The 57,671-nt window shown below is 41.8% G+C and carries 53 protein-coding genes and 1 pseudogene; 31 read left to right on the forward strand and 23 right to left on the reverse strand.

Annotation, left to right across the window (positions count from 1 at the left end):
• Positions 1-281: 281 nt before the first annotated feature.
• On the reverse strand, positions 282-1,526 hold the full coding sequence (locus tag ACFFGT_RS06305) for a Na+/H+ antiporter (RefSeq protein WP_377021664.1): 1,245 nt from the start codon (positions 1,524-1,526) through the stop codon (positions 282-284).
• A 333-nt stretch (positions 1,527-1,859) separates the two neighbouring features.
• Here ACFFGT_RS06305 and ACFFGT_RS06310 point away from each other — a divergent pair, with 333 nt between their 5' ends.
• From ACFFGT_RS06310 to ACFFGT_RS06320, 3 genes and pseudogenes are all read left to right on the forward strand, one after another.
• A complete protein-coding gene (locus ACFFGT_RS06310) occupies positions 1,860-4,748 on the forward strand; it encodes a glycosyl hydrolase (RefSeq protein WP_377021665.1) in 2,889 nt (962 codons plus the stop codon).
• A gap of 12 nt (positions 4,749-4,760) precedes the next feature.
• Positions 4,761-5,102, forward strand: a pseudogene (locus ACFFGT_RS06315) (glycosylhydrolase-like jelly roll fold domain-containing protein); the annotation flags it as partial.
• A 179-nt stretch (positions 5,103-5,281) separates the two neighbouring features.
• Complete coding sequence (locus ACFFGT_RS06320) at positions 5,282-7,042, forward strand: alpha-L-rhamnosidase-related protein (RefSeq protein ID WP_377021666.1); 1,761 nt, start codon at positions 5,282-5,284, stop codon at positions 7,040-7,042.
• Between the two features lie 199 nt (positions 7,043-7,241).
• On the opposite strand, the gene ACFFGT_RS06325 is transcribed toward ACFFGT_RS06320, so the two are convergent.
• Positions 7,242-7,616, reverse strand: coding sequence for a glyoxalase superfamily protein (locus tag ACFFGT_RS06325; RefSeq protein WP_377021667.1), 375 nt, complete (start codon positions 7,614-7,616; stop codon positions 7,242-7,244).
• A gap of 116 nt (positions 7,617-7,732) precedes the next feature.
• On the opposite strand from ACFFGT_RS06325, the gene ACFFGT_RS06330 reads away from it, so the two are divergent.
• From ACFFGT_RS06330 to ACFFGT_RS06365, 8 genes are all read left to right on the forward strand, one after another.
• Positions 7,733-8,620, forward strand: coding sequence for a diacylglycerol/lipid kinase family protein (locus tag ACFFGT_RS06330; protein ID WP_377021668.1), 888 nt, complete (start codon positions 7,733-7,735; stop codon positions 8,618-8,620).
• Between the two features lies 1 nt (position 8,621).
• The gene (locus ACFFGT_RS06335; protein WP_377021669.1) at positions 8,622-9,173 is read left to right on the forward strand and encodes a dual specificity protein phosphatase family protein; all 552 of its coding nucleotides are present in this window, start codon (positions 8,622-8,624) and stop codon (positions 9,171-9,173) included.
• 161 nt (positions 9,174-9,334) lie between these two features.
• Positions 9,335-10,657: a TolC family protein gene (locus ACFFGT_RS06340; RefSeq protein ID WP_377021670.1), complete on the forward strand. Its 1,323-nt coding sequence runs from the start codon at positions 9,335-9,337 to the stop codon at positions 10,655-10,657.
• Positions 10,658-10,668: 11 nt separating this feature from the next.
• The gene (locus ACFFGT_RS06345) at positions 10,669-11,730 is read left to right on the forward strand and encodes an HlyD family secretion protein (protein WP_377021671.1); all 1,062 of its coding nucleotides are present in this window, start codon (positions 10,669-10,671) and stop codon (positions 11,728-11,730) included.
• 6 nt (positions 11,731-11,736) lie between these two features.
• A complete protein-coding gene (locus ACFFGT_RS06350) occupies positions 11,737-13,269 on the forward strand; it encodes an MFS transporter (protein WP_377021672.1) in 1,533 nt (510 codons plus the stop codon).
• A gap of 556 nt (positions 13,270-13,825) precedes the next feature.
• Positions 13,826-14,800, forward strand: coding sequence for a helix-turn-helix domain-containing protein (locus tag ACFFGT_RS06355; RefSeq protein WP_377021673.1), 975 nt, complete (start codon positions 13,826-13,828; stop codon positions 14,798-14,800).
• 347 nt (positions 14,801-15,147) lie between these two features.
• Positions 15,148-16,440: an NAD(P)/FAD-dependent oxidoreductase gene (locus tag ACFFGT_RS06360; protein WP_377021674.1), complete on the forward strand. Its 1,293-nt coding sequence runs from the start codon at positions 15,148-15,150 to the stop codon at positions 16,438-16,440.
• A 222-nt stretch (positions 16,441-16,662) separates the two neighbouring features.
• Positions 16,663-19,644 carry a lantibiotic dehydratase gene (locus tag ACFFGT_RS06365; RefSeq protein ID WP_377021675.1) on the forward strand — a complete coding sequence of 994 codons (2,982 nt, stop codon included), beginning with the start codon at positions 16,663-16,665 and terminating at the stop codon, positions 19,642-19,644.
• Position 19,645: 1 nt separating this feature from the next.
• On the opposite strand, the gene ACFFGT_RS06370 is transcribed toward ACFFGT_RS06365, so the two are convergent.
• Together ACFFGT_RS06370 and ACFFGT_RS06375 are read right to left on the reverse strand one after the other, a co-directional pair.
• Positions 19,646-20,383: a LytR/AlgR family response regulator transcription factor gene (locus tag ACFFGT_RS06370; RefSeq protein ID WP_377021676.1), complete on the reverse strand. Its 738-nt coding sequence runs from the start codon at positions 20,381-20,383 to the stop codon at positions 19,646-19,648.
• The gene (locus ACFFGT_RS06375; RefSeq protein WP_377021677.1) at positions 20,380-21,453 is read right to left on the reverse strand and encodes a sensor histidine kinase; all 1,074 of its coding nucleotides are present in this window, start codon (positions 21,451-21,453) and stop codon (positions 20,380-20,382) included. Before ACFFGT_RS06375 ends, ACFFGT_RS06370 begins: the two co-directional genes overlap by 4 nt.
• Before the next feature lie 147 nt (positions 21,454-21,600).
• On the opposite strand from ACFFGT_RS06375, the gene ACFFGT_RS06380 reads away from it, so the two are divergent.
• From ACFFGT_RS06380 to ACFFGT_RS06390, 3 genes are all read left to right on the forward strand, one after another.
• On the forward strand, positions 21,601-21,768 hold the full coding sequence (locus ACFFGT_RS06380; protein WP_377021678.1) for a hypothetical protein: 168 nt from the start codon (positions 21,601-21,603) through the stop codon (positions 21,766-21,768).
• Between the two features lie 66 nt (positions 21,769-21,834).
• Entirely contained in the window at positions 21,835-24,921 is a 3,087-nt protein-coding gene (locus ACFFGT_RS06385; protein ID WP_377021679.1) for a lantibiotic dehydratase, read from the forward strand.
• Positions 24,922-25,164: 243 nt separating this feature from the next.
• Positions 25,165-26,067: a metallophosphoesterase family protein gene (locus ACFFGT_RS06390; protein WP_377021680.1), complete on the forward strand. Its 903-nt coding sequence runs from the start codon at positions 25,165-25,167 to the stop codon at positions 26,065-26,067.
• A gap of 60 nt (positions 26,068-26,127) precedes the next feature.
• Here ACFFGT_RS06390 and ACFFGT_RS06395 read toward each other — a convergent pair whose 3' ends face one another.
• Positions 26,128-29,163: a glycosyltransferase family 117 protein gene (locus ACFFGT_RS06395; protein ID WP_377021681.1), complete on the reverse strand. Its 3,036-nt coding sequence runs from the start codon at positions 29,161-29,163 to the stop codon at positions 26,128-26,130.
• A gap of 195 nt (positions 29,164-29,358) precedes the next feature.
• Here ACFFGT_RS06395 and ACFFGT_RS06400 point away from each other — a divergent pair, with 195 nt between their 5' ends.
• Together ACFFGT_RS06400 and ACFFGT_RS06405 are read left to right on the forward strand one after the other, a co-directional pair.
• Positions 29,359-30,144, forward strand: coding sequence for a mechanosensitive ion channel family protein (locus ACFFGT_RS06400; protein WP_377021682.1), 786 nt, complete (start codon positions 29,359-29,361; stop codon positions 30,142-30,144).
• Positions 30,145-30,157: 13 nt separating this feature from the next.
• Complete coding sequence (locus ACFFGT_RS06405) at positions 30,158-30,661, forward strand: inorganic diphosphatase (protein WP_377021683.1); 504 nt, start codon at positions 30,158-30,160, stop codon at positions 30,659-30,661.
• Between the two features lie 111 nt (positions 30,662-30,772).
• Here the strand turns inward: ACFFGT_RS06405 and ACFFGT_RS06410 are convergent, their stop codons facing one another.
• Entirely contained in the window at positions 30,773-31,168 is a 396-nt protein-coding gene (locus ACFFGT_RS06410) for a winged helix-turn-helix transcriptional regulator (RefSeq protein ID WP_377021684.1), read from the reverse strand.
• Positions 31,169-31,262: 94 nt separating this feature from the next.
• Between ACFFGT_RS06410 and ACFFGT_RS06415 the strand changes: the two genes are divergently transcribed.
• On the forward strand, positions 31,263-31,631 hold the full coding sequence (locus ACFFGT_RS06415; RefSeq protein ID WP_377021685.1) for a DoxX family protein: 369 nt from the start codon (positions 31,263-31,265) through the stop codon (positions 31,629-31,631).
• A gap of 60 nt (positions 31,632-31,691) precedes the next feature.
• Here the strand turns inward: ACFFGT_RS06415 and ACFFGT_RS06420 are convergent, their stop codons facing one another.
• The gene (locus ACFFGT_RS06420; protein ID WP_377021686.1) at positions 31,692-31,898 is read right to left on the reverse strand and encodes a hypothetical protein; all 207 of its coding nucleotides are present in this window, start codon (positions 31,896-31,898) and stop codon (positions 31,692-31,694) included.
• 365 nt (positions 31,899-32,263) lie between these two features.
• Positions 32,264-33,139 carry a glycoside hydrolase family 25 protein gene (locus tag ACFFGT_RS06425; protein ID WP_377021687.1) on the reverse strand — a complete coding sequence of 292 codons (876 nt, stop codon included), beginning with the start codon at positions 33,137-33,139 and terminating at the stop codon, positions 32,264-32,266.
• Between the two features lie 226 nt (positions 33,140-33,365).
• Between ACFFGT_RS06425 and ACFFGT_RS06430 the strand changes: the two genes are divergently transcribed.
• The 6 genes from ACFFGT_RS06430 to ACFFGT_RS06455 all read left to right on the forward strand — a co-directional run bounded on the left by ACFFGT_RS06430 (position 33,366) and on the right by ACFFGT_RS06455 (position 38,603).
• Positions 33,366-33,803 (forward strand): MarR family winged helix-turn-helix transcriptional regulator, encoded by a 438-nt coding sequence (locus tag ACFFGT_RS06430; RefSeq protein WP_377021688.1) that lies wholly within the window; start codon positions 33,366-33,368, stop codon positions 33,801-33,803.
• A gap of 28 nt (positions 33,804-33,831) precedes the next feature.
• The gene (locus ACFFGT_RS06435) at positions 33,832-35,094 is read left to right on the forward strand and encodes an MFS transporter (RefSeq protein WP_377021689.1); all 1,263 of its coding nucleotides are present in this window, start codon (positions 33,832-33,834) and stop codon (positions 35,092-35,094) included.
• Between the two features lie 21 nt (positions 35,095-35,115).
• Positions 35,116-35,676: an isochorismatase family protein gene (locus ACFFGT_RS06440; protein WP_377021690.1), complete on the forward strand. Its 561-nt coding sequence runs from the start codon at positions 35,116-35,118 to the stop codon at positions 35,674-35,676.
• A gap of 147 nt (positions 35,677-35,823) precedes the next feature.
• A complete protein-coding gene (locus ACFFGT_RS06445) occupies positions 35,824-37,146 on the forward strand; it encodes an IPT/TIG domain-containing protein (protein WP_377021691.1) in 1,323 nt (440 codons plus the stop codon).
• A gap of 134 nt (positions 37,147-37,280) precedes the next feature.
• Positions 37,281-37,937: a phosphatase PAP2 family protein gene (locus ACFFGT_RS06450; protein WP_377021692.1), complete on the forward strand. Its 657-nt coding sequence runs from the start codon at positions 37,281-37,283 to the stop codon at positions 37,935-37,937.
• A 168-nt stretch (positions 37,938-38,105) separates the two neighbouring features.
• Positions 38,106-38,603 carry a DUF4304 domain-containing protein gene (locus ACFFGT_RS06455; RefSeq protein WP_377021693.1) on the forward strand — a complete coding sequence of 166 codons (498 nt, stop codon included), beginning with the start codon at positions 38,106-38,108 and terminating at the stop codon, positions 38,601-38,603.
• Positions 38,604-38,756: 153 nt separating this feature from the next.
• On the opposite strand, the gene ACFFGT_RS06460 is transcribed toward ACFFGT_RS06455, so the two are convergent.
• Positions 38,757-38,972 (reverse strand): hypothetical protein, encoded by a 216-nt coding sequence (locus tag ACFFGT_RS06460; protein WP_377021694.1) that lies wholly within the window; start codon positions 38,970-38,972, stop codon positions 38,757-38,759.
• A gap of 307 nt (positions 38,973-39,279) precedes the next feature.
• Positions 39,280-39,759 carry a Dps family protein gene (locus tag ACFFGT_RS06465; RefSeq protein WP_377021695.1) on the reverse strand — a complete coding sequence of 160 codons (480 nt, stop codon included), beginning with the start codon at positions 39,757-39,759 and terminating at the stop codon, positions 39,280-39,282.
• Between the two features lie 75 nt (positions 39,760-39,834).
• On the opposite strand from ACFFGT_RS06465, the gene ACFFGT_RS06470 reads away from it, so the two are divergent.
• From ACFFGT_RS06470 to ACFFGT_RS06480, 3 genes are read left to right on the forward strand one after another with little or no spacing between them, the layout of a single operon-like run.
• Positions 39,835-40,620, forward strand: a complete 786-nt coding sequence (locus tag ACFFGT_RS06470; protein ID WP_377021696.1) for a DUF4905 domain-containing protein — start codon at positions 39,835-39,837, stop codon at positions 40,618-40,620.
• A gap of 21 nt (positions 40,621-40,641) precedes the next feature.
• A complete protein-coding gene (locus ACFFGT_RS06475) occupies positions 40,642-41,658 on the forward strand; it encodes a DPBB and LysM peptidoglycan-binding domain-containing protein (protein WP_377021697.1) in 1,017 nt (338 codons plus the stop codon).
• Entirely contained in the window at positions 41,651-42,283 is a 633-nt protein-coding gene (locus ACFFGT_RS06480; RefSeq protein ID WP_377021698.1) for a uridine kinase family protein, read from the forward strand. Before ACFFGT_RS06475 ends, ACFFGT_RS06480 begins: the two co-directional genes overlap by 8 nt.
• Here the strand turns inward: ACFFGT_RS06480 and ACFFGT_RS06485 are convergent.
• The 9 genes from ACFFGT_RS06485 to ACFFGT_RS06525 form a co-directional block, all read right to left on the reverse strand.
• Positions 42,280-42,618: a superinfection immunity protein gene (locus ACFFGT_RS06485; RefSeq protein WP_377021699.1), complete on the reverse strand. Its 339-nt coding sequence runs from the start codon at positions 42,616-42,618 to the stop codon at positions 42,280-42,282. The genes ACFFGT_RS06480 and ACFFGT_RS06485 overlap by 4 nt on opposite strands.
• 202 nt (positions 42,619-42,820) lie before the next feature.
• Positions 42,821-43,477, reverse strand: a complete 657-nt coding sequence (locus tag ACFFGT_RS06490) for a 3-oxoacid CoA-transferase subunit B (protein ID WP_377021700.1) — start codon at positions 43,475-43,477, stop codon at positions 42,821-42,823.
• Positions 43,478-43,619: 142 nt separating this feature from the next.
• Positions 43,620-44,318 carry a CoA transferase subunit A gene (locus ACFFGT_RS06495; protein WP_377021701.1) on the reverse strand — a complete coding sequence of 233 codons (699 nt, stop codon included), beginning with the start codon at positions 44,316-44,318 and terminating at the stop codon, positions 43,620-43,622.
• Between the two features lie 427 nt (positions 44,319-44,745).
• The gene (locus tag ACFFGT_RS06500; RefSeq protein WP_377021702.1) at positions 44,746-45,831 is read right to left on the reverse strand and encodes an SGNH/GDSL hydrolase family protein; all 1,086 of its coding nucleotides are present in this window, start codon (positions 45,829-45,831) and stop codon (positions 44,746-44,748) included.
• 457 nt (positions 45,832-46,288) lie between these two features.
• Entirely contained in the window at positions 46,289-46,579 is a 291-nt protein-coding gene (locus tag ACFFGT_RS06505; protein WP_377021703.1) for a hypothetical protein, read from the reverse strand.
• A 49-nt stretch (positions 46,580-46,628) separates the two neighbouring features.
• Positions 46,629-47,564: a hypothetical protein gene (locus ACFFGT_RS06510; RefSeq protein WP_377021704.1), complete on the reverse strand. Its 936-nt coding sequence runs from the start codon at positions 47,562-47,564 to the stop codon at positions 46,629-46,631.
• Positions 47,565-47,716: 152 nt separating this feature from the next.
• Complete coding sequence (locus tag ACFFGT_RS06515) at positions 47,717-48,079, reverse strand: VOC family protein (protein ID WP_377021705.1); 363 nt, start codon at positions 48,077-48,079, stop codon at positions 47,717-47,719.
• A gap of 207 nt (positions 48,080-48,286) precedes the next feature.
• The gene (locus ACFFGT_RS06520; RefSeq protein WP_377021706.1) at positions 48,287-50,650 is read right to left on the reverse strand and encodes an endonuclease MutS2; all 2,364 of its coding nucleotides are present in this window, start codon (positions 50,648-50,650) and stop codon (positions 48,287-48,289) included.
• Positions 50,651-50,654: 4 nt separating this feature from the next.
• Positions 50,655-51,230 (reverse strand): DUF4296 domain-containing protein, encoded by a 576-nt coding sequence (locus ACFFGT_RS06525; protein WP_377021707.1) that lies wholly within the window; start codon positions 51,228-51,230, stop codon positions 50,655-50,657.
• Between the two features lie 43 nt (positions 51,231-51,273).
• Between ACFFGT_RS06525 and ACFFGT_RS06530 the strand changes: the two genes are divergently transcribed.
• The 4 genes from ACFFGT_RS06530 to ACFFGT_RS06545 all read left to right on the forward strand — a co-directional run bounded on the left by ACFFGT_RS06530 (position 51,274) and on the right by ACFFGT_RS06545 (position 55,174).
• Positions 51,274-51,963: a YggS family pyridoxal phosphate-dependent enzyme gene (locus tag ACFFGT_RS06530; protein WP_377021708.1), complete on the forward strand. Its 690-nt coding sequence runs from the start codon at positions 51,274-51,276 to the stop codon at positions 51,961-51,963.
• Between the two features lie 625 nt (positions 51,964-52,588).
• Positions 52,589-53,107: a GNAT family N-acetyltransferase gene (locus tag ACFFGT_RS06535; RefSeq protein WP_377021709.1), complete on the forward strand. Its 519-nt coding sequence runs from the start codon at positions 52,589-52,591 to the stop codon at positions 53,105-53,107.
• A 12-nt stretch (positions 53,108-53,119) separates the two neighbouring features.
• Positions 53,120-53,917, forward strand: a complete 798-nt coding sequence (locus ACFFGT_RS06540) for a PdaC/RsiV family protein (protein ID WP_377021710.1) — start codon at positions 53,120-53,122, stop codon at positions 53,915-53,917.
• On the forward strand, positions 53,918-55,174 hold the full coding sequence (locus ACFFGT_RS06545; protein ID WP_377021711.1) for an aspartate kinase: 1,257 nt from the start codon (positions 53,918-53,920) through the stop codon (positions 55,172-55,174).
• Here the strand turns inward: ACFFGT_RS06545 and ACFFGT_RS06550 are convergent, their stop codons facing one another.
• The gene (locus tag ACFFGT_RS06550; protein ID WP_377021712.1) at positions 55,175-55,510 is read right to left on the reverse strand and encodes a type II toxin-antitoxin system RelE/ParE family toxin; all 336 of its coding nucleotides are present in this window, start codon (positions 55,508-55,510) and stop codon (positions 55,175-55,177) included.
• A complete protein-coding gene (locus ACFFGT_RS06555; RefSeq protein ID WP_377021713.1) occupies positions 55,500-55,727 on the reverse strand; it encodes a hypothetical protein in 228 nt (75 codons plus the stop codon). Before ACFFGT_RS06555 ends, ACFFGT_RS06550 begins: the two co-directional genes overlap by 11 nt.
• Before the next feature lie 184 nt (positions 55,728-55,911).
• On the opposite strand from ACFFGT_RS06555, the gene ACFFGT_RS06560 reads away from it, so the two are divergent.
• Positions 55,912-56,772 (forward strand): YitT family protein, encoded by an 861-nt coding sequence (locus tag ACFFGT_RS06560; RefSeq protein WP_377021714.1) that lies wholly within the window; start codon positions 55,912-55,914, stop codon positions 56,770-56,772.
• On the opposite strand, the gene ACFFGT_RS06565 is transcribed toward ACFFGT_RS06560, so the two are convergent.
• On the reverse strand, positions 56,769-57,407 hold the full coding sequence (locus ACFFGT_RS06565) for an ATPase (RefSeq protein WP_377021715.1): 639 nt from the start codon (positions 57,405-57,407) through the stop codon (positions 56,769-56,771). The two genes, ACFFGT_RS06560 and ACFFGT_RS06565, sit on opposite strands and share 4 nt — an antisense overlap.
• An 8-nt stretch (positions 57,408-57,415) precedes the next feature.
• On the reverse strand, positions 57,416-57,667 hold the full coding sequence (locus ACFFGT_RS06570; RefSeq protein WP_377021716.1) for a hypothetical protein: 252 nt from the start codon (positions 57,665-57,667) through the stop codon (positions 57,416-57,418).
• Between the last annotated feature and the right edge of the window lie 4 nt (positions 57,668-57,671).

Here is a 57,671-nt window from a genome sequence, read left to right on the forward strand (position 1 = left end):
AACGATACTTACTTAGATAGTTTCGCTTTAGCGTCAGATCATTGGTGTTTATTCGCATAACAAAATTAGCTTAGTTATATAAAGCTAATTCTGTTACCGAATTATCTAACCTTTACAATTGCGAGCGCAGCGTGGCAATCGCATGCTATACAGGGTAGCTATGCTTCCGTGCGGTTGCCACGCTGCGCTTGTAACATGAAATTTATTGAACAACCAGACTTACGAAGTTTTTAAAACTTCGTAAGTCTTACCTCGCTTTGTCATTTACCCTTCTTCATAAACTATTTGTCAGTCAGCCGTCGTACCAGCCAGGGCAGGCTCAGGCCCTGGCCAATCAATGTAAATAAAACCACCACCACCGAAATAAAGATAATGGCATTACGTTCGGGGAAAAGGCTGCCATCGGCCAGGGTAACCGGCAAACCGATGGCAATGGCCAGTGATACAATTCCACGCATGCCCGACCAGCTGATGATCAGGCTGCTCTTAAAATCAAGCAGGGCATCCTTGGTTATTTTGTGTTTGCCTTTTTTAAAAGCCTCCTGCAGGTTTACTTTTTGAAGGAAAACACGCAGCATCCGCAGCGCCAGCGCAATAATGGTGATCAGGAAAGAGTAACCCACATAAGGCCATACCTGTGCCTTTGGAATACTTTTGATCACGTAAGGAAATTGCAGGCCGATAAAAATAAAGATCAATCCGTTAAGTAAAAAGATGATAATATCCCAAATGGATTTGGATTGCTGCTTCAGCTTTTCCGGAAAAACTTTGGCGCTGAAACGGGCAATGCTCAGCCCTAAAATAACCACAGCTATAACACCTGATACGTGCAGGTCTTCGGCCACGAGGTAGGTTACAAATGGCATCAACAGCATAAAGCTGATGGTTACCAGGTCGTTTTGATGTACACGTTTAATAATGAAAGCCAATATTTTCCCCATCACCATGCCAACCAAAAAGCCGCCTCCCATTAGTACAAAAAATTGTAATGATGCTTTCCAGAACACAAAAGCGGTGCCGGTTACAGCAGCCACGGCAAAACGATAGGCCACCAGCGCCGAGGCATCATTCACCAGGCTTTCGCCCTCCAAAATGGTGTTGGTACTGTGCGATAACCCAAGTCCCCTGGTAATGCTCATGGCGGCCACTGCATCCGTGGCCGAAAGGATGGCGCCCAATACAAAGGCCAGTGGCCAGGTCATGCCCGGTATAATGTAATGGGCAAATACCGCTATGCCCGAAGCCGTTATAAACACCAGCGAAATGGCCAGCGTGCCTATGGTATTAATATTGGTTTTAAAGGTTGGGTATGAGATATTAAAGGCAGCATCGTACAGCAATGGCGGCAAAAATATCAGGAAAATTATCTCGGGATTAAGCTCAATATTGGGGATAGAGGGAACAAAGCCAACCGCTATGCCCGCTATGATCAGTAAAATAGGGTAGGGTAGTTTTACCTTATCGGCCATGGCCGACAGGCCGATCATGACAGCCAGTATAAATATAACAATAGTATAGTTTTCCATAAACAGCTACGCTTTTAGTGAAAGCTTTAACAAAGGTAACAGGATAGGCTCTTTTGAATCATTCATAAATGAGCCATTTGATACGTAAAATAGATATTCTGCCTGATAGTATCGTATATCAATACGGATAAGATAGTACAGGATGCCAAATTATAATGAAAGCTTTAGTATTGTTTTAATTATAAACTTAGCAGAAAAGCTTTAATAAAAATCGTCATTGCGAGGAACGAAGCAATCCCCGATTAGCAGATCCGCCCTGTACAGTTCGGAACAGGCTGTTCCTCGCAATGACGGCGTTTGTTAGTTGATCTTAATTATAATCACATTTATCTGATGCAAAACATCTACAAAAAGGCTTTTACTATCTTGTTAACGCTTGGCGTAACCGGTTTAACTCAACACTGTATCGCCCAAACCAAAGCATCCAAAGCCGATAAACTGTACAGCGGCTTTAAAACTACGCCCGATTCTGTTCAAACCAGTGTGTACTGGTATTGGATCTCCGGTAATATCTCTAAAGAGGGGGTAGTTAAAGACCTTGAATCGATGAAAAAGGTGGGCATCAACCGGGCATTTATCGGTAACATTGGCCTGGATGAGGTCCCTTATGGAAAAGTAAAAATGTTTTCGGCCGAATGGTGGGATATTATGCATACCGCGCTTAAAACCGCTACCAAACTTAAAATAGATATCGGTATCTTCAATGGTCCCGGCTGGAGCCAGTCCGGCGGCCCATGGGTTAAGCCGGAGCAGTCCATGAGGTATCTTACTTCTTCTGCTTTAACAGTTAAAGGGCCGCTGAGTCTTGATAAAAAACTGGATCAGCCCCAAAAGCAATTTCAGGACGTAAAGGTGATCGCCTTCCCGGCACCCGCGGGTTACGGTGAGCAGATGGCAAGTTCTTTTATTAGCGCGTTACCTGTTGACGCGCATGTAAATAACCTAACTGATGATAATGAAAATACGGTGTATACCATTCCTAATGATCCAAAGCCATCGGTAACTATTGATGCCGCTTCGCCTTACCCTGCCCGCAGCTTTGTTTTTTACCCTGCACATAAAGCTTTAAGGTTTGAGGGTGAGATCCAGGCGCGGAATGCCGCTGGCAATTACCAAACCATTAAACACTTTGTGGTGGATAGGAGCAATCCTAACCTTAACGTAGGTTTTAGTCCATACGCGCCTGCTGCGGTATCTGTCCCCACAACAACAAGCCAAAGCTTCCGGATAGTATTCAGTAACGGTTCACAGGGCAGTGATATAGCCGAGCTTAAAATTTCGGCATCACCTTATGTAGAAAACTATGCCGAAAAAACACTGGCCAAAATGTACCCTACACCGCTGCCTTACTGGAAAGAATACCAATGGAAACCTCAGCCTGTGGTTGACGATCAGCAATATGTAATCGATCCACAAAAGGTTATCGACATCTCGAAATATATGCAGGCCGATGGTACATTGAAATGGGAGGTACCGGCCGGCAACTGGATCATTATGCGTACCGGCATGACACCAACACAGGTTACCAACGCCCCGGCACCGCCAGAAGGCCGTGGATTGGAGATTGATAAAATGAGTAAAAAGCACATTGCCGAACATTTTGACGCTTTCCTTGGCCAGATCCTGAAACGTATTCCTGCTGCCGACCGCAAAAGCTTTAAAGTAACTGTTGAAGATAGTTACGAGACGGGAAGCCAAAACTGGACGGACGATATGCTCAAAAACTTTAAAGCTAAATATGGCTACGATGCTTTGCCTTACTTGCCGGTATTAAATGGTAGTGTGGTAGGCAGCCAGGATCAAAGCGATAGGTTTTTGTGGGATTTACGCCGTTTTGTTGCCGATAGAGTTGCTTATGATTATGTTGGAGGCCTGCGTGAGGCAAGTCATAAACATGGTCTTACAACCTGGTTGGAAAATTATGGACATTGGGGTTTCCCGGGTGAGTTTTTGCAATACGGGGGGCAGTCGGACGAGATAGGGGGCGAGTTTTGGAGCGAGGGTGATCTGGGCAATATCGAAAACCGGGCCGCTTCATCATCTGCACATATCTATGGTAAAACCAGGGTTTCGGCCGAGTCATTTACCTGTGCCGGCGGATCTTTTACACGCTACCCGGCCATGATGAAACAGCGTGGCGACCGCTTTTTTACCGAGGGGATTAACAATACCCTGCTGCATGTATTTATTTCGCAGCCTGCCGATAACAGGGTTCCCGGCGCAAACGCCTGGTTTTCGAACGAGTTTAACCGCAACAACACCTGGTTTTATGATATGGATCTGTTCCTGGCCTATATCAAGCGCTGTAATTATATGCTGAGGCAGGGCAATTACGTAGCCGATGTAGCGTATTTTATTGGCGAAGACGCCCCCAAAATGACCGGCGTGCGTGATCCGGAATTGCCGCAAGGCTATTCGTTTGATTATATTAATGCTGAAGTATTGAACGGCCGGGCCAAAGTGATCAGTGGCAAACTGGTACTGCCCGGTGGCATGAGCTACAAATTACTGGTGCTGCCCAAGCTGGCAACAATGCGCCCGGAGTTATTAAAAACCATTACCAAACTGGTTAATGATGGCTTAACGGTATTAGGCCCCAAACCTAAGCGTTCGCCAAGTCTGCAAAATTATGCCACGGCTGATTTGGAGATTAAGAAAATGGCTTCAGCACTTTGGGATAATATTGATAGTGTTTCAGTAAAAACGCATCAATATGGAAAAGGATTGGTGATTAATGGAATGGATCTGCAGCAGGCGCTTGATCTGCTCAAAGTAGCACCCGATTGTAAGTTCAATACTGTAGGGCAGGCGCTGTTCATCCACCGTAAACTGAGCAATGGCGATATGTATTTTGTATCCAACCAAACCGCGCAGAATATAGACATTAGCGCCGCTTTCAGGGTACGGGGTAAAGCGCCTGAACTTTGGGATGCCACAACCGGCAGCAGCCGTAACCTGCCTGATTATAAACAGGAGGCAGGTATTACTACCGTGCCCCTTAAGCTTGACGCTTATCAAAGCGCATTTATTATATTCAGGAAGGCGGCTAATGCAAGCGCGGGTAAACTTGATAATTTCCCGGCCCAACAGATTGTGGTTGATGTAAATACTCCATGGGCGGTTACCTTCGACCCAAAAAGATGGGGGCCTGCAAACCCGGTTACCTTTGATAAATTGATCGACTGGACGCTGAGGCCTGAGGATGAGATTAAATACTATTAAGGTTCGGCGGTTTATCATAATACATTTAATATTGCCCAAATTGAAAAAGGCAAACACCTGCTGCTTGATCTGGGCCTGGTAAAAGCCATGGCCAAAGTAAAGGTGAATGGTGTTGCCGTTGGCGGCGTGTGGACAGCCCCATATCAGCTTGATGTAACCAACGCGCTTAAACCGGGCAATAACACTGTGGATATTGAAGTTGTAAATACCTGGGTTAACCGTTTAATTGGCGATAGTAAATTACCGGTTAATGAACGCCATACATGGACTAACATAAACCCATATAAGCCAGAAAGCCAGCTTGAGGCTTCGGGGTTGACAGGGCCGGTGACTATTAAATCGGTAGTGTACTAATACTAATAAAGTAATAAACATATAGCCACCGCCCGGCTTCAGCCGGGTGGTGGCGAATATCAAAATTCATGTCATTGCGAGGCACGAAGCAATCGCACGGAAGCATGGCCACTTTGTAAAGTATGCGATTGCTTCGTGCCTCGCAATGACATAGTTTGAGAAACTGAAAAGGCATTTAAATGAAGAAAATATTATCCATCATCGCCCTAACCATTGTGGGTTTTATCAGCCAGGCCCAACAACTCCCCCCGGTTTTTGATGCCAAACGATCTGCCGAAGCACAATCAACAGAAACAGTAAGGAAATACCTGTCGCCAGTCCGTATCTTATGGAAATCGCCTGATGCGGCCACCAATATTGTGAATGCCGAAAAGCTGCTGAAACAAGGTGATGGACAGGCTGATCTTTCAGGCAATGATCTGTGTATCCTGCAAAGTGATGAAAAGGGCAAACCCGGTTTACTGCTTGATTTTGGGAAGGAATTGCATGGCGGTCTGCAATTGGTAACTGACCAGTCAAGGGGCGGCAAGCCGGTAAGGGTGCGCATCCGTTTTGGTGAATCGGCCAGCGAGGCTATGTCAAATATCGATACTATAAAAGGGGCTACTAACGATCATGCCATGCGTGATGTGATCGTATCACTGCCATGGCTGGGTAAGTTGGAGATTGGCAATACAGGTTTCCGTTTTGTGCGGATAGATTTGGTGGATGATAACAGCCAGCTTAAACTGAAAGAAGCACGCGCCATTTTTATTTACCGCGATATCCCTTACCTCGGCTCATTTAAATGCAGTGATACCCTGCTCAACAAGATCTGGCTTACGGGGGCATACACCGTACATCTCAATATGCAGGATTACCTTTGGGATGGCATCAAACGCGACCGCCTGGTATGGGTAGGCGATATGCACCCAGAAACATCAACTATTGCTGCCGTATTTGGTGATAATGCCGTGGTAACCAAAAGCCTTGACCTTGCGCGTGATATTACCCCACTGCCCGGCTATATGAACGGCATGGTATCCTATTCCATGTGGTGGATCCTGATCCAGCGCGATTGGTATATGCACACAGGTAATTTAAAATACCTGCAGCAGCAAAAGTCTTATTTAGTAAAGTTGTTGAATCAGTATGCTGTGCAGATTGATGCAAACGGTAGCGAGAAACTGGACGGAGCCGGCCGGTTTTTAGACTGGCCATCGAGCGAAAACAAACCTGCCATCCATGCCGGTTTACAAGCCATGCTGATAATGACGCTGAACGCAGGTGCCGAACTTTGCAAAATACTCAACGACCCAGCTACTGCTCACAAATGCGAAGCAGCCGTTGCGAAACTTAAAACCAATGTGCCCGATGCCAATGGTTCAAAACAGGCAGCAGCCTTATTGGGCTTGTCGGGCCTGCTGCCTGCGCAAAAGGCTAATGAAATCCTTTCGGCAGGTGGGGTGCATAACTACTCAACTTTTTTTGGATACTATATGCTGTTGGCCAAAGCCAAAGCCGGCGATTATGAGGGCGGTATTGAGGCTATCCGCAATTTCTGGGGACCGATGCTTAACCTTGGTGCTACCACTTTTTGGGAAGATTTTAATATAGACTGGCTGCCCAATGCCTCGCGGATTGATGAGCTGGTTCCCGACGGAAAGAAGGATATCCATGGCGATTATGGTGCTTATTGTTACAAAGGTTTCAGGCACAGCCTGTCGCACGGCTGGGCCTCGGGGCCAACACCCTGGTTAACCGAATATGTGCTTGGGGTAAAAGTTATGGAGCCGGGTTGTAAGGTGATTAAAATTGAACCTCATCTGGGCGATCTGAGCTTTGCCGAAGGTACTTATCCAACACCATACGGTATAGTGAAGATCAAACATGTTAAGCAGGCTAATGGTAAAGTAAAAACCACGGTTAACGCACCGGCAGGGGTTAAAGTAATTCAATAGGGCTTAACTCTTTATTTAGGCTAAAGCCAGCCGTTAGTTTCATTAACCGTTCCTTAAAAGGAACGGCAATGAAATCAAGTAAATTCAATGATTTTTTTCATTGCCGTCTGGCTTTAGCCGACGGTTAAAAATTGTGATAGATATGGCTTTAGCCTAAACATCGCCACGCTTTTCCGTTATGTAGTTAAAAATAGGGAAGTTAAGAGTTTAAGGGCTGGCAAAATCGTAAAGTGTTGCCATCAATATCAGTTACATAAAACTCGCGGGTTCCCCAGGTTTGGTCGGTTGGCCCCTGGTGAACCGGCGATTCTTTCTTGCCTGAGATATCCAACCCGCGCGAACGGTATTTTGTGAACCGGCTATCCACATCATCAACCCAAACATTTACTACCGAGCCAAACAGGCGGTCGTTTTCATATGCGGTTAACTGCAGTTCTCCAAATTCGCTTATTAGGTTAACAACGCCATCATCAGCTGTTTCTTCAGGATATTTGAGCCTGAAATCAAGCACATTGGTGTAAAAGCCGACAGCCTGCCGCAGGTTTCGGCATTTAAAAAGCGGGATCATTTTCATAACAAGTGATAATACGTATAAAGTTAATATTTTAATGATCGCAGCAACAAAATGCTGTTATTTAAATAAAACCATCAACATCTGTTGCTGTTAACCCAATGCATAACAGCCTGCAAATGAAATTTAAACATATCCATTTTATCATCAACCCAGCTTCTGGCAAAGAAGAACCCATTTTATCATACATCAACAAAGTTTTGGATGGTACAGGTATCGACTGGGATATCTGCCTGACAAAAAGAAATACAAGTGCGGGCAGCATAGCTAAAGACCTTATAGGAAAAACAGAATTGGTTGCAGTGTATGGCGGCGATGGATGCGTTACCGAAGTGGCTGCCACTTTGCATGGTACAAATACACCAATGGCCATAATTCCCGGAGGTACGGCCAATGTCATGGCTAAAGAGTTGGGGATTCCGCAGGAAACCGTTTTGGCGCTTGAATTGCTTAAAGGTAACGCCGGTCAACTCAAGGCTATTGATATGGGCTTGATGAATGATAAGCCATTTCTGTTGAGGGTTAATTTAGGCATTATGGCCGATATGGTGCTGCAGGCCGATAGGGAACTGAAAGATAATATCGGCCAGCTGGCCTATGGGATTACCGCTATCAAAACCATAAACGATGCCGAGCAAGTTAAGTATAAGCTTAAAATAGATGATAAAGTGATTGAAGAAGAAGCGGTTTCTTTAACTGTAACTAATTCGGGCAATATAGGCATTGGCGATTTTACGCTACAACCCGGTATCAGTATTACAGATGGTTTACTGGATGTGATTTTGTTAAAGGATAATAGTTTTATGTCCATACTTAAAGTAGCCGGGAGCGCATTGCTACAAAACAAAACCGATGCGGTGCAACACTGGCAATGCAGGGAGGTTGTTATCAGTATGAATGTCAATCAGAAATTTATTTGTGATGATTTTGAACAACAGGCAAAAAAGATAAAGATTAAAGTGATGCCGGCTTCGATAAACATATTAATACCCCGTAATAAAAGTTGATATGCTAAGTAAAATTAAAAGCATCATAACGCTTATTATTATATTTTTTCAAAAGGTATATGACAACATTTACCGTGTTTTTGCAGGTATGCCTACGCTTAAAAGAAGCCAGATCACGGCCAATCTGTTTTTAGGCAGTCAGTATAATTTATTGGGATTAAGAAAAATGAAGGCCCTGGGCATAACCGCCATTATCAATATGCGGATGCATTCAATTTATAGCGAAGCTCAATACGAAGGTTTTCATTACCTGCATTTGCCCACTGTTGATAATACACCGCCGCCAATGGATACCCTGATAAAAGGCGCGGATTTTGCAGATGCCGAAATAAAACAAGGCGGCAAAGTTTATATTCATTGCAGGCAGGGTTTAGGCCGGGGGCCAACCATGACAATTGCCTATCTTCTTAAAACGGGCCTTACTTTTCAGGATGCTTTTGATCTTGTAAAAAAGGTTCGCACTTTTATTAATCCCCGCCCGGAGCAAATTGAACGGTTAAAAGAACTGGAGCAGTATTATAAAACAAACAAGGCGGAACATACAACTGTATAAGCAGCGCAGGATCACGTTAAACATTATCCTGATATACTTACTTTGATTTTAAAAGGATTTAAGGTGATTTTAAAAGGTTAAGCGCTTTGGCGGAGGCTAATTTTGTAGGATAAAATACAAATTGGTCTTTTAATAAAGCGTTTTTCCCGATGATCTGCCGAATGAAATACAGGTATAGGATAGTAATAGTTTCATTATTGCTGCTGCATTGTTCCGGTTTGCTGGCGCAGGATACCCTGAGCCACAAAATGCTTACTATGAAGGAGGTGTTTAACCTGGCTTTGAATAACAGCGTGCAGCTTAAAGTGGTTGAGAAGTATACCGAACTGGCCAAACAAAAAACCGAAATTGATAAGCTTTACAGATTGCCAGACATCTCAACCGGGCTCAATTATGGCTATATCAGTAATGCCGATATCTGGAACCCTTCATTTTCAGAACATCAGAAGGGGCATATCCCCCATCAGTTTACCCAGTTAACTGTACAGGCTGCCGAAGCTATTTTTAAAGGGGGAGAAATTAACAACAGCATCCGTAAATCAACCCTGGAAGAACAGGTTGCCGTGTTATCTCTCGAAAAAAGCACACAGGATATCAAGCTTCTGGTAGCAGCCCAATACCTTGATATTTATCGGGCCATAAACCTGAAGCAGGTTTACATCAATAATGCTAAACTGGCCGAAAGCCGGCTTAAAAATATTCTTGTAATGCAAAAGCAGGGCATAGTAACGCAGAATGATGTACTGCGTACCCAGCTTACCCTTTCTGATCTCAGGCTGGCTATCCGGAAAACGGACAATTCCATCGCTATCCTTAACAAGCAACTCAATATGGTTACCGGCCAGGCTGATGAATCACGGCTGATCCCCGACAGCACATTGCTTAATGAGCAACAACCTGCCGAAAGTGTAACATCGTTTACCGAAGCAGCTTATCGCGAAAATCATGAGCTTAAAATAGCCGCAGTTGAAAATTCTATTGCCGAAACCAATATCAAATTGCTTGGTACCGACAGGTATCCCGAGATCTTTGTTTTTACCGGCAGCGCCCTGCAGCGCCCTTTCCTGAACTCTATACCTGCTATTGATATTTTTTATAATGTATGGCAGGCAGGTATCGGTGTAAAGTATAATATTTCATCTATTTATCAGTCGCCCCGGAAAATTAAGCTGGGTAAAATTCAGCTGGAGCAATCAAAGCAAAAGGAACTGCTGCAAAGGCAAAATGTTGGGGTTGATGTAAGCTCGCGGTATATTAAATACAACGAAGCCATTGATGAATTTACCACCCTGAAAAGCGACCAGCAATCGGCCGATGAAAATTACCGGATAGTGGAGAAAAAATACTTTAACCAGCTGGCCCTCATTACCGACCTTATTGATGCTACCAGCACAAAAATTGAGGCCGAAACCAAGGTTGTTAACGCCCGGATCAATGTTGTTTATACCTATTACCAGTTATTGAAAGCGGTTGGTACCCTTTAAAAATAAAAGCTATGAGCGATCAAAATACTACAGATAAAAAACAAAACAGAAAGCTCCTGATCACCCTCGTGAACAGTTTACTTATTGTTTGCGTGATATGTGCCATTGTATGGGGCATATCTACCTATTTTAATCTTGATACAGATGTTTATACCAATGATGCCCAGGTTGAGGAATACATTAATCCTATAAACGTACGCATCCCGGGTTATATTAAACAGGTGAAATTTGAGGAGCATCAGCAGGTGAAAAAAGGGGATACCCTGGTTTTGATAGATGACCGGGAATATAAGATCCAGGTTGAACAGGCCGAAGCTGCTTATCTTGCTGCGCAGGCTGCAAAAACAGTAACCTCATCATCGGTAAATACAGTGCAGAGCAACATTGGCATTACCGATGCTAATATCAAGGCTGCCGAGGCCCGTGTGTGGAATGCTAAACAAAACTACAATCGTTATGAGGCCTTATTAAAAGAGGGGGCTGCAACCCAGCAACAGTTTGACCAGGTAAAAACCGAGTATGATGCCCTGCTTGCACAAACCCTTGCTTTAAAGCGCCAGCGCAATACTACCAGCCTTTCAACCAGCGAAACATCAAAAAGAGTGGATATCAACGAGGCCGACATTAAACGCACCCACGCCGCGCTTGATCTGGCCAAACTTAATTTATCCTATACCATTATTACCGCGCCTTATGATGGCGTAACCGGCAGGCGTAATGTGCAGGAAGGCCAGTTGGTGCAGGCGGGGCAAAACATGCTGTCATTTGTACGGAACGGCAACAAATGGGTGGTGGCTAATTACAAAGAAACCCAGATAGGTAAAATTCATATAGGGGCAAAGGTTAGGCTTAAAATTGATGGTTTGGATGATAAGGAAATGATGGGGAAGGTGGTGGCTATTTCGCAGGCAACCGGCTCAAGATATTCGGCCATACCGGTTGATAATTCTACCGGTAACTTTGTAAAAGTGCAACAGCGCATCCCCGTAAAAATTGAATTGCTGCCCGGCAAAGCCGATGATGTTAACCGGCTGATAGCCGGGATGAATGTAGAGGTACGACTGGCAAATTAACTGCATATGGAACTGTATGACCTTTTTTACAAATGGGTGCCGGTTTATATAAAGCTGCCGGTATTATTTATACTCATATTAGGGATCCTGGTATGCAACGGGATTTTTTTGGGCAACACTACCGATATTTACAGCGATCTGGGAGTGTACACCGAGCCCTATACACAAGCCTACAACGCCATGTATATAGGTATGGGGCTGGGGCTTATTGCACACGTGCGGCTTAAGCTGAGGTTTAGCAACAAGCAGTTATTATTAACAGGTTTGTTAATGATGCTGCTTATGAATATTATATGTGCTACAACAAGCAACACTATACTTACCATTACTGCATGCCTGGTGCTGGGTTTTGTAAAAATATGGGCATTGGTTGAAGTTTATGTTATATGGCTGTTGGTATGGAGCAAAAAGTTTGATACCAGCAGACTTTATCCTTTTATTTATTTTACAGCACTTGGCGGCTTGTACTTTATGACCTGGTTAACTACGCAGCTCACTTATACATACAATTGGCGCTATTCATACATTGTGGTGTTTATATTGCTTTTATTCTGCATTTTGCTGGTCCTGGTTTTTGCCGAAAATCATCCTTTAAAACGTAAGTTTCCATTTTATCAGATTGATTATATCGGGTTGATATTGCTTGGCTCATCCATGATGATGCTTGATTACGCGACAGTTAACGGTAAAGTTGAAGACTGGGGCGCTTCCAATAATATCATTGCGGCCTTTTGGGGGGCCGGTATTACTTTTTTGCTCTTTTTGCGAAGGGAGCTAATTCTCAAGCGACCTTTTTTTGATTTTTCAATTTTCGGGAAGGCAACTTTTCGTTCCGGTCTTTTATATTTCATTTTTTTAGGAGTAGTTCTGCCAGGTACTTTTCAATCAACCTTTACAGCCGGAATATTGCACTATGAAGCCATTCGCAATAGCGAGCTTAATCTTTACCTGGTGCCGGGAATTTTTGCCGGGTGTGTCTTGTGTTTCTTCTGGTACTACAAAGGTTTTGATGCCGAGATCTTGATTTTAGCCGGTTTTTTATGCTTTGTTATCTACCATATTATGATGTACAACAGCTTTGCCAATGATTTTAATATCAATGATTTTTGGCTGCCTTTAATTATTAAAGGCTTTGGTACAGCATTGCTTTACGTAGCCGTTGGTTTATACACTACCCGTAATTTAAACCTTACCGTAGTGTTGAGCGCGGCAGGAGCGATGATTGTGGTACGTTCATTTATAGGCGGGGGAATCATTTCGGCATTGTATGGTTATTTTTTGTATGATCAGCGGATAAAACATCTCGATTACCTGGCCGGTAAGCTTGATGCCAACAATTACCTTGCAAATGTAAATGGTGCGGCTAACCTGTACCGTACCATGCAGCAGCAGGCCACACTTGCCGCATCAAAGCAATTAACAGGTTATGTTATTATTGCAGGCATTTTAATATCACTAATTGTACTTACAAAGTATCTGTTCAAAAAATTAAACAGCAGGGCTAATGCAAGGGCCGAAAGCTACCACAGGCTCCCTTAGAAGCTGTTTAAATTTGGTTTGAGAAGTTTTTATGTAGAGACGCATAATTGCGTCTCACACAGGACAAGCTGCTTTGCAAGAGGTTTAACTGCCTCGATTTGCATACGGGAGACGCAATTATGCGTCTCTACATTCAAAAATTGGTAAATATAGTTTACAGGTAGATAAAACTTCATTGCCGTTGGTTTTAACCAACGGAACAATGAATAGCGATAAGAGGGCTTCAGCCCAAATCCGCTTGCATAATTAGGCTAAAGCCAAGACCTTTCAACTTATTTACCGTTGGTTAAAACCAACGGCAATGAATATTTTGCATTTTTAAACAGCTCCCTTAGATACGAAATATCATAAACAGCAATCATGATATAACGATATGTCGATATGTTGATATGATGTATTGCTATTTAAGTTGTTGATTTTAAGTTATTTGTATGAATGGTATGCCAATTGGTTCCTTTTCCGGGTTGCCGGATCATAACAGTGGATTTGAAGGGTGATAATGATGCATTGCTAATGTTACCGGCAGCAACATCATTAAATTTTAATAGCCGGTACTATGGAACTGAAATTCGTACAAAATCATGTAGAATCTGATTTGTTGATTCTCCGGAAATATCAGCAGATCTATAATAAATACCGCGATGAAGGAATTATCGACCTTGATAAACGCATGCGGCACAAGTTTGATTTTCATATCTACCGGTTGGAGGATGTTGTGCCGTTAATTAACGGGGATATCCCGCCCACACGTCAAACACCATATTGGATAGTGCTGATCAAAGAAGGATCGGGCGAAAAATCGATAGGTCAGTTTAATTTTCCTATAAAGGATAATACCCTCTTTGTTGTACCGCGCCGGGTAATGCATACCAGTAAATATTACTCAACAGATTGTACGGGCTACGTGATGGTGTTTAACATTGAGTATTTTTTAAATTCATCGTTTTCAAAACAGTGTATCCTGAACAGGAAAGTACTTAAAAGTTCGGGCAGGCCTTACCTGTACCTGAATAAGCAGCAGGCCGATACCGTGGCAGCCACCTTTGAATCAATTATGCAGGAGCACGCCATTGACAGGCTGGAGAAAAAAGAAATGATAGCCGTAAAGGTATTAGAGCTGCTCATTCAGTGCGACCGTTTGTTTAACGATGCTAAATTAACGGCGAGCGACATGAAATCGCACCCGCTTATTGAGCAATTTGCCGAACTGGCAGATAATAATTTTCGAAGCGAGCGGAGTGTTCAGTTTTATGCTAACGTGTTAAACACGCATCCCAATTATTTGAACTTTTTGCTGAAAAAGTATAATGGCCTCAGTGCAAAAGAAAGTATCGACAACAGGATCATCCTCGAATCAAAACTCCTGCTTGCCAATTCTTCTTTTATCATCAAAGAAATTGCCAATCAGCTTGGTTTTGCCGACCCCAATAACTTTTCAACCTTTTTTCAAAAACATACAGGCAGCTCGCCGGTAGCATATCGGACAGCCTGTTTTCAGTTTAATATAAAATGCAGCAAACATGCGGTATAATATAATTGAAAACAATGTTTTGTTTGCATTTTAACTGGCTGTATGTCATGGCCGGATCATCAATTAGCCTAAACCGGCAAATCGGCCAAACCATCAAACATTTAACCCTTTTCAATTGCTTTTTGCTTCGCAACTTTGTATTGTTAAATCGATGTAAAGCATTGATAATAAGTTTATTTTTAATGTGTAATAATTACACTAAGATGAGGCTGGATACCATGTTCGCAACAGGTTTTTTTGTAACTTTATTATAGTAAAACGAAGCAAATGAGGCTTGAATATTTTTTTTCAGATACAGCCGGCCCCTGCTTTATCTACCCAAAAGATCACTACAAATATTAAATATCATGACAAGCATAACACCTAACAACAGCAAAAAAAAGATAGTAATAGTTGGCGGCGGCTTTGCCGGGCTTAACGTTGCAGAGCAGTTGTATAAAAATAAGCACTATGATGTTACCCTGGTTGATAAAAATAACTACAATTATTTCACCCCCTTACTGTACCAGGTAGCAACCAGCTTTCTTGAACCATCAAGCATCAGCTATCCGTTCCGTAAACTTTTCAGAGAAAAAAAGCTGAGCTTCCGGATGGCGGCCGTGGTTAAGGTTGATCCCGAAGCAAAGGTCATCTACTTAACCGATGGCGAACTCTCTTATGATTACCTGGTATTTGCGGCCGGTGCAAGCACTAATTTTTACGGTATTGAAAGTATTAAACAAAATGCCATATCACTTAAAGAAATTGACGATGCATTGCGCATGCGCAACAGCCTTATTAAAACAATGGAAAAGGCTGCTATTACTACCGATCCGGTTGAGCGTCAAAAGCTTTTAACCATAGTAGTTGCCGGTGGCGGCCCCACAGGGGTGGAAGTAGCCGGGATGCTTGCCGAGATGAAAAACTATATCCTGAAAAAGGATTACCCTGAGCTAACAGATGCCAAAGGCAAAATTTACATAGTTGATGGCGGCCCGGATTTACTTGCCCCTATGAGCGATAAAACGCACAAAGAAACCCGCCAGGCGCTTATTGATTTGGGCGTTGAAGTTAAATTAAACGCCCATGTAAGCGACTTTAGCAATGGTGTGGTAACCTTTGCCAACGGCGAAACACTTGAGGCTAAAACACTGATTTGGGCTGCAGGTATCATTGCCAATACTTTTGATGGGATCCCGGTTACCAGTTTGGGCATAGGCCGCCGAATGATTACCGACGAATATAACCGCGTGAAAGACCTGGAAGATGTATATGCCATTGGCGATATCAGCGTGCAAATTACCGATCCGCTTTATCCTAAAGGCCATCCGCAGCTGGCGCAGGTTGCTATACAAATGGGGCGCAATACCGCTAAAAACTTTATAGCTACTGCAAAAGGTAAAAACATAAAACCATTTAAATACTTTGACAGGGGCGATATGGCCATTGTTGGCAGGCACAATGCCGTTGTTGACCTGTTTAAACATAAGGTACACCTGAGTGGCCTGGCTGCCCTTTTTGTATGGCTATTTATTCATTTGATATCATTAGTAAATTATAATAATAAAATTAAAACACTATATAACTGGGCCGTGGCTTTTTTAACAAGAGATCAGGCACTAAGGATGATATTCAGGAGCGGGGAAAGCCGTGCAGATTAATAATTATTTGCCCTGAAACAAATTATGGATACTTATTATTAGATATTAAATCCCAATTGCTTATTACATTTGTCCACAAGTGGGGCAGGTCCTTATGCAGGCGCCTGCCCTGTTTTTTTGCTAAATTATGTGTCAGATTAACATAGTTTTTTGCGCGCTAATTAAAATAGCTTAACTTAAGTTCGCTATTTATATACCTGACCTTGCCTTTTTTATATACAAATGAAAGTTAATTTTATTAACGGTTTAATTTTACGCTCGGCTGCTTTGACCTACAGGCAAAAGCTTGGAAAAAACAATTTGCTTACTTTATGGAATAACAGGCTAATAAAGGAAAGCATTTATATAGCGAGCAAGTCGCTTTATAATGAGCTTGATGCCCTTTTTGCAAGTGGGCAGCCCCATGCAAAGGAAGCCCAGTTACTGTCAAGCTTTTACAAATATATGGCCCGTATGGCTAACCGGGCCACGCCGTTTGGCCTGTTTGCAGGTTGTTCTTCTGTTTATTGGGGCGCTGCTAACAAAGTAAAACTTTCTGCAAGGTTCAGGAAATACACTGTACCCGATGCGGTGGTGAGCTTTTCACTTGCCAAACAAATTGAAAATGCTAATCAGCTGCTGGCAGGGTACAAGCTTAATAATACCCTTTATAAAGTTGGGGACGATTTGCGTTTTATTACTTATCAGATTATTGATGATCAAAGGATTTACCAGGTAAGCGCTATTGCCGGCAACGAAGTGCTTGATGATATCATTGCTTTGACCGGGGATAAAATATGGAATAAACATCAGTTACTGGAAAGGTTTCCGGATTTTGAACCTGACGATTTTATTGCTTTTATTGATGATCTTATTGAAGGGCAATTACTAAAACCGGCATTTGAACCGGCAATAGGTTATGATTTCCCTGTGTTTTTGCAAAAAACAGATCATGCAGGGTTAAATGATACGATCAATGAGTTGATCGGCCTGATTAACGAAGTGAATAGCTATAATCCTGATAGCCCGGACTGGTTTTCATTTTATACTTTGGTTGAACAGCTTACCAACCACATAACAGGACGGGAGCTTAAGGATCAGATCCATATAACCAGGTTTAATGAACTGGATGATCAGGAGCTTGATCAATCATTGCAATGGAAAATTGCCAAAGGCATTGCATTGCTCAATAATCTGAACCCTCCGGTCCCCAACAAAAGGATTGAGCAGTTTAAAAGCAGGTTCAGGAAAAGGTATGAAGAGCAAAGTGTACCGCTCCTGGAAGCATTTGATACCGATACCGGGATTGAATACGGGCAATGGTATGAGCATGAAACCCTTTTTACAGAAGGATTGTATGCCGGGAGTGAGGGGGCACTGCCATGGGTTGATTATACCGAGATTGATTTTAAAATGCTCCACCTGTTAAACCGCGCTAAAATTGAAAAACAATATAAGGTTGTTATACCCGACAGTTTTGTTAAAGAACGGAGCACGGATAACCTGCCGTTTTCGATGTGTGCGCTTTTTCAGCTTTTTGAAAACGATCTGTTATTTCTGGAAAGGGTTACAGGCCCCGGGGCGTTAAGCATGATAGCGCGGTTTGCAGTTGGTGATGCCGAAATATATAAAACAGGTTTAGAGATAGCGGCGAAAGAAGCTGATCATAGCCCGGATGCCATGTTTGCCGAAGTAATTCATATGCCCGAAGAGCGGATCTTAAACGTTATGATGCATCCGCCTTTCTGGCCTCATGAGCTGGCTTATATTGATGATGCCAAGGGCAGTTCGGTTTTATGGCTTGATGATATCTACATTAAGCTGGAACAAAATGTTTTTAAGCTGTTTTCAAAAAAACATCAAAAGGAAGTGATCCCCCGGTTAAGCAGTGCCTATAATTATAATAGGTCGCAGCATCCTATTTACACTTTTTTGTGTGATATCCAGCACCAGCGGGGCAACGGCAGCTTAAGTTTTAACTGGGGGGCCCTATCAACCGATTTTGTGTTTTTTCCGCGCGTTGAAACCGGCTTTGGCCTTATCCTGCACCGGGCAACCTGGAAATTTACCCCCGCTGTTTTGGATGAGCTTTGCAAAGCCGAAAAGTTCATGGATAAATTCGCCGGTTTATTTAGCAGCTTTAGGGATGAGTGGCTTCTGCCCGATAAATTTTATATTGTAAAAGGCGATAACGAATTATTGATTGATACCGGAAATGAAATTAGTATGCAGGTGCTTGCAAAGGAAATAGCAAGGCAGGCACCGGTTTTGATTTTGTCTGAGTGCATTCACCTGCAGCATGAGGCAGTTGTAAAGGATGCAGAAGGAAACCCTTTTATGCACCAGTTTGTTGCTCCTTTTCATTTCGACAGGCCGCTAAGCCCTCAATATTTTCAACATATTGAAAATACCATTCAGCGTAATTTTTTTCCCGGCAGCGAGTGGTTGTTCATCAAATTATATCTTAGCAGCAATATTGCCAATGATGTGCTGCTAAAACTTGATGAGCTGTTAAATTATTCGGATAATGTTAAAATAAAACAATGGTTTTTTATCAGGTACCATGATCCCGATAATCATATCCGGGTGAGGGTTAATTTGCTTGATGAGGTTGATTTTCAGGAGGTTTACCTGGCAATAAGAGAGGTGCTGTCGCCATTTTTGCAAAGCGGACAGGTTCACGTTGTACAGCTTGATACCTATGTGCGCGAACTGGAGCGTTACGGGCTGCAGATTGAACAGGCTGAAGGCCTTTTTTGCATCGAAACCTCGTTTTGCTGCAATGTATTCAGGCTGCTTGAAAGTAACCGTTATGATACTGAAGACTGGCTCCTGATTTTTTGGCTGATCAAAGATTACCTGAACCTGATGAGTACTGATATCAACGATCAGCTGCAATTTGTTGAAAGGCAGCAGGCTTACTTTTTTGCCGAGTTTGATGACAAGGCAGTTAAAATACAGATTGATCAGTTATACAGAAAATACCATGGCAGTTTAAATAACCTGCTTTTAGCCTACGATGATCTGTTGCAGCAAAAAAGAGAACAGGTAGAACTGCTGCTGCAAAAGTACAACATCAACTGGAATGCGAAGTTTTTAGGCAGTGTGATCCATATGGCAGTTAACCGCTATTTTAGTACCCGGCAACGCCTGCATGAGTGTATCCTGTATGGGTTGCTGTTAAAGTTCCTTAAGTCGGAGAAAGCCAGGAAAGGGAAAGCATAATTTACTTGAACATTTTATTATTGAGCAAAGCAAAAAAACTGTCGCGGTAAGTAACCCCTATAGGTACTTTTTCTTTGATCTTATCAAAGATCACCATATTGCCATCGATAGCTTTAATGCGTTTTAATGCAATGATATATGATTTATGGGTACGTGCAAAATCTTCAGGCGGCAGGCTGTCGGCCAGGGTTTTCATACTTACCAGCGAAATATGCCGTTCACTTTCTGTAAAAACCGAACAGTAATTTTTAAGCCCCTCAATATAAATGATGTCATCAAAGTTTATCCGTACTATTTTACCGCGATCGGTTTTCAGGTAAAATGAATCGGATTTAGGAAGCAAATCAATTACAGGTGCATACTTGTTTGCTGCAAGCAGTAAAATTTTATCAAGCGCCTTTTGCGAAGCCTGTAAAAACCTGTCGAAGGCGAAAGGCTTGAGCAGGTAATCAAGTACATTATTTTCAAATCCGGCAAGTGCAAATTCACTGAAGGCTGATGTTATGATGACCTCGGTACTTTTAGGCAGCATTTTGATCAGGTCGATACCTGAAAGCTCGGGCATGTTAATATCAAGAAATATGAGGTCAACTGCCGACTCTTTCAGATATAATAATGCCTCAATAGGGTTTGTAAACGTTCGGGTAAGGTTAATAAAAGGGACCTTTGATATAAAATCGCTTAAAATATCAATGGCATACGGCTCATCCTCAACTATAATACAGTTAATTACTTTCATGATACTTTTAAGGGCATAGTAAGTTTGCACTCATAGCTGTTATGTGTTTCATTCACCAATAGTTCATATCCTTCCCGGCCATACTCATCCGTTAATCTTTCGCGAATATAATTGAGCCCTATCCCGTTTGATTGTACTTTGTTAACGCTGTTATTGTTTTTATAATTGAGCGAATAAAAATGCAATTTTCCATCTTCAACCGCAATGTTCAAAGTGGCTTCCTTTGTGTTTTGATTAAAAATGCCATGTTTAAACATGTTTTCAATAAGGGTAATTAAAACCAACGACACTACCTTATACGGTATAATGTTGCTTTCGATATCTATTTTCATAAAAAAAGCTTTGCTCCGGCTTTCATGAATTTTTATAAAATCTTTAATGTAAGCCAGCTCACTTTCCAGGTTGCTGTACCCATCCTCATTTTTAGTTAAGGCGTATCGCATAATGTTTGACAATGTAATAATTGACTGCCCTACTTCCGGAAGTTTTTTGTAGGTTTCTGCATACAAAAAGCCCAGGGTATTAAATACAAAGTGTGGGTTAATCTGTGATTTTATTACATTTAGTTCGGCCTGTAATGCTTGTTTTTCAAGTTTTTGTTGCTGTTCAAGCATTTGCGCTTTTTCTATACCATGTTGGGCCACTTCCCGTTCGCGCTGAATCAATTCTCTTGCAAAGCCAAATGCAGCTCCCATTCCGCCAAAATAAATTGTTCGCATTATAAGGTTGGAAATTCTTGCCGGGGTAGCCAGAACCATAACCGGGGTATGGTATACAAGGGAGTCAATTTCAAGCTTCAACAGTGCTATTACAGCAATAATTGCTGTTGATACAATAAATAAAACAGGTATCAGTAAAAAAAGGTTCCTGATCCTCCTGCTTATTGCTCTTAAAATTAGCCAGGTGTTATAAAATACAATTGCGTTTATAACAAAAGCAAAAAAAGTACTGATGTCTATTTTGGAAAAAGAGACAATTGCTTCTTCGTATAGTGCGTAAATAAGCCATCCCAGCAGGTGTTGAAAAAATATCTTTACCCTGGCTTTTGGCCGCTTTGTACTTATTGTCATAAATTTTTTGTACTGTTTTTTGACGGGTTTGGTCATCTCAAACGGCGCATTGGTACTAATTTTTTTCTATCGTTCAGACACTTAGCCACATTTATCTAAATAACAACAGATAAATAACCATTCACCCCCTTTTTAAACTTTAAAAGTATGAAAAATTATGGCAAAGCATCTTTACCAAAGATCCAAATTAAACAAGTTCAGATTTTAAACCGGGCGCTTGTAAACAACACCGGGAAAAATAGTGGCGGCGCAAATTTTAATGCGGCTATGACGGCTACCACAACAGAAAATACGATGAGTTCTACAGGGTTCTAAAGAACGGGTATAAATCACATTGGGTATGTCCGTTTTTATAATATGAACCATTAACGGGTAACCATTATGGAAACAGCTAAACTATCTGAACAATATAAATTTTCATCGGGCTTGATGCTCAGGTTTCCTGCATTTGATTGTGTGAAAACAATTGATAAGGAAACCATCAGGGAATTCATTAGAGATGAATTGTTTATGCAGGCGCTTTGGCTTACCTCAAAAGATTTATATGAAGCTGTTTTGCATATGGATGCTATTACCGATGCAAAAAAACTGGAGAAACTTGAAATAACCCTTACCAAATTTATAAACCGGAGCACAACAGGCGCCAGTCCATTAGGATTATTTGCCGGTTGTGCCCCGGTTACATGGGGCGAGCGTACCGATTTGCAGCTTGGCGATGTTTATCAGCATGTAAGGCTTAATGTTGCTGCTGCTGTTAATATGGCCCGTCAGTTTTTAAATGATAGTGATATAAGGATATTACTGAACTACAGGGCGAACAAAACCCTGCATACTTTAAACGGTACATACCGCAAAATTGACTATCAAACTTTAAACTGCGGCAAATATAAAGCGTCGTCGGTAAAAACATCTGATGATCTTCAGGCGGTTATCCGGTTTTGTGAAAATGATAGGTCATACAATTCAATAAAGTCCTTTATAACGGAAACACTTTGGAAAACCGAAGAAGATGCTATAGATTTTGTGAACTGGCTGATTAAAAACCAGGTTTTATGGAGTGAGCTTGAACCGCGGATTGATGGTGAAGAATACCTTGACCAGGCAATAGGCATTTTTATCAGGTTAGCAAAAAAAAGTGCGAAAGCACAAACCTGTTTATCAAAACTGAATGAGGTTAAAACGGTGCTTACAGGCACCGATAGTGTAATTACAAAAAATAACAAGGTAGCTATGATTTTGAAAGATTTGTCAGGTGATGCCTCACAGGGGACACTGCTGCAGGTTGATTATTTTAGGCAGGGGGCTTCGGCTACGCTTGATAAAGCTTATGCTGATCAATTGCTCGATGCTATTGATATGCTTAACCGGATTTCGCCCAGGCATCAAAGCAAAAATTTAAAAACGTTTATAAAGCGTTTCAGCGACCGGTATCATGAGCAGGAGGTTCTGCTAACAGATGTGCTTGATCCTGAAAAAGGTATCGGCTATGCCATAAAACGTTATACGGATTCATCAGGCCATATAACAGATGATAAAGATCCGCAATATACCAATGCTGTAAAGTGGCTTATCGGGCAAATTGTTAATAATCCCGGGCAGGAGGTTATCCATATAAAAAAATCGCAGTTTGATAATGTTAAGGCCTGCGATGATGAATTGCCCCCAAGCTTTTCGGTAATGTTCCGTATTTCGGGCCATGATGAACCTTTGCTTTATCTTGAACATTGCGGATTACCGGCTGGTACCGCCATGATTGGCCGTTTGGCCAGTGCCGAGCAAAATTTCGGTCAGATCCTGAATGAGATTGCCGAAACAGAAGCCCGGATCTACGAGCCGGCTATAGTGGCCGAAATTGTACATACGCCTGATGACAGTTTGGGAAACTTTACCACCGCGCCGTACCGTAATTACCAGTTACAAACGCAGGTAAGCGCCGGCGAGCAGGAAGTAAATTTAACAGATTTATTGGTATCCGTTAAAGGGAACAATATTATACTGCGTTCGGCCAAATTGGGTAAACGAATCATCCCCCGTTTAAATACAGCATATAATTATGGTATGACAGCCTTGCCGGTATACCAGTTCCTGGCCGATTTGCAATGCCAGGATTCAAAATACCAGCTTGGTTTTAACCTTGATATATTACCTAAACTTGGGGTAACCAGAACACCAAGGGTGGTTTATGAAGGTGTAATATTAGCGTTAAAAACCTGGTATATGACCAATGCCGATTTGCAGCAGCTATTAAAAGAGCTGGCTGTTGATTATGAAAAGGCATGGGCAAAGTTTGTTAAATACTGGGACTTGCCCGGGGCCTTTGTTTTTACAGATACCGACAGTGAACTGGTTGTGCATACCAATAGCAGGCTTGAGGTTGCTGCATGGCTTTCATCGTGCAAAAAAAGGAATGAAATTATTTTGCAGGAGTATATTGGCGAGCGCAATAACATTGTTCTTAAAAAAAAGGATGAAAAGCTTATCGGTAACCAGTTTGTAGCTGTTTTAAAACGGGGCGAAAAAACAACCGGCAAATATGCAGGCATGGTGCCAATAAGTGCAAATGCGGCTAAACGCCAGTTTTTTCCGGGCGATGAGTGGTTATATGTAAAACTATATTGCGGCATTAAAACTGCCGAGCATGTAATTGGCAACGAGCTTATTCAACTAAGCAAAAAGCTTTACCACGAAGACCTGATCGATCAGTGGTTTTACGTGCGATATGCCGATCCTGAACCTCATATCCGTTTCAGGGTGCACCTTGCTTCGGTATTTGCGCTGGGCAGGGTAATTCAAAGTATTAATAGCTCATTTTCGGCCTTAATTAAATCAAAGCAGATCTGGAAGGTTCAGTTCGATACCTACGAACGTGAACTGGAACGCTATGGAGAGGCATCAATTGAACTTGTTGAACAATTGTTCTTTAATGATAGTCTTGCCATAGCCAGCCTTATATCAAGGACCGATATGACCGAAAACTTTGAAGAAGTGAGGTGGCTTTGGGGACTTTTATCGATTGACAGGCTGTTGAATGATTTTGATTTTCAGTTTCAGCAAAAGATCGAGCTTATGGAATTGCTTGTTGCAGCATCATATCCTGACGTTAATTATGATAACCTGCTTTCGAAACAGCTAACATTTAAATACCGGCACTACCGAAGCCGGATTGAAGGGCTTTTTGCTGAAGGAGCAGTGGTTACCGGCGATGACTTGCTCAGGTACCGGAGTTTAAATAACAGGCCGGCAGCTTTACTGCTTAATGAGTTAATTTCATCTGGTACAGTATCGCAGGATTTGAACCTGCTTGTGATCAGTCTTATTCAAATGAGCATGAACCGTTTGTTTAAAACCAGGCAGCGGGTTTACGAACTGGGCGTATATGATTTTCTGCTGCTTTATTATAAATCTGTACTGCAAAACAAAGAATCGATTTATGAAACAAAATATGTTGCAGGGGCTGCAAATGATTAAATAACAGGCAGGCCATACTTGTGATAGTTAAAATAAAATAATGACAAGTGTCCCGGAACAATACTTTAACCTTCCCTACACAAATCACATTAAGCTTCCCATTAATCCGGGGAGCTTTTTGTTTTTACAAGGGTTAGGCCTTATTTCTTAATAAAAGTTTAACAGCAATTCAGGTATCTCGGCAACATTATAAATGTATTTTTGACGTTGCTTTGCCTGGGCTTTGCAGGCAGCTTTTAAACTATGGAAAGAAGATCAGCATTGAAAAATATAGGCGGCCTGCTCCTGGCGCCTTCATTAGCACTTGGTAATACAAAATCAGCAGCAAAGCCATCATTACGGATAGCGCATATTACCGATGTGCACCTGAAAGATAAGTTTGATGCCCCCGCCAGGTTTACCAGGTGCCTGTACCACCTGCAGCAGCAAACCCCAAAGGCTGATATGGTATTAAATGGCGGTGATATTGTTTTTGACATGAATAAGGAAAACATCGGCACCATTAATGATCAATGGAAGCTGGTGCAAAACATCATGAAAAATGAATGCAGCCTGCCTGTTCATTATTGTTTAGGCAATCATGATATCTGGTGGTACGAGGACGACAAAGGACAAGCCATCTACGGTAAAAAATATGCGCTTGATAAGCTCCAGCTTGTAAAGCCTTACTATAGCATGGTTAAAAACGGCTGGAAGATCATAGTGCTTGACAGCGTTCATTTGGATATTGATAATACCTGGTATATAGGCAAGCTGGGCGATGAGCAGTTTAACTGGCTTAGTGATGAACTGAAGGCTACTGATGCCGCTATGCCGGTGATGGTAATGTCGCACATACCGATATTGACCGCCTTGCTGATGATAGAGGATGATATTGTAAACAAGTGGACAATGCTTGGCGGCGATATGCATACTGATACCGCTAAAATCATCAATCTGTTTTACCAGCACCCCAACGTAAAGCTATGTTTAAGCGGGCACCTGCACATGCGCGATAAAGTGGTTTATAACAATGTTACCTACCTTTGTAACGGCGCAGTTTCGGGCGCATGGTGGGAAGGCAACCGCCGCGAAACAGCTCCTGGCTATGGTTTGATTGACCTGTATGCCGATGGTACTTTTGACGAAAAGTACGTAAATTATTAAAACATAAAAAGGGGCCGGCTAAATCAATAGCCTGCCCCATAGCATATATATGTTGGTTGTTTAGAGCTGGAGAATACTTTTAAACTTTTCGGCGTAATCATTAAGCTGGGCAAGTAATTGTCCGCTTAGTTCTTTTTGGTTACTGTTATGCGTAACAGCAACCATGTTATTGAGCAGTGTCATGCTGATCTGTACATCGCGCGGGCTTAACCGGCCTGTATCCTTTTGTAATTGATGGTAGTTATAATCAAGCTTATCAGTTAGGTAGCCGTTTACGCTTTTAATAAGTTTGTTGCCCAGTTTGGCATAATCGAGCTTGTAGGAGGTATCGGCCATTGTTATTTTACCCTGTGCTGCCATAAAATTGGGGTTGATATCTGGCATCACTTCTTCGTATTTATGCAGTGCGTTAAGCGCAAGGTTGGGATGGTCATCTTTTAATAACCCTGCCGACAGATCGGAAAAAGTTGATACCAGTTGCGGGTAAAATACCTGGGTTGATTGCTGGTCAAGATATTTGGCTGTTTTAAAATTGCCGAACTTAAACTTGTTCATCACATTGCTGTACATCACCAGGCTGTTTGTTTTTGAAAGCTGATCGCTCAGGGACGAATCAGTTTTAAAAGGCAGCATACGATAGGCAAACCCTTCCTGGTATAAATATGGCTGCAAGCCAATCATGCTTGACGGGCTGATTGATGTTGTAAAACAGATGGGGCGTTTCCAATCGTTATGTGCCAGGATATCTATCAACGCAAGGTTTTCTTTGGTGATGTATGCAGGTGGAAATTTCCATTTCATGGTATCCGTCAGCATGCCTTTTTGTTCGGGAGTGATAACCTTATTTTTCATTACATCCCCGGCATTAACCGCAAGCTTGAAGTTTTTGGTAGGCAGATAATTTTCTGTAGTTCCGTTGGTGTATTCAACCTGGGTACGTTTATCATCCGAGGTGATAAAATCAAATATATCTTTCACATCGGTATAGCCTGGTATTTTGGCGTCGTTATACCTGATCACGTCGCGGGTACCCAGCTTGTACTTATCAAAGTTCATGGTTATGGGCAGTGCGTCGGCCTGGTTTATTTTGCGTTGCATTTGCCTTACCGACCAATCGGCGCTTAGCAGGCTCAGGTTTACAATGCGCACATCTGGCCGGATGTTCTCTACTTCCTGGTCGTACCATAACGAGTAGGTTTCATTATCGCCCAAATCAAACAAAATAGCATTTTTAGGGCAGGACATCAGATAGTTGTAAGCCATATCATGCGCCGCCATTTTGGTTGAACGATCATGGTTTTTCCATTCTTTACTGGCCAGTAAAACAGGGCCAACAATGGAGCAGATAACAAAGGCCCCAATTGTTGCAAAGCGCGGATTGATCTTTTTAGGTACCAGGTCAATCAGCGCTATCAATCCTAAACCAATCCAAATGGCAAAAGCGTAAAACGAGCCCACGTATGAGTAATCGCGCTCACGAGGCTGTACCGATGGCTGGTTAACATATAATACAATAGCAATCCCTGTGAAAAAGAAAAGCAGCGTGATCACCAGTGCATCTTTTTTTCGCTTTTTGAAATGATAAAGCATCCCCAGTAAACCAACCACTAAAGGCAGGGCATAAAGCGGGGTATAGGTAACATTATTCAATATGGATTTTGGGGTGTTGGAAACGTTATTGAACAAACCCGATGTCCAGTTGCCGCCGATGCCGTTCATATTGGTTTGGCCTTCCATATCGTCATCATTATACCGGCCAACAAAGTTCCACATAAAATAGCGCCAGTACATCTGGTACATTTGCCAGCTGAACATCCACTTTAAATTATCCGAAAAAGTAGGAGTAGCTTTATCACTCAACTGCAGCCAGTCGCGGTAAAATTGCGCATCCTGGGCATAAGTAGTATTCTCCTCTGTCGACCACATGCGGGGCAAAATACTGGTGTGGTCATAAACGTAGTTGGGTTTGTTATAGGCAACCTCGTATTTGTTTTTGCCTTTGCGGTAAAGCGGCGTGCCGTCGGTAACATCGGTTATTTTGGCGTCAAAATAAGGGCCGTTAAGTAATGGCGTTTCACCGTATTGGGTACGGTTAAGGTACTCATACATGGTAAAAGCATCGCTGGGGTGGGAGTTGTTAAGGTTGGTACCTGCCGATGCCCTGATCGGGATATAAACAAATGAGCTGTAACCGAAGTAAACAAACACAATGCAAAGCAGGCTTACATTTAAAAAATGTTTCCCTGTGCGGATGCTATACCGGATCCCGGCAACGAGCAAGCCGATGATCAACAGAAAAAAGAACAAGGCACCGCTGCCAAAACCAAGGCCAAGTGTATTCACAAAGAACAGATCGAACCGGGCGGCGAGACCGATGGAATATCCCCTGATGCCAAACTGAACAAAGGCCAGGATCAGGATGCTTATCGCAAATGCTATAAGCCCGCTTTTAACATTGATTTTTTTATGCCTGCGGAAGTAATATACCATAACCAGGGCCGGTATAGTTAACAAATTTAACAGGTGAATACCAATAGAAAGACCAATTACATAGGCTATAAAAACCAGCCATCTGTCGGCACGTGGCTCATCGGCTACAGCATCCCACTTTAAAATAGCCCAGAACACCACAGCAGTACATAACGACGACCAGGCAAAAACAATGGTTTCCACAGCCGAAAACCAAAAGGTATCGGTAAAGGTAAATGCAAGGGCGCCGGTTAAACCGGCACCCATAATTTGTAAGGTTTGGGTTGTATTAACAGGGGTATATTTAATAGCAAGCAGTTTTTTGGCAAGGGCGGTTATGCTCCAAAACAAAAACATAATGGTAGCCCCACTGGCCAGTGCCGAACCAAGATTGGTAAAGTAGGCAACTTTAGTCCTGTCGCCCATTGAGAGCAGGGAGAAAGCTTTGCCTATCATGGCAAAAAGGGGATAACCTGGTTGATGCGATACCTGGAGTTTATAGGCGCAGGAAATGAATTCACCACAATCCCAAAAACTTACAGAGGGCTCTAAAGTAAAGATGTAAGTTAAGGATGCAAGGGTAAAACAAAGCCAGCCCAAAAGGTTGTTGATCTTGTTGTAGCTCATGATAAAGTGTAAAGTTTTTTCAAATTGTTAATACCAAATTAGGGCTTAAAATTGGTAACGTATTGAAATTTAACACTTTTAACATTTGTTAACACTTAGAGGGTTGAAGTGTTAAATGAGTGTTAAAACAAACCCTTCCCCCAAATAAGCGTTAAGCATAAGTGATTTTTTATTCAGAAGCTTAACGTTTGTTTTATGAAGATAGAAAAGTTTTATGACCAGGCATATATTTGGATGCTCCGTTATGGGCCGGGGTTTTTAGTAGGGTTAGTAGTTTTATTTGTTGGCTTATGGTTTATTAACCTGCTGCTTAAATGGTGGCGGGCGCATATGGAAAAAAAGGAAATAGACCCCACCATAAAACCATTTTTGCAGAGCCTTGTGGGTGTAGTGCTGCGTGTACTGCTGATATTAGGCGTAGTGCAGATCATGGGGGTTTCCATTACGCTGTTTACCGCATTGGTTGGTGCTTTTGGTGTGGCTGCCGGTTTGGCACTATCGGGGACGCTGCAAAATTTTGCCAGTGGTGTGCTCATCCTGCTGCTTAAACCTTTTGTTGTAGGTGATAACATCATAGCCCAGGGCCTTGAAGGGACAGTAACTGCTATCCAGATCTTTTATACCATTGTAAAAACCTTTGATAACCGGATAGTTATCGTGCCAAACAGTAAACTATCAAATGAAGTGATCATTAACATCAGCAGAGAAGGGACGCGCAGGCTGGATATTGAACTGAAGTTTACCAATAATATCGATTTTAATGAGGTGAAATCGGTTATCAACTCCGCCATCGACAAATCAAAAAATATCCTGGAGGCTCCCGACCGAAGGATTGGCATTGCCGGATTGGATCCTGATGGCTACAGGGTAGGGGTTAATGTGTGGGTTCATGCACATGGTTTTCAGGATACTAAACTGGCCGTTCAGGAAAATATTTTACAGGATATAAAATCGGCAGGGATAAAGATCCCCGGTTTATAAAAACGTATGCAGTATGGAAAATTTAGAAAATAAGATCACAGTGATTGTTGAAACGCCAAGGGGCAGCGGGCACAAGTATAATTATGAAACTGCCACAAACCAGTTTAAGCTTAAAAAGCTGTTACCGGCGGGGATGGTTTTTCCTTTTGATTTTGGTTTTATACCAAATACAATTGGTGGTGATGGTGATCCGCTGGATGTGCTGGTCATATCTGAAATAGGTACATTTCCGGGATGCGTGATAGATTGCCGGCTGATAGGGGCTTTTAAGGTAGAACAAACGAGCCCTGATGGAAAGCGTTACCGAAACGACAGATTTTTGGCAGTACCCGAAGTGTCAAAGATTTTTATCGGTTTGCATGATGCGGCGCAACTGCCGCCAAGTTTGGTAGACCAAATAGAAGCATTTTTCACCAATTACAACCGCCTGGAATCTAAAGAATTTAATTTGATGGAACGCCTTGGGGCAGAGGGCGCTATGGAGCTTGTTAACAATGCAATTACCAGCTACGAATAGTTTTAGGGCAATTTTATAAAACTCAATTGCACCTGGCTTGTATTTACTATGTTAACATTGTTGAATTTAATATAGCTATTATGAAAGCTCAACAGGATTTTAAGAATAACATTAAACTGCCACAGCTTTTCTCGCTTCGGCTTCATCACGGCTCATCTGTTTAATATGCTCCCGGTGGTTCATACCCCATTCACGCATTTCATTAATAACATTGCTCAGAGAATCAGCATAATCTGTCCGTTCATAAATTACAGTTACCGGTGTAGTGTCATAAACAGTCCTTTTAATAAAACCATTTAATTCAAGGTCGCGCAGTTCTTTGGAAAGTACTTTAGGAGTGATGCTTTCCAGTTCACGCTGAAGTTCCTTAAATCTTTTCGGACCGGTCATCAAGCTTACCAGCATGGGTAACTTCCATTTGCCGTTTACCACGTAAAGGGTATCACGTACCGCGTTTACAGCAGCATTGCAGGCTTCTTTTGTATGAATGATTGGTTTGTTGTTCATGCTTGCTATCCTTAAAGATACCAGTATCCTTTAGGATAGTAGTATCTTTTTGATAGCAAAGATAATTAAGTTTGCAGCAAATAATCAACAATAAATGAAAACTACTAAGATCTTTTACTGGGTACTGACAGCTATTGTAGCATTGATGATGGCCTTTTCATGCTACTCCTATTTATCAAAACCCGAAATGGCTGCCGCCTTTCACCATTTAGGTTTCCCCGATTACTTCCGTGTTGAACTGGCAATAGCCAAACTTATTGGAGCTGTGATATTATTAGTACCGGTAGCCGCAAGATTAAAAGAATGGGCCTACGCCGGGTTTACCATAGTTTTTGTTTCGGCCTTTATAGCGCATACTGTATCGGGCGATCCGGTGGCCAACCGGGTTATGCCGCTGGTGTTTTTGGTAATTTTGGGAGGATCGTATTTTCTCTATCACAAAAGAATAGAACCAGGTAAGTAGTATTAATAAATTAGGAGATGGCAAAATAAGAGAATTTACAAATGAATAGCTCTGTTCTGATTATCGTAGCTTTCTTCTAAAAATAACTTTTTCAATTTTGCACGGAAAGGTTTTACCAGATGAAGTAAAATATAACCACCTCAAACGGACTACTTCCGCCAGTCGTTCCGAAGGACTTTTACTTAGCCAAAATTCTACATCAAGATGATCTTCATCTTCTTTAAGAACATGGCGAAATGATAAAGCTATTTTTCTTTTATGTGTCATTAATGTTTCTTAATGAGGAAACTCAATATACAGGTTTATTGTGAGTTAGAAAAGGACCTTTACCGATTGATTTGCTGCTTAAGCCGGGTCGATTTTGGCTAAAGCTCCCTCTGGTTTCTAAATACATCCGTCGGTTAAAACCGACGGCAATGAAGCCTTTATTTTGTAGCAATTTTACTATATATCTAATTTATTAAGATGGTTCTTATTTGCATCTTAAGGTAAAGTAATACTTATCCAAGTAAATGTTTTTTGAAGATTTGCAAATTTCATTGCCGTCGGTTTTAACCGACGGTTAAAGTATAAACAGACAATCGGCTTTAGCCAAAATCGATAAGCGGTATCAACTAAGTAAGTTTATTTTCTTACGGTACCAGCAATTTCTCAAACGCAGTACTATCTCCCTTAAAAACATTGAAATCCACAACGTGGTTAATGCCGTTAACATGGGCCTTATCCGAGTGCTGCCAGAATTTCCAGTTGGTTTTATTTGATACAAGCAGTTTGGGCTGATAGTAATGAGCTATCCACAGCGTATAGCCATCAAAATAACCTTCCAGGTAATCCTGGTAAAATTTAAGGTTGGTGTAAATGATGGGCTTGATACCCGTACGGGTTTCAATGGTTTTGATGAAACTTTCCAGTTGCTCGCGCATTTTTTCGGGACTGGTTTTATATAACCGTTCCACATCCACCACCATGGGCAGGTCGCCCTTTTCAGTTTTTACGGTTTGCAGGAAAAACTTGGCTTGCCATACCCCGCTTTTTTGCGGCAGAAAAAAATGGTAAGCGCCGCACATGATCCCGGCTTTTGGAGCTTCGCGCCAGTTGCGCTGAAAGTACGGGTCCACACTTAATACACCTTCCGTAGCTTTTATAAATGCAAAGCTGATATGAACATCGCCCTCGCGCATGGCCTTTACCTGTTTCCAGTTGATGCGGCCCTGGTACGATGATACATCAATACCATATACCGAATAACCGTCAGGAATATGGATAGCAAAGTTTTTGTATTTGCGGTAGTGGGTATCCTCGCCTGCATCCATGATCCATCGCCAGGTGGCGCTGCCGAATTTTAAAATATAGCCATAATAAAATGGGGAGAGCAGGATGAGTAGCAAAGCGCCTATAGCCACTATCCACTGAGTGGAAAAAACAGCCTGCTGTTTTGCTTTGACTGCCGGTTTTTTACGGGCGGGCGCTTTCTTTTTTACAAGTGTTTTCTTTTCAGGAGCAGGCACGGGGTAAAATTACGAAACGAACCCGGATTTGGGTAGATTTTTCGGATTCCCCGGATTTTCTTAGCTCATTTTGGTTTTACTTGAGGAAATTGCCTGAGTAGCGTGCAAATCAAAATCTCCTAAATCCGGAAAATTCCCCCAAATCCAGGTTCAGGTTTTGACATTTCCTTAACAAAACAATTTCTATATTTGTAAGGTAAACTTACAAGTTTAACTGATTAAATTTATGAGTGAAGAAAAAGAAGTCCAACTGGCGTCCGAATTGAGGTTTGTCATTGGCCGGTTGAGTAAAAAGATCAAAAAGACTTCGGCCACTGCCGAAAGGCTTTCACTTACGGAGCGGTCAACCATGGCACTGATATTTCAGCATGAAGAAATCCTGCCTAATGAGCTGGCCGCTATGGAGAAGATCACTACGCAATCCATGTCACAAATCCTGAGTAACCTGCTTAACCTCGGACTGATCAAAAGGCGCATCTCTGAGCTGGATAAACGCAAGGTGATCATTTCACTTTCGGAGGAAGGGATCAGTCTTATTCATAAATCAAGAAGTGAAAAAGACGAATGGCTTAACCGGGCGCTTGACGCTACCTGCACTGCCGAAGAGCAGGAGACCCTGAAAAAAGCGCTTGCCCCATTGACCAAACTGCTGGAGTTTGAATAATAAAATTGACAGAAGAGATAAGAGACAGATGAGTAAAATAAGCACATTCAACGCTTTTAAAAGCCGCAACTACAGGTTGTATTTTACGGGGCAATCCGTTTCATTATTAGGCACCTGGATGCAGAAAACCGCAGTAAGCTGGGTGATCTATTCGCAAACCCACTCCAAGTTTATGCTTGGACTAACTTTGTTTGCCAGCCTGTTCCCGTCGTTCCTGTTTTCGTTTTTGGGCGGTGTAGTGTCCGACAGGTATAACCGCTTTAAAGTGCTGCTATTTACCCAGGTGGCGTCAATGGTACAGGCCATTTTGCTTACCGCGCTGGTGTTTTTTGGCTATTATTCGGTTTGGGCAATTATGGCTTTGACCGCCGTATTGGGGCTTATCAATGCATTTGATGTGCCTGCCCGCCAGTCGCTGGTTTATGAAATGGTTGACGATAAGGCCGACTTGCCCAATGCATTGGCCCTTAACTCGTCGATGGTGAACCTGTCGCGGCTGATAGGGCCGGGGATTGCCGGACTAATACTTGAAAAATTTGGCGATTCGGTTTGTTTTGGCGCCAACGCAGTAAGTTTTATCGCTGTAATAGGCTCATTGCTCATGATGCGTTTGCCAAAAGCCGTTGTTAAGCCTCATGGTAAAAACGTATTGGCTGATTTGAAGGATGGCTTTGAATATATTCAAAATACCCCCGTTATTAAGTTTGTACTGCTGATGCTGGCCTCTGTAAGCTTATTTGTACTGCCTTTCAGTACGCTGATTCCGGTTTATGCCAAGGATATTTTTAAAGGCACTGCATCAACATTTGGGGTTATAGATAGCGTGATAGGGCTTGGCGCTTTTGGCGGTGGGATTTTCCTGGCTTCGCTGAGCGCCGGTACTGATCTGAAAAAGATCCTCGCTATTAACACGCTGGTGTTTGGGGTGGGGCTGATCGTGTTTTCGCATATGCATAATTATCCTGTTGCGCTATTGTTTGCTGCCATTACCGGTTTCGGTATGATGTCGCAGATCACCATCGGCAATACCATTATTCAAACTACGGCAAGTCCCGAAATGCGTGGCCGGGTGATCAGCTTTTATGCGATGGCCTTTTTTGGGATGCAGCCGCTTGGCGGTCTGCTTATCGGCGCGGTTTCACAAAAGATAGGTGTACCAGATACCGTTATGGCCGAAGGTATGGTAGCGCTGCTTTTGGGCATTATACATTTTAGTTTTTTAAGGCGCAACAGGCTCAAAAAAGAAGCCATGGTAGCGCTGCAACAACACCCCGCCGAAGTAATTTCTTAAACATTAAACAATCAAATTACCATGATAACTACAATTGATCAAAACACAGCGCTTGTACTGATAGACTTGCAAAAATATATCGTGCAACTATCATGCGCACATCCTATGGCCGGTATCCTTGAAAAATCGGCCCAACTGGTTGAAGCTTTCCGTAAAGCCGGTAAACCTATTGTTATTGTTCATGTGGAGCCAACCGGTGCCGCATTCAAAACAAGAAAAAACGCCGAAGGTCACAGCATGACCGAACTCCCTGCCGACTGGAGTGAAATAGCCGCCGAAATAAAAACCGAACCAACAGATATTTTTATCACCAAGAAAAGCTGGGGTGCTTTTTATAATACAGGTTTGCATGAAGAACTGCAAAAAAGGGGCATTACACAAATTGTACTGGCCGGCGTAGCAACAAGCATAGGCGTGGAAGGTACTGCCCGTTCAGCCAATGAGTTCGCCTACAATATCGCCTTTGCAAGCGATGCCATGACCGATATGTTTGCCGAAGCGCATGACCACAGTTTCAAATACATTTTCCCGAGGATAGGCGAGGTAGGTACTACTGCCGAAATTATTGAGAAGATGGGGTAGTTTTACTGATCAAGAGTGCCCGTTGCAATGGGCACTCTTGATCAATAAAAAAATTGGCTGACAGGAAATGATTTTTGTGAGAAGAAGTATATAAACATTACTTTTACCAAAGTATTTTATCCAATTAACTTAACCTTCTCACAAAAAATGAATATACCCATTACAAAGCGCATTGCTATTGGCTCTTTTCTGCTTTACGCATTTTTTTCTTTTTATGCATGTTCTAAAAAAGATAATACTCCGCCTCCTGTTGATCCAACACCTAAGATTGCTATAACATCTCTGAGTACCGATTCTGGTGTGTATAACGCATCTGTCACCATAGTAGGTACAGGTTTTAGCAACATTATGGCAAACGATAAGGTGTTTTTTAATGGCAAGCCTGCAACTATAACAACCGCTACTGCAACACAACTAATAGTTTTGGTACCTTTAAGTGCCGGGACGGGGAAAGTAAGCGTAAAAGTAAATGACGGAACAGAAGTTTTCGGATCTGTTTTTAATTATAAAGCATCATGGATAACAAGTGTTTTTGCCGGCAGCGGTGCGCCTGGATTTAAAGACGGTACCGGAACTGAAGCTACATTTGATCAACCCGTAGGTATCACCATTGATGGCAGCAGCAATTTATATGTGACAGAACAGGGCAATAATGCTGTTAGAAAAATATCAACCGATGGTAAAGTAACTACCATTGCGGGTAATGGAACTACAGGTTCGGTAAATGGTAAAGGATCGGCTGCTACTTTTTATCACCCCGCCGGCATAAGGGCTGGTAATGATGGAAGCTTATATTTAGCGGATTATGCAAATAACCTTATTCGTAAGATTGACGCATCCGGGAATGTAACAACTCTGGCAGGTACTGGAGCCATAGGTTTTGATAATGGAAATGCTTCAAAAGCGTCGTTTACTGGGCCAACGGATTTGGTGCTTAACAGCACAGGAGATGTATTTGTAGCTGATTATGTCAATGAAGCCATCAGGAAAATATCTAAAGGCGGAATAGTTAGTACATTTTCAAAAAGTTTGATTCCCGGAGTTGATGACCATATTCACGGTTTTTATTTTCCTTCAGGCTTAACCATTGATCAAAGTGACAATATTTATGTAGTTGTTAATTATAATATTAAAAAAATAACGCCGTCGGGCGTAATATCAGCCTTTGCGGGTAATGGTTTGCAAGGTGTTGTTAACGGAAAGGGAAATAAGGCAGGGTTTTACGCACCATACATGTTAACGATTGATAAGAGCGGTGATTTTTATGTCACTGATGGCAATCAAGTTAGAAAAATAGATAAAGATATTAATGTAACGGTTTTTGCCGGATTGCAGGCATCAGGTGCGGTTAATGGTGCTGCTAATGCATCGAGTTTTAATTATTTAATAGGAATTGTAACGGATAAAGAAGGAAGCGTGTATGTAGCTGATACTAAAAACAACCAAATTCGGAAAATAGCATTTCAATAGTCGATTTTTATTGATGTTTTTGGGGATTTTTATTATCATGAATAAATGACTGTCTTTAAAAACAAAAGGACCAATTTATAATTACAATAGTTGTATATTTTGCTGTTATGTATTAGCAAAGCAACAAATCGCCTATGAAAAAAATCTCCCCGCTTAAATTCCTGGTAGTTTTAGTTCATTTGCAGGGCTTGTTTATTTGCTTTACAAATAAGGCATTTGCCCAGGCCGATTCGGCAAAGATAACTGTAAATAGCCCGGCGTTTATTCCCCCGGCTGTTCAGCGCTGGGACGATCGTGTGATGATCGATCTGCAAAATCAGCGTACACCCGGGCAGACCGGTTTTTTCATGTTTCTGAGTAAAAATGTTTTGTATGGCGACATTGGTATTCCTGCCGGGTTGTTAGTGGGCGGCGTTATAAGTAATAATAAAGAAATGCGACAAAATGCAGGTTATGTGGCCAGCAGTACGGCAGTATCGTACGGTTTTATGCTGCTGATCAAACACCTGGTTAAGCGTCCGCGTCCGTTTATTCAAAATATCAATATTACCCCGGTTTACAGGGCCAGCGGTACCTCTTTCCCATCAGGGCATACTTCATCAAGCTTTGCTACGGCAACGGCTTTATCGGTAGCTTATCCTAAATGGTATGTGATAGCGCCGTCTTTCTTCTGGGCAGGGGCTACAAGTTATTCAAGGATGTACCTTGGCGTACATTATCCTACAGATGTGGCGGCAGGGTTGACTTTGGGGGTAGGAAGTGCGGCAGCAATGTCGTTTTTGAAGAAGTAGGGGGAGGGATTCTTTAACACTGAAAATGATTTAGTTGTAATTTAATCGGTATCTTCATTCACCAATTACCAAATATATGATTGCCATACTTGATTTATTGTTCGGGTTACTACTCACCGACTGGAAGCGATTGCGGAAGCTGAGATGGAACAGACATCTTGACGCCAAATGACAGCGAAAGAAATACAATCCAACTTCATAAAAAATTATTTAAAGCCAACATTAAAAAAGTATGCATATAAAACCAGCGGACAAACATGGTGGAAAGATAAAGGTGAATTTTATATTTTAATTAACTTACAGAATTACTCGTGGAATGGCAAGGAACGAGTTGATTTCTGCTTCAATATTGGAATAGTAGTTAAAAGGGATAGCATTGCTGATAAAAACCCTACTGTTCACGATCTTACAGTTTACCTTAGGGAAGGGTTTTATTTGCCCGATCAAAGAAAAGAGTATCTATATAGAAATAAGTCGGGTTATACTTTGACAAATGACGTAATTCAGAATGAATTTTTATCGGAAATAGAAATAGATTTCGAGCAATATATTTTACCCTATCTTGAAAATCTGCAAACATTAAGAGATTGCCTGTATAGTTTTGGAGAGATTGCTTTTTGGGGAGAGAAACTAAGAGAGGCAATAAACGATATTGAAAAAAAATAGCAGATTGTCGCTTGAAAAAGTGCACGAGTTTGCCTCTCGTTTTATCGGAAGTTATAGCAGATACAAAAAGATTTGAGTTGTCTGGAATTTTGTATAATGTAGATGCGCTTTTGTCTTTGATGCGCAGATATTCAATAAAAATTCCGGTATCAATTACCATTTCGGGGAGTTGAAATTTTCAAATGCTTTTTTTGTCTCATCAAAAACTTTCAGATCTTCTTCACTCCAGTAGGATGCCTGCAATATTTTTTTCTTGTAGTCAGATACCGATGATTGGGATGCCTGTTGAATAGTTACACCTAATTCCTTAAGTATTTGTTTAACAACAGTACTTTTATTATCAGGGATATTTATAACCAAGGTCTCCATATAACAAATTTACAATTTATTCGATATAATAAAAAGTCTGTTAAATATCAAAGCCTCCCGTTTTACCGGAAGGCTTTCCAAAATAATGTTTTCCTACAAGGGCTCGAACCTCAATCTTCAGAGCCAGAATCTGACGTGCTACCATTACACCATAGGAAAATAACAGAACATCTGCACCACTAAAGAGGGGGCTATTTTGTTCACTGCAAATATATCAATTATGCAAATTGGTGTAAACCCAATTTAAAAAAAAGCCGTAGCTCATTTAACTGAACTGCGGCTTTTTTACAGTAGGATTATTTGCGGATTAGTCCTCATTTACGAACGAGCGCAGCATCCAGGTATTTTTTTCGTTGAACTGCATGAAACGGTTAATCATATCATTGGTGCCATCGTCACCGGCATCCGCAGTGATATCCAGTATCTCGCGTTCCATTTTAATTAATGCAGCCAAATCATCAATAATGGCCTTCACCATCAGGGTATCTTTTAAGCCAATGGTTTGGATCTCTTTGATGCTTGATGTTTCAATATAATCTTTAAATGTGCTGATAGGAGGTTTGCCAAGGCTCAGGATCCTTTCGGCAAGCTCATCAATAGTAACAAGGGCTGCGGTGTACAGTTCTTCAAATTTCAGGTGCAGGGTAAAAAAGCTTGCGCCTTTAACATTCCAGTGGCAGCCGCGTAGTTTTTGGTAATGGATATGGTAATTGGCCAGCAGGTCATTCAGGTGGTCAACTACAGGTTTTACTTTAACTTCTTCGAGGCTTATTTCTTTAGCGTCCATAAATAAATGTGATGTTTTTAAGTGTAACATGCCGTTAAGGGCAATGTTTGGTAAAGATAAACAGTTTTGATTTTAATGAGCATATTTGCAGTCTTTATGACCCCGATTTTACCCTTCATCAGCAAAATTTACCAGGCCCCGGTTTGGCGTATGGAAATTGACGAAAGCAGTCAAACGCTGTTCCTCGAAATCAGGGATCATGAAGCTAAACAGGTAAGTTTTTCGGCCCTCAGCCTGCAAAACGGCGATACTTATTTTGAAGGTTTAACCACGCCCGAGCGCTGGCTTACCGGTATCGAAGCGGTGTATAACGGTGTATTGCTGCTGCACAATTACCAATCGGCCACAGGGCCGGTACATAAAGGCTTAACGGCTATTGACGGTACATCGGGTAAAGAGTTGTGGAGCAATTTTACTTTAGCCTTTGATCATCTTTCAGTAAATGGCCCTGTAGTTTATAACACCCAGTTACAGCCAAAGAAATTATTTTTAATTGATGTTAAAACAGGCAATACACTAAGGGGGCATGAGCCGGTGCTTGATCAGCCACAGTATAACCAGATCATCAGCCCTGAACTTGTGCCAGCAGCGGAGGTAAATAATTTATATTTACCGCTCAGCGTACATGCAAATGCGGTTCATTATATCAGCTACAATAGTTTCAGAATTGTATCTTTGCACACGCTTTTGCAGGAGCATCTTGAACAGCACTTGTTTATATTTAACGAGGAGGGTACCCTTTTGTATCACGATTTGTTAAATAACGCTATACAAAAAATGCAACCCGAGGCGTTTGTACTACATAATAATCAGCTCATCTATTTAAAAAACAGATCGGGCTTAATAGTGTTGAACTTGTAAATTACTGTATTATAATTTATTATGAAATTTAAGATTTTATTATTGGTCACTCCTTTACTTACATTCTCTATATCCGTTTTTGCAAATCCACTCGTCGATTCAATAGGTGTTGAAAACCTTAACGGCAAAAAAGTGATTGTTCACAAGCTTGATCCCAAAGATAATTACTACTCTATAGGCCGCCGTTATAACGTTAGCCCAAAAGCTATTATACAGTTTAACAATAACGCGCCCCTTAAAATTGGCGGTATTGTAAAAGTGCCTACCGAACTACCTTTTTCGGGCGAAGCAGCTACGCAGCCTGCTGTAACCGCACCTGCAAAACAAGTTGTGACAACTCCTGCACCTGTGCAACAAAAAACGGTTACACAAGCTCCCGTTCAGCAAAACAAACCACAGGTACAGCCCCCTGTTAGCTCACCTGCCCCTGTATCTCAAACTGTTGCAAACAAACCGCAACAAGCCGCTGCCGATACCGTTAAAAAAATCAGCATGCTTAACGTGCAGCAATATAAAGTATCAGCAGGGGAGACCTTGTTTTCTATTGCCAAGCGTTTTAATACTTCGGTAGATGATATCAAATCGCTTAATAAATTAAGCTCTGATTCGTTGAACCCAGGCCAGGTAATTAATGTACGCACTGGCTTACCTCCGGAGGAAGCTAAACAACCTGTAATGCAGCGCGATTCAACTTCAGTGGCTGCTCAACCTGATACAACCGGCGGCGATCATGGTAAAGCCAACCGTTTTGGCCTGTACGAAAAAATTGAGAAAGGTGTTGCCACCTGGATGGATGATGCCGGTTTAGACCCTAAAAAGGAATTGGTACTGCACCGTACAGCACCTATAGGCACCATTATTAAAATTACCAACCCAATGAACAATCATACCACCTTTGCAAAGGTTGTTGGCCGTTTTACCGATAACGAGTCAAACAAAAATGTTCTGATCATCATGACCAAGAACACTGCCGATGCTTTAGGTGCTTTAGATAAACGTTTCCAGGTAAATATCAGCTACGGTAGCCCGAATGAATAAACCTTATATTATTGGAATTGCCGGCGGAAGCGGATCGGGCAAAACCTTTTTTTTGAAGTGCTTTTTAGAACATTTTACTGCCGAAGAGGTAAGCCTCGTATCGCAGGATGATTATTACATCCCGGTAGCACATAACATGACCAAGGAGGAGAACAGGTTATACAACTTTGATCTTCCCTCAACTATTGATCATGAACATTTTCAGCAGGATATCAGTAAGCTTTTAAATAAGCAGGCTATCCTGAAACAGGAATATACTTTTAACAATCCTGATGCTATCCCTAAAATGATAGAGATCAGGCCAGCACCTATTTTGATAGTGGAGGGCTTGTTCATTCTGCATTTTAAAGATATTTCCGAACTGTTGGATCTTAAGGTTTTTATCGATGCTGATGAAGACGTTGCCTTGCAGCGGCGCCTTAAACGCGACCTGATAGAGCGCGGCTACTCGCACGATGATGTGATGTATAAATGGATCAATCACGTTGTACCTGCTTATAAAGAATACCTGCTGCCCTACAAAGATGAATGCGACCGCGTGATCACAAACAATACCCACGTTGCTGAGGATATCATGGTGATAACCGAAGAGATCTCGGCCGATTTGAGGAAACGTTTGTTTTAAGGCTGATGGTCTAAAATCTCTTTTAGTGCTTTGTCATAATCGGCCCGGGTAATAACCCCGGCATCAAATTGCTTTTGCACTTCATGGAGCCTCAGGGCTTTTTCGGTAGTATAGCCCGGATAGCCTGCTTTATAGTAACTTAAGGGTTCTTTTTCTTTTTCAAACGACCAGATAAGCGCCCAGATCCAGCCGATGATTGTCCAGCCTAAAAATAGGTTTAACAGGAATATTGATTTAAAATCGGCCTTTTCACGTGCAATTATAGCAGGTATGAAATATAGCAGCGCGGATATTACCATGCCCATCATTCCGAATATACCAAACATAAATTCCATAGTTTAAAGATAGGATTTGTTTAAAGTATGATGAAACGCTGGGCGAAGTTTAGCGATAGCGTAACTTCGTCCAATAAAGGTTTAGTAAAACCAACCGTCATTGCGAGGTACGAAGCAATCGCGAACTGTACAAAGGGACTTGCTTAGCCACTCTGCAAGTCGGGGATTGCTTCGTACCTCGCAATGACGGTTGAGTAATAAGTTAAACCGCTATCTCCGGCACATCTCCCTCAACAATAAGTTTGCCTGCCGTGGCCTGTTTAATTTCCTCAACACTTACTCCAGGGGCACGCTCTATGAGTTTGAAACCACCTTCTGGCAAAACGTCGAATACGCCAAGCTCGGTTACGATTTTTTTAACGCAGTGTACGCCGGTTAAGGGCAGGGTGCATTGGGGCAGCAGCTTTGATTCGCCTGCTTTGTTTACGTGCTGCATGGCTACAATGATATTTTCGGCCGATGCTACCAGGTCCATAGCGCCGCCCATGCCTTTAACCATTTTACCGGGGATTTTCCAGTTGGCGATATCCCCGTTTTCGGATACTTCCATGGCGCCAAGAATGGTGAGGTTTACCTTTTTAGCCCGGATCATCCCAAAACTCATGGCCGAATCAAATATGGCCGAGCCAGGCAGCATGGTAATGGTTTGCTTGCCGGCGTTAATGGTGTCCGGGTCTTCCTCTCCCTCAAAAGGGAAGGGGCCCATACCTAATAAGCCATTTTCTGATTGTAACACTACATCCATGGTATCCGGGATATAGTTGGCTACTAATGTAGGTATGCCAATGCCAAGGTTAACATAGTAACCGTCTTTTATTTCTTTTGCAATTCGCTTTGCGATGCCTTGTTTGTCTAACATACATTCAATTTGAAAATGTTTTAACTCCTCCCGTCATTGCGAGGTACGAAGCAATCCCCAACAAGCAGAGCGGCTAAGCAAGTCCCTCTGTACAGTTCGCGATTGCTTCGTACCTCGCAATGACGTGGTGGTTAAGTGTCATTTAATTTTTACTCCTTACCGTTGCGTGCTCTATCCTTTTCTCATAATTAACACCCTTAAAAATCCTATGCACATAAATGCCCGGTGTATGGATATGATCCGGATCAAGTTCGCCGGGTTGTACCAATTCTTCTACTTCGGCAATAGTTATTTTACCGGCCATGGCCATTACGGGGTTAAAGTTGCGTGCGGTCGACCTGTATACGAGGTTACCCATCGTATCGCCTTTCCAGGCTTTTACAATAGCAAAATCAGCATCAAAGGCCATCTCCATTAAATAATCCTTACCGTTAAAATTGCGTACTTCTTTGCCTTCGGCCACTTCGGTACCAATGCCTGCGGGGGTAAATATGGCGGGCATACCATAACCGGCAGCCATACAGCGGGTGGCCAGCGTACCCTGCGGTATCAGCTCCACCTCCAGTTCGCCGCTTAATAGCTGGCGTTCAAACTCAGCGTTTTCACCTACGTATGATGATATCATTTTTTTTACCTGGCGCTGTTTCAGCATCAGGCCGATGCCAAAGTCATCAACCCCGGCGTTGTTGGAGATACAGGTGAGTTGCTTAACCCCCTTTTTTACCAGTGCGGCAATACAATTCTCGGGCAATCCGCATAAACCAAAGCCACCCAGCATGAGGGTCATACCATCGGTAATGTCGCGGATGGCCTCATCGGCACCACTAACTACTTTATTCATATATTATAATTGGTTGTTATAAAAATAAGTAAAATAAGCCTAAAGCTTATTGTTATGTAGATAACTAATTAGGATGGATTTGTGTTTTATGGATGTAGGGGATATTATTTGATTTGGGTTGCCGAATAAGGTTGATTTGGACAATCGTGGCCACAAGTCAACTCCGCACAATCCAGCACACAAGACTTGCGCCAAGGAGGGGGAAATAAACAGCGAACTAATATTCAAGGCCCTGAATGAGCCGCAGGCCAGCAAAAGATAAGGGGGGGTAGACTAAACTTTATGTCATTGCGAGGAGCGAGTAGGAATGAGCCTTGGGGCGACGTGGCAATCTCGTAGCCATGCCAACGGCTGTGCATGTTTACCCTGTATAGCTACGAGATTGCCGCGCTATCGCTCGCAATGACATATTTTTATTAACTTTTACCTACCATTTAACCGTCTTCTCCAAAAAGGAGATCAGGTCATCGGCCATCGCCTGTTGTTCTTTTAAACTTGGGTGACCTGGAGTGTTTTTGTAAGGAATAAGATGGGTGTAAATTTCCTTATCATTTAAAGCGGCGACCGCTTTTTCAATATATCCCGGCCAGGGTGAACCTGCTTTGGTTGCATCCATACTGCCCAGCGCACAAACGATCTGTGCTTTGGGGTAAACCTTACGGATGCTTTTTACAAACTCTTTATAAGCTTTAATAATTTGGTCGGGCTCGGGTGCCTTATTGCCGAAGCGCTCTTTAAACTGCGGATTGTTAGGCTGATTTACAATCCACGAATCATTCTGGAACAGGTTGATCACCACAACATCTGGCGTATATTTTTTGAAATCCCAGATACTGGTAGGATCTGTAGGATCGAGGCGGTTATACATTTCGGGCATGATGAGCGGGAACCAGCTCACTGTAATGCCAATACCGCTTTTTGAGGTACAAACATATTGCGCATCAAAGTGGCGGGCGGTTAGGGCCGCATAGCTCAGGTAGCCGTTTTCGTAAGGGGCGCCGCCGCGATCCTGCCCGGTAGTATCTTCATCGGCATAGCCGCAGGTAATAGAATTGCCGAAAAATTCGATCTTGCGTTTTTTAGCTTCCGGTGGAGGTAGGGCGGCGGCATCTTTCGCTAAAGTAAACTGGTAAAAAAGGGTTTTGCCTTTATCCCATTCGGTGCGTTTAAAAAGCTCAAGGGTATGCTTACCGGCAGGCAGGTTTTCGGCAAGGGTATAGGCCTGTTTGGTATTATCAGGGTGGATGGTATTGATCACTTTATCATCAACTATGATGGTATAATAGTTTTCGCCGCGTTCGTCCTGCATCAGGGCTGATACCCCGGTTCCGTTAAAGTTGATCTTTAATGACGTGCCTGTCCAGTACAGTTCGGCTGCTCCATCGCTTTGATTGATCCTGCCGGTGTAGCGGATGCGTTGATCTGTGCTTCTAAGTATAACGCTTTGGGCATTACAGCTATTTATTGAGCCGGTAAATGCAATGAAAAGTATAAGAAAATATAGCTTGCGCATTTTATAAGTAAGCATTAAGGTTTGCCTGGCTTAAAAATAGGAAATTATGCTAAATTAATGCAGCCAAAATCCCCTCTTGAGAGTATATGCCCTAAAATTGCCTATTGGTATGGGCAGGCGATTTTTGAAACAAAACTACCCGGTTAAACCCACCAGGTAGTTTTGTTAAGCTATTTCGGAAATTCCTTGTATTCCAAAATATGAATTAATAATAAAAGAGGGTCTATTGAAATTTCAAATTTGATTCGATACAAAACGGTAGGTGTATCTATTCTTACAAACGAATCATTTTGACCCAAATAGTTATGATAGTTATTTACTATCAAATTTTTAAACTGTTGTTTTAGATGTTCTGGCACTATGCCTGTCCCATCATTGAATATTTTATTCATGATGAGATTATACTTGAATGGTATATGTTCGTTTCAGTAAAGGGGATTTTTATTTAAAATAATGTTTAAATTACATCTGATTCCTTTAACATGTCAATATATTGTTCCTTAGACATTGGGCAGTCAAGAAATAATTCGGCTTTATTAGAATCAGTAAACCTTAACTGATTTTTTACTTTCCCCATTAATTTAGGGCCATAATCTACTGAATTTTTACCATGACTTAAATAGGTATATAAGTCGGTCTTTTTTCCGTCAACCACCAAATAATAGTATCTGTGATGTGATTCGCCGTCTTTTACAAAACCCTTTTTCAAAAGTGCTTTCTCGATATCTAAAGGTTTTCGTGCTCGCATTATTTAATAATTGTCTGAAGATGTGTTTTTAAACCTATTGCTCTATCTGTTAAGCTTTCGTTTTTTCCAAATAGATATTTTTAATAATTGATTGAAATGCAAAATTAAATGCATCTTCAGCTTCCGGTCTACTATCACCCCATACCTCTATATTTAAATCTGGGTATTCAATAAAAAAGATTTCATCTTCAAATGAAACATTTGCGCTAAGAGTTTTTTGGAACGTATATACAGTTTTATCGATTCTTATTTCATGCAATTGATACGGGTAAACGGGGGTTTCAAGTTTAGTTGTTGCAAGAATTTTTGAAAATTTAGGTTTTTTTCCAAATAAATCCATTTCGTCACTGCTTGTAACATATATGATGTACATATCTTCATCTTTGGTTACATTCTTTTCAAGAAGTACTTTAGGGACGAGTTTATCTAAAGTTTTATTCTTTAGAACATTTTTGGACATCCTTTTTAAATGTTTTTTATTTGAGCCGAAGAAAAATTTAAATTTTTCAGTATCAATGAGGTTATCAATGATTGGTTTATAAATTTCGACCCTTTCTTCCTCCGTATATTTAGCGGTGATTCGTTGTAAAAATAAATCGTCAGTATAATCGGCATAAAACACATCGTTTTTATAATCTCTAAATGACTGCTTTTTGAGGTTAAGACTATCTTTGATAGTACTATAAGGATGTGTCGTAATTATATTAGGAGTAATTGCAGCTCCAAAACTTGCAAAGTCTAAATCAACAATTAGTAATTGAGAATCTGCAATAAAATTACTTAGCTCTTTCTTCCCTTTTTTAGTGGTGCTCTTAACATTGTCATTTTTGCTTAATTCTATCGAAAGGTAATTTTTGTAAGATTGATTAAGTGAATTTAGTGCCTTAATGAGGCTATCAACATCAACAGCCCCCCCAAATTTTTCATCAGACTGGAGTTTGATATATATTGAATCATCTCTTAAAGTATCAATATATTCTTTCACGTTTGTAGTTTTATCAATATTAACAATTATTATGTATAAATGGCAAAAACTATATTAAATATCTTTTCCGTTTTTTGGAAATCAGATGCAGCCCAAAGAGGCAAAACAGACGAGGTATTCAAATAAAGCACAGGTATTGTGCTGGCAAATTATCATTCAATCGGCATCCCGAATTGCAGCAGGTAGCCGTTGTAATCAAAAACGCCAAACTCACGCATGCCGTAATTGAAATCTTCAATGGGGTAGCAAATTACAGCCCTCTCTTTCAGTTCGCTCCATAAAATATCAACCTTATCGGTACGGATATAGAACGAGCCGGTAAACTTAGGTACAGTGAACGATGTATTATCAACTGGTAAAGCCAGCATGATCTCAATATCATCGCGGCTTACGGTAGCCCATCCCCAGTCCTCATCATAGCCAATACAGGTAAAACCAAGATTATTAATATAAAAGTCGACACTTTCCCGTACCTGCCGGGTATATAACATGGGAGCGATGGATTTTAAAGACATATTTTGAAATAAGTTAGGTTGCACTGGTGTTAAACAAAATGCGTCATTGCGAGGTACGAAGCAATCCCAAGCTTTACAGAGCGGCCCCGCAGATCGGGGATTATTAATACTTATAATTTGTTTTTTATAGGTATTAATGAGCTCCCTTCGGGCGGTTGTCTTCGTATCTCGCAATGACGGTTCTTTTATGATATTTTAACGTTATGGTTACTTCAAATATACATAAGTTATTCCATCCCCGCCACGGTCGGCGTGTTCATCTTCCATCCGGTCAACCTGCTCATATTTTTTGAGGTATTGCCTGATCATTTTGCGTAAAATGCCATCGCCTTTACCGTGAATGATCTTGAGGTTGTTAAAGCCCATCATCAATGCACGGTCGAACAGTTTTTCAATAGCATGCAGTGCATCTTCGGTACGCTGGCCACGCACATCAATCTCCGGACTAAAACTGGCCATATCATTGGTTTGCGCGCTGAAACTCCGCCTGATCTCTTTAGGTACCGACGATTTGGAAACTTTGATCACCCGTTTCTTTTTGGCAACGGTGCGCAAATCGCCTATAGCAATCACCACATTTTCTTTAATGATCTCTATCACCTGGCCTGTAGTTTCCGAGTCGGTAAGTTTTACCCAGTCGCCCGGTTTTAATTCCTCATCAACCGGGGCTGTTGGTTTGGGTGTTTCAACCTTAACGGTATTCTTTTTAAGCTCAACGTTCAGATTTTCGCGCAGTTGTTTTGTTTTTTCCTTATCGGCATTGCTGCTTTTAATTTCGGATATGGTGTTTTCAACCAGCTTGTTGGCATTCAGGATAATGTTCTTGGCCTGGTCTTTAGCTTCCCTGATGAGCGAGCGTTGATTTTCTTCAAGATAACTTTTCAGTTTCTCGTTTTCGGCCAGCAGCTCATTTACCTTGCGTTGCTGCTTATCCAGTTTTTGTTTGGTTTCAAAAATAGCACGCTTTTCACGCTCCAAATCAACTAACAGCGTGTCAACCTTTTTTTGTCCTTCGCTTATTTTATTTTTGGCGAGGTTTAGCACGTTGGCCGGCAAGCCTATTTTCTGCGCAATTTCAAAAGCGTATGAGCTGCCGGGCTTGCCAATTTCCAATTGGTACAGCGGCCTCATCTCAATGTTGTTGAACAGCATGGAGGCATTCTCAATCCCTTCGGTATTGCTGGCGAATATTTTAAGGTTGGAGTAGTGGGTGGTTACCATACCCTTAACCTTTTTTTGATTAAGCGATTCGAGCACGGCCTCAGCAATCGGGCCGCCAAATTGAGGATCGGTACCGGTACCAAACTCATCTATCAGGACAAGGGTTTTGCCATTGGCCTGCTCTACAAAATTCTTCATTTTGGATAAGTGGGCGCTGTACGTACTCAAATCACTTTCTATCGATTGGTCATCGCCGATATCAACAAAAAGCTGTTTAAATACACCCACAACACTTGCCTCATCGGCAGGGATCAGTAAACCGGCCTGCACCATCATTTGCAGCAAGCCAACGGTTTTCATACAAACAGATTTACCGCCCGCATTAGGGCCGGATACCACGATGATACGGGTACCTTCATCTATCTGCATATTGAGCGGGACAACCGTTTTTTTCTCGGCCTTAAAATTCAGGAACAAAAGCGGGTGGCGGGCATTATACAGCTTAACCCTTGCGTCGTTAACCACCTGTGGCATTTCGGCCTCAATATCAATAGCAAACAGGGCTTTGGCGCGCACAAAATCAAGCTTGGTTAACAAACTATGGTAGGAGAGCAGCAAAGGCACATAAGGCCTTAATTCGGTAGTTAAAGCGGTCAGGATCTTTACTATCTCACGGCGGCGCTCAAATTCCAGGTCGCGGATGCGGTTGTTGAGCACAAACACCTCTTCGGGTTCCATGTAAACTGTTTGGCCCGATGCCGATTCATCATGAACAAAGCCCTTCAGCTTGCGTTTATTCTCGGCCAGCAGGGGGATCACCAGCCTGCCATCGCGCACGGTTAAGGAGCCATCTGCCGCCCAGCCGTTTGATGTGGCATTTTTAAATACCATATCAATTTTTTTGCGGGCTTCCTGTTCTGCTTTGGCAATACCACTGGTAATTTCCATCAGCTCGCGCGAGGCATTGGGCCTGATCTTGCCTTTTTGATCAATCACTGCGTCTATCTTTTTAAGGATAGCTTTTTCAATAGGCAGGTGCTCAAAAAGGGCTTCGAGGTTGGGGTACAAACCTTCGCGCTCGTTAAAGTATGCTATAACGGCGAATACGGTATTCAGCGAAGCCTGTACCTGGTAAAATTCTTCTTCGCTTAAAAAAACGCCCTCTATCCGGGCTTTATTGGCAAGGGACTTAATATCGAAAAAATGCTGGATGGGCAGGGCCTCATCATTAACCAGGATATTCTTAAACTCGTTTGCCTGGTTCAGGAACTTATATATCTGGTCGTAATTGCTCATCACCTGGATCTTGTCAACCATTTGTTGACCCATTTCGCTCAGGCAATGCGCTTTTATCAGTTCTTTTATTTCGGTAAAACCCAGCTTATCTACACTGTTTGGGGGGTAAAGCATCAGGTTATATATTGGGATTAATTAACGGTTTGGCTTTGTGCTTCTTCTTATTTTTATGAAGATGGGATTTTCTGGCCGAATCAATTTTTGTTTTACTTTTTAAATTTTCCAATGAGTCGGCTTTGCGGGCAGCCGGGTTTTCGTGAGGAATAATTTTCCTTGCCGAATCGGTTTTAGTTTTAATATTTAAGTTTTTTAACGAATCGGCTTTGTGGGCGGCCTTGCTCTGTTCGGTCTGAACTTTAGCAAGCGAATCGGTTTTACTTTTAATTTTAATATCCACCTGGTCATAAATGGCCAGCAGCTTATCGGGCTGTGTGGCGTAAAATCGCATGCTTCGGTTAAAATGTGCAGTATCGGTATGCAGGCGCTTAAACATGGCAATGTACTTGCCAGCGCCGTATTTATACAAACTATCGGGCGCCTGCATAACGTTATACAAGCTGCCGTCGATGATGTGCATCTCGGTTAATATGCCCGCCATTGCCTCGGGTTTAAGCACATCCCCGGGAATACTTTTGCCATTGCAGGCACATAAAAAAAGTGCTGCAGAAAAAAACAAGGTTATATATTTATGCATTCAGTAATTTAGCGGCTGATTAATTAAGCAAATTTACGGATAAATGAGCATTGCAGATAACATCAAAAGCTTAAAAAAGGAAACGGAAGCAGATAAGGTAATATTATTGGCAGTATCAAAAACAAAATCAGTTGCGGATGTACAGGAAGCCTATGATGCAGGTCAGCGCCTGTTTGGCGAAAATATAGTGCAGGAAATGGTTGAAAAGCATGAGCAGCTGCCCAAAGATATTGAATGGCATTTGATCGGTCACCTGCAAACCAACAAGGTAAAATATATTGCACCTTTTGTAAGCATGATCCAGTCTGTTGATAGCCTGAAGCTTTTACACGAGATAAACAAGCATGCCGAAAAAGCCGGAAGGGTAATTGATTGCCTGCTGCAGATTTATATTGCCGACGAAGAAACTAAATACGGACTGGGTTTAGATGAAGCGATAGAATTGCTCCGCTCAGACGAGTTTGCCGCCATGAACAACATCCGCATCCGCGGATTGATGGGCATTGCTACCAATACCGATAACGTGAAACAGATTAAAGAAGAATATTACGAGCTTAATACCTTTTTTGAAGGTATTAAGCTAAGCTATTTCAGGAAGGAAGAAAGTTTTGATATCTTGTCGATGGGCATGTCGTCGGATTATAAGCTGGCCATTGAGCAGGGCAGTAATATGGTGAGACTGGGCAGCACAATATTTGGCGGCCGGGTGATTAAGCATTGGAAGAATAATTAACCGGAGATTCAGATCAATTGAAAATGTTGGTTTAAAAAGCCATGTCATTGCAAGGAGGCACGACGAAGCAATCTCGTAGCTCTACATATCGGACATGCATTGGCTACGAGATTGCCGCGCTACGCTCGCAATGACATATTTTTTTAAGAGATAATTTCATCTTCCGAGCACTTGTGGTGTTGTTACCAACAACATGTTTTTTGAAATGGAATTTAAGTGTTCAACTTTTCAAAAACGGGTGTTCAGCTTTTAAAATTGCGAAAAGTTAAGTGTTTGATTATCAGTGCATGTGTGTTCATTTTGTCTAAATGCACAATGGGTGTTGAAGTTAAACTGCTGATTATCAATGGGGTTTATTTTGAAAATAATTGCAAGTGTTCACACTTTAAAAAGTTGAACACCTAAAAAAAACAGATAGGAAGTTGTTGGTGACAACACCACTGGCGTTCGGAAGATTTTTTAATTCCCTCCCTTGGGGAGGGGTGTGGTGGGATGTGTATTGGGAGGGAGGGGTTTATGCGCCATTAAAGCAAATAAGTCTGGCGGACAAACCCCTCCCTACACCCTCCCAAGGGAGGGAATCGCACAATCCCGTGAGCTTTTTAATAATTGCGAAAAAATTAAAATGAATAATACAGAAAATAAAATTGAAAGTCAGCAGCCCCTTCAGGGAGCGGGGGAGGTAATTATCAGGGAAGCTATTCAGGCCGATTGCCCACGCTTGATGGAATTGGTACACGAGCTGGCCTTATATGAAAAAGCTCCTGAAGAGGTTACCGTTACCCTGCAGCATTTTGAAGAAGCCGGTTTTGGCCCTAACCCCGTTTGGAAAGCCTTTGTTGCCGAAGTTGATGGTGTTGTTGTGGGTTTTGCGGTATACTATATCCGCTACTCAACCTGGAAAGGAAGCCGCATGTACCTTGAAGACCTGATAGTAACCGAAGATATGCGCGGTAAAAAAATCGGCAAGCTGCTTTTCGACAGGTTGATCCGGGAGGCTAAGGAGCGTGGTTTCAGCGGTATGGTTTGGCAGGTGCTTGACTGGAATGAGCCGGCCATTAATTTTTACAACAAATACGGCGCGAGTATTGAGGCTGGCTGGTTAAATGCCTCGCTTTCAAGAGAGCAGTTGTTAAACTACTAAAACATAATACCTATGAAAAATCTGAGCCTGTTGTTTTTTGTTGCGTTGGGGTTATCATCGTGCCAGTGGGGAGTTCCGAATAAGGTTGCTGAAAAGTCGTTTGATACCCTGCACTATGCCTATAAAGTAATAAAAGCGCGGGCGGCAGATTGCGGCACAAAGCCTGATAGTGCCTGTACTGTAGTGAAAATTAACTATCCGTTTTTTGACAACGCCAAAGCTTTAAATGATACTATAACCCGTAAGCTTACATCGATGTTTGCTATGGATGGTAAACCAGACAGCAGCCTGGAATTGATGACCAAAAAATTCCTGAAATCATATGACGATTTTAAGAAGGATGATTCGCGATCGGGTATGTTTTTTACGCTGGATGATTCGGTTAAAGTGATCCACCAGGACTCGAGCCTTACCACACTTCAGGTGAGCGGTTATAGTTACCAGGGAGGGGCTCATGGAGGCTCATTTACCGGGTTTATTAACTGGGATGTAAAGGCCGGTAAAAACCTCAGGCTTGACGATGTTTTTGCAGCCGGTTATCATGAGAAATTAAATGCCGTTGCCGAAAAGATTTTCAGGAAGGATGAAAAATTAAGCGATACAGCATCACTAAAGGATAATTATTTTTTCAAGGATGATAAATTCGCGCTTAACGAAAACTTTTCTATTACGCCAATCGGGATCAGGTTTTTGTACAACCAGTACGAGATAAAACCATACGCGGCCGGTATTACCGAATTGTTTATACCCTACGCACAAATCAAATCATTATTACGGCCAAACACCGTTGTAAGTCAATTCATCAAATAAATGCTTGTTTTTAAATTCGGAGGGGCATCGGTTAAGGATGCTGCGGGTGTTACCAACCTTGCTAATGTTGTAAAACAATATACTGATCAACAGTTGCTCATCGTGGTATCGGCCATGGGCAAAACCACCAACGCGCTCGAAAAGCTTACCAAAGCCTATATGGATCAGGCTGATGATATGCATGAGATCTTCAACGAGATCAAGGAATATCATTACAACATCCTGAACGGATTGTTTGAGCCCGGGCACCCGGTGTTTGATGAAGTTGCCAATACCTTTGTGGAAATTGACTGGGCTATTGAGGATGAACCGCATGATAGCCACGATTTTGTGTACGACCAGATCGTATCCATCGGCGAACTGGTATCAACCCGCATTGTTAACGCTTATCTGAACAAAGAGGGCCTGAAAAGTAAATGGCTTGATGTACGTGGATACGTGCATACAGATAATACCTACCGGGAAGGGATAGTAGACTGGGATAAAACTAAAGCAAGTATTATTAAGGATATTCCGGCGGTGCTCGAAAAAGGCATCGTGGTAACCCAGGGCTTTTTAGGCGGTACATCTGAAAATTTTACTACTACACTCGGCCGCGAAGGATCGGATTATACCGCTTCCATATTTGCTGCCTGTTTGGGTGCCGAATCGGTTACTACCTGGAAAGATGTTCCCGGCATCCTGAATGCTGACCCTAAATATTTTACTGATACTGTTAAGTTTGATGAGCTTTCCTATACCGAAGCCATCGAAATGACCTATTACGGTGCAAGTGTTATCCATCCCAAAACTATCAAACCATTACAGAATGCGAGGATACCATTACTGGTGAAGCCCTTTACAGATCCATCGGCTCCTGGTACGGTAATTAAAGAGGATGGCCGCAATCAGTTTACCAAACCGGTGATCATTCTGAAGCAGAAGCAGGTATTGCTATCGGTATCGGGCAAGGATTATTCATTTATTACCGAAGATCACCTGAGCGATGTGTTCCGGCTGTTTGCTCAAAATAATGTCAAGGTAAATGTAATGCAAACCTCGGCGCTGAGTTTTTCGGTTTGTTTTGACCTGAATGAGGAACGCTTTGAAAAACTGTTAATCGGTCTTAAACAGGATTTTAAGGTGAAATACAATGATGGGTTAACGCTTATTACAGTACGCCATGACGGGGTAAACACCATTAAAGAATTAACCGAAGGCAAAACTATTTTATTGGAACAGATCAGCAGGAATACGATACAGGTGGTAGTGAGGTGATTAATCTTTAATTGAGTTTAAAAGTTCTTTTAACTCGAGGTCAGTTATCGTTTCTGCTTCGCCTTTATCATATATTTTAAGAAGATAAAGTGTTTCATTATCTAAATTAACAAGTAGGTGGGTAATTACTCTTGCCCCACCACTTTTTCCTTTGCCCTTACTTGCAATAGATAAGCGTATTTTGAAATAGGTTTTTCCAATTGGAGTACCATGTTGAGGGGTAATTTCAAGAATATCAAGCAAATTAGAAAAGTCTGTTTTTAGAGAAGGATATTTTTTAGCAAGTCGTTTTAATTCTTTACTAAAACTTGCAATTGGGATAATATTAAAGCTCATCGAGTAATTCTCTTGCGGTCTTTAATTTTATTTTTCCTTCCTGATGTAGCTTGATTTCATGAAAAGCATCTTCAAGATCTGCTTTGAATTTTTTTTTTGCAGAAGATTCCTTAGCGTTTTCAGGGCTTATTACTTTAACCTTTCCTCCTAATTTTGAGATGACTTTCAAAATCATTTCAGCATCTTTTTCTTTCAATTTCACTTCAGCAGTTATCATAAGCAATTATTTAAATAAAGATAGGAAATTTGTATAAAACAAAATGCTTTGATGTAGAGCAACAACATTTTGTTGACTTCAGTTTGCTAACTGAAGACCATATTAAATATCTTTTTAGACTGGTTAGTCTTGCCTATTTCATCCTTTCATGCCCGCCTTTAGCCTCAAAAGGCTATATTTGGGCATGAAGGCAATTAACATCATCAGGGATTCAGCAAATATCGGACTCGGGATTTTATCAGCAGCTTTTGGCCTTAAAGGGTTTTTATTATCAAGTCATTTTATTGACGGCGGAGCCACCGGGGTTTCCATGCTTATCTTTGATATAACCTCCATTCCCATCTCTGTTTTGATTTTTGTTATCAACGTGCCTTTTTTGTGGATCGGTTACCGGAAGCTTGGGCTTTGGTTCGCTATTAAAAGTACAGTTGCCATTGCATTGCTTGCATTATGCCTTGCGTTGGTAAGCTTTCCTGATGTTACACATGATAAGTTACTCACAGCTGTATTTGGCGGCGTATTTATTGGCACCGGCAGCGGGTTGGCCATGCGTGGTGGTGCAGTACTTGATGGTACCGAAATAGCCGCCGTATTGGTAAGCAAAAAAACGCAGCTGCTTAAAGTGAGCGATTTTATTTTGTTGCTCAACGTTTTGATATTTGGCGTAGCGGCATCGGTATTGGGTGTTGAACCGGCCATGTATTCGATATTAACTTATATGGCCGCCGCCAAAATGATCGACTTTTTGCTGAACGGTATTGAACAATACTCTGGCGTTACCGTTATCTCCACCAAAAGTGATGCTATTCGCAGGGCAATAACTGTTACGCTTGGTCGTGGTGTTACCATTTATCAGGGCAAAAGTGGTTATGGTAAAGATGGTCATGTTAACGATCCACGAGATATTGTTTTCACGGTGGCCACACGTTTGGAAATCCCATCGTTAAAGCAAACGATCTTGCGGATAGATCCCAAAGCCTTTATTGTACAGCAAAGCATTGATGATACTACGGGTGGCTTGTTAAAGCGGAAGAAACTACATTAGGAGCTGAGGTTTATTTTTGAAGTTAAAAGTGGAAGATATTTAGTAAACCATTGAGGTAATTCATCCGCCTCGACGCCTGAAACTAAATTTTCGCCTCTGAATGAAGCCAATGGTTTTGGCAAGAATTCTGAAGTGTCGACGATTTGAAGATGATCCAATAACTGATAATGCTCGTTTAACATTTCGAGGTTGCCATAAAAGTTATTTTCAATATCCCAGCGAGGTACGTTATGACCGCCTTTTTTAGCTCTTATTCCTACACGCATTTCCGAAATATCAATCTCATTCAAACCTAAAAAGAGCATTTCAATGGTATATCCATTTGATTTAAATCGCTTTGGAAAATCCCAGGTTGCATAGCTCGGAAAATGTCCTTCGTATACAAAATGATCATTACGCATTAATGCATCTTCTAATAAAGATTCAAGTGTTTCGATAACGAAATCAGCGGCAATTCTTTTAGCTTCTTTAGGCGATTTAACTATGTTAGGGAATAGCTCTTTTCTTTTGGCCATAAATAGTTTGTCGCCATCAAAAATTTGGTAGTTATCAGTTATGTGTTTGGGTAAATAATCAGGCCCTACGGTTGATTTTCCTGAACCATTTGAACCTGTTATCAAATAAAGCGTTGGCATGAGTTCTGTTAAACCAAACCAAGGCTTTTCTTTAACCGGATACTGTCTCTTGAGGAGAGTTGTTTTATAACCGAGAAGTCACTTTTATATTTTTCAAAAGAGACCAACTGTATTGACTGGTCTGGAAACTCAAGGTAGCACTGGTTTTTAGGCAAGCCCGCAACATTGATCATAAATGGCTGACCAGCATTCAATGTTTCTGTTCGTAAACGGTGAACAGCAGATGTTGCAACATTTTCAAGTAATTCCAATTCGCTCATATAA

Source organism: Mucilaginibacter angelicae, from assembly GCF_042434235.1.
In the GTDB taxonomy this organism is placed as follows: Bacteria; Bacteroidota; Bacteroidia; order Sphingobacteriales; family Sphingobacteriaceae; genus Mucilaginibacter; species Mucilaginibacter angelicae.

Excerpts from the sequence above, each read along its gene's own strand:
- ACFFGT_RS06305 (WP_377021664.1), bottom strand. The coding sequence starts at position 1,526 with ATGGAAAACTATACTATTGTTATATTTATACTGGCTGTCATGATCGGC.
- ACFFGT_RS06310 (WP_377021665.1), top strand. The coding sequence starts at position 1,860 with ATGCAAAACATCTACAAAAAGGCTTTTACTATCTTGTTAACGCTTGGC.
- ACFFGT_RS06320 (WP_377021666.1), top strand. The coding sequence starts at position 5,282 with ATGAAGAAAATATTATCCATCATCGCCCTAACCATTGTGGGTTTTATC.
- ACFFGT_RS06325 (WP_377021667.1), bottom strand. The coding sequence starts at position 7,616 with ATGAAAATGATCCCGCTTTTTAAATGCCGAAACCTGCGGCAGGCTGTC.
- ACFFGT_RS06330 (WP_377021668.1), top strand. The coding sequence starts at position 7,733 with ATGAAATTTAAACATATCCATTTTATCATCAACCCAGCTTCTGGCAAA.
- ACFFGT_RS06335 (WP_377021669.1), top strand. The coding sequence starts at position 8,622 with ATGCTAAGTAAAATTAAAAGCATCATAACGCTTATTATTATATTTTTT.
- ACFFGT_RS06340 (WP_377021670.1), top strand. The coding sequence starts at position 9,335 with ATGAAATACAGGTATAGGATAGTAATAGTTTCATTATTGCTGCTGCAT.
- ACFFGT_RS06345 (WP_377021671.1), top strand. The coding sequence starts at position 10,669 with ATGAGCGATCAAAATACTACAGATAAAAAACAAAACAGAAAGCTCCTG.
- ACFFGT_RS06350 (WP_377021672.1), top strand. The coding sequence starts at position 11,737 with ATGGAACTGTATGACCTTTTTTACAAATGGGTGCCGGTTTATATAAAG.
- ACFFGT_RS06355 (WP_377021673.1), top strand. The coding sequence starts at position 13,826 with ATGGAACTGAAATTCGTACAAAATCATGTAGAATCTGATTTGTTGATT.
- ACFFGT_RS06360 (WP_377021674.1), top strand. The coding sequence starts at position 15,148 with ATGACAAGCATAACACCTAACAACAGCAAAAAAAAGATAGTAATAGTT.
- ACFFGT_RS06365 (WP_377021675.1), top strand. The coding sequence starts at position 16,663 with ATGAAAGTTAATTTTATTAACGGTTTAATTTTACGCTCGGCTGCTTTG.
- ACFFGT_RS06370 (WP_377021676.1), bottom strand. The coding sequence starts at position 20,383 with ATGAAAGTAATTAACTGTATTATAGTTGAGGATGAGCCGTATGCCATT.
- ACFFGT_RS06375 (WP_377021677.1), bottom strand. The coding sequence starts at position 21,453 with ATGACAATAAGTACAAAGCGGCCAAAAGCCAGGGTAAAGATATTTTTT.
- ACFFGT_RS06380 (WP_377021678.1), top strand. The coding sequence starts at position 21,601 with ATGAAAAATTATGGCAAAGCATCTTTACCAAAGATCCAAATTAAACAA.
- ACFFGT_RS06385 (WP_377021679.1), top strand. The coding sequence starts at position 21,835 with ATGGAAACAGCTAAACTATCTGAACAATATAAATTTTCATCGGGCTTG.
- ACFFGT_RS06390 (WP_377021680.1), top strand. The coding sequence starts at position 25,165 with ATGGAAAGAAGATCAGCATTGAAAAATATAGGCGGCCTGCTCCTGGCG.
- ACFFGT_RS06395 (WP_377021681.1), bottom strand. The coding sequence starts at position 29,163 with ATGAGCTACAACAAGATCAACAACCTTTTGGGCTGGCTTTGTTTTACC.
- ACFFGT_RS06400 (WP_377021682.1), top strand. The coding sequence starts at position 29,359 with ATGAAGATAGAAAAGTTTTATGACCAGGCATATATTTGGATGCTCCGT.
- ACFFGT_RS06405 (WP_377021683.1), top strand. The coding sequence starts at position 30,158 with ATGGAAAATTTAGAAAATAAGATCACAGTGATTGTTGAAACGCCAAGG.
- ACFFGT_RS06410 (WP_377021684.1), bottom strand. The coding sequence starts at position 31,168 with ATGAACAACAAACCAATCATTCATACAAAAGAAGCCTGCAATGCTGCT.
- ACFFGT_RS06415 (WP_377021685.1), top strand. The coding sequence starts at position 31,263 with ATGAAAACTACTAAGATCTTTTACTGGGTACTGACAGCTATTGTAGCA.
- ACFFGT_RS06420 (WP_377021686.1), bottom strand. The coding sequence starts at position 31,898 with ATGACACATAAAAGAAAAATAGCTTTATCATTTCGCCATGTTCTTAAA.
- ACFFGT_RS06430 (WP_377021688.1), top strand. The coding sequence starts at position 33,366 with ATGAGTGAAGAAAAAGAAGTCCAACTGGCGTCCGAATTGAGGTTTGTC.
- ACFFGT_RS06435 (WP_377021689.1), top strand. The coding sequence starts at position 33,832 with ATGAGTAAAATAAGCACATTCAACGCTTTTAAAAGCCGCAACTACAGG.
- ACFFGT_RS06440 (WP_377021690.1), top strand. The coding sequence starts at position 35,116 with ATGATAACTACAATTGATCAAAACACAGCGCTTGTACTGATAGACTTG.
- ACFFGT_RS06445 (WP_377021691.1), top strand. The coding sequence starts at position 35,824 with ATGAATATACCCATTACAAAGCGCATTGCTATTGGCTCTTTTCTGCTT.
- ACFFGT_RS06450 (WP_377021692.1), top strand. The coding sequence starts at position 37,281 with ATGAAAAAAATCTCCCCGCTTAAATTCCTGGTAGTTTTAGTTCATTTG.
- ACFFGT_RS06455 (WP_377021693.1), top strand. The coding sequence starts at position 38,106 with ATGACAGCGAAAGAAATACAATCCAACTTCATAAAAAATTATTTAAAG.
- ACFFGT_RS06460 (WP_377021694.1), bottom strand. The coding sequence starts at position 38,972 with ATGGAGACCTTGGTTATAAATATCCCTGATAATAAAAGTACTGTTGTT.
- ACFFGT_RS06465 (WP_377021695.1), bottom strand. The coding sequence starts at position 39,759 with ATGGACGCTAAAGAAATAAGCCTCGAAGAAGTTAAAGTAAAACCTGTA.
- ACFFGT_RS06470 (WP_377021696.1), top strand. The coding sequence starts at position 39,835 with ATGAGCATATTTGCAGTCTTTATGACCCCGATTTTACCCTTCATCAGC.
- ACFFGT_RS06475 (WP_377021697.1), top strand. The coding sequence starts at position 40,642 with ATGAAATTTAAGATTTTATTATTGGTCACTCCTTTACTTACATTCTCT.
- ACFFGT_RS06480 (WP_377021698.1), top strand. The coding sequence starts at position 41,651 with ATGAATAAACCTTATATTATTGGAATTGCCGGCGGAAGCGGATCGGGC.
- ACFFGT_RS06485 (WP_377021699.1), bottom strand. The coding sequence starts at position 42,618 with ATGGAATTTATGTTTGGTATATTCGGAATGATGGGCATGGTAATATCC.
- ACFFGT_RS06490 (WP_377021700.1), bottom strand. The coding sequence starts at position 43,477 with ATGTTAGACAAACAAGGCATCGCAAAGCGAATTGCAAAAGAAATAAAA.
- ACFFGT_RS06495 (WP_377021701.1), bottom strand. The coding sequence starts at position 44,318 with ATGAATAAAGTAGTTAGTGGTGCCGATGAGGCCATCCGCGACATTACC.
- ACFFGT_RS06500 (WP_377021702.1), bottom strand. The coding sequence starts at position 45,831 with ATGCGCAAGCTATATTTTCTTATACTTTTCATTGCATTTACCGGCTCA.
- ACFFGT_RS06505 (WP_377021703.1), bottom strand. The coding sequence starts at position 46,579 with ATGCGAGCACGAAAACCTTTAGATATCGAGAAAGCACTTTTGAAAAAG.
- ACFFGT_RS06515 (WP_377021705.1), bottom strand. The coding sequence starts at position 48,079 with ATGTCTTTAAAATCCATCGCTCCCATGTTATATACCCGGCAGGTACGG.
- ACFFGT_RS06520 (WP_377021706.1), bottom strand. The coding sequence starts at position 50,650 with ATGCTTTACCCCCCAAACAGTGTAGATAAGCTGGGTTTTACCGAAATA.
- ACFFGT_RS06525 (WP_377021707.1), bottom strand. The coding sequence starts at position 51,230 with ATGCATAAATATATAACCTTGTTTTTTTCTGCAGCACTTTTTTTATGT.
- ACFFGT_RS06530 (WP_377021708.1), top strand. The coding sequence starts at position 51,274 with ATGAGCATTGCAGATAACATCAAAAGCTTAAAAAAGGAAACGGAAGCA.
- ACFFGT_RS06535 (WP_377021709.1), top strand. The coding sequence starts at position 52,589 with ATGAATAATACAGAAAATAAAATTGAAAGTCAGCAGCCCCTTCAGGGA.
- ACFFGT_RS06540 (WP_377021710.1), top strand. The coding sequence starts at position 53,120 with ATGAAAAATCTGAGCCTGTTGTTTTTTGTTGCGTTGGGGTTATCATCG.
- ACFFGT_RS06545 (WP_377021711.1), top strand. The coding sequence starts at position 53,918 with ATGCTTGTTTTTAAATTCGGAGGGGCATCGGTTAAGGATGCTGCGGGT.
- ACFFGT_RS06550 (WP_377021712.1), bottom strand. The coding sequence starts at position 55,510 with ATGAGCTTTAATATTATCCCAATTGCAAGTTTTAGTAAAGAATTAAAA.
- ACFFGT_RS06555 (WP_377021713.1), bottom strand. The coding sequence starts at position 55,727 with ATGATAACTGCTGAAGTGAAATTGAAAGAAAAAGATGCTGAAATGATT.
- ACFFGT_RS06560 (WP_377021714.1), top strand. The coding sequence starts at position 55,912 with ATGAAGGCAATTAACATCATCAGGGATTCAGCAAATATCGGACTCGGG.
- ACFFGT_RS06565 (WP_377021715.1), bottom strand. The coding sequence starts at position 57,407 with ATGCCAACGCTTTATTTGATAACAGGTTCAAATGGTTCAGGAAAATCA.
- ACFFGT_RS06570 (WP_377021716.1), bottom strand. The coding sequence starts at position 57,667 with ATGAGCGAATTGGAATTACTTGAAAATGTTGCAACATCTGCTGTTCAC.